Here is a 55,930-nt window from a genome sequence, read left to right as displayed (position 1 = left end):
GGTGCTGTACGAGCTGCACGTGGGCACGTACACGCGCGAGGGCACCTTCGACGCCGCCGCCGAGCGGCTCGGTCATCTCGCGGACCTGGGCGTGACGCATGTGGAGCTGATGCCGGTGTGTCCGTTCCCGGGTCGGCACGGGTGGGGGTACGAGGGGGTGTCGCCGTGGGCCGTGCACGAGCCGTACGGCGGGCCCGAGGGGCTGAAACGGTTTGTCGACCGGGCGCACGCCCTGGGACTCGGCGTCGTCCTGGATGTCGTACACAACCATCTGGGGCCGTCGGGGAACTATCTGCCGCAGTTCGGCCCGTATTTCACGGACACCCACCACACCCCCTGGGGCATGGCGGTCAATCTGGACGCGCCCGGCTCCGACGAGGTGCGCGCGTATTTCATGGAGAGCGCGCTGGCGTGGCTGCGGGACTACCGGATCGACGGGCTGCGGCTGGACGCGGTGCACGCGCTGGTGGACACGCGCGCGTCCCACTTCCTGGAGGAGCTGTCCGGGGCCGTGGACGCCCTCGCCGCCGACACCGGCCGGCCGCTGTTCCTCATCGCCGAGTCGGATCTGAACGACCCCCGGCTCATCACACCGCGCGAGGACGGCGGTTACGGGCTGCACGCGCAGTGGAACGACGACTTCCACCATGCCCTGCACACCGCCGTGACCGGTGAATCGGGCGGCTACTACGCCGACTTCGCGCGCGCACCGCTCGCGGCCCTCGCGAAGACGCTCACCGGCGGCTTCTTCCACGACGGGACGTACTCCAGTTTCCGGGGCCGGCGCCACGGCCGCCCGCTGGACCGCGACCGGGTGGCCGCGCACCGGCTCCTCGGCTACAGCCAGACCCACGACCAGGTCGGCAACCGGGCCCAGGGGGACCGGCTGGCCGCGCTCGTCTCCCCCGGGCTGCTGGCCTGCGCGGCGGCCCTCACGCTCACCGCGCCTTTCACACCGATGCTGTTCATGGGCGAGGAGTGGGCGGCCGGCACGCCCTGGCAGTTCTTCACCGACCACACCGACCCGGAACTCGCCAAGGCGGTGAGCGCGGGCAGACGGCGGGAGTTCGCGGCGCACGGCTGGGCCGGGGAGGACGTGCCCGATCCGCAGGACCCCGCCACCCGCGACCGCTCCTGTCTGGACTGGTCGGAACCGGACCGCGAGCCGCACGCGCGCGTGCAGGCCTGGTACCGGCAGCTGATCGCCCTGCGGCACGCACAGCCGGACCTGACCGACCCGGACCTCGGCGACACCAAGGTGGCCTACGACGAGGAGCAGCGCTGGCTGGCCTTCCGGCGCGGCGACATCCTGGTCGCCGTGAACCTCGGGGATCGGCCCGCCGCCGTCCCCCTGGGTGTTCCCGGCGCGCGGATCCTCGCGGCGTGGGAGCCCGTGGAGACGCCGGACGCGGACGGGGTGCTGCGGCTGCCCGCGGAGTCGGCGGCGGTGCTGCGGGAATGACGGGCGCGGTGGTCAGGGCATTTCCACGCCGTCCCTGAGGTCCGTCACCCGCTCCAGCATGATCGGTTCCCAGGCCCGTCGCAGCCGGGTGCGCAGGAGCGGCAGCGGGCCGGCGGTGCGGCCGGCGAGGGCGTTGGCGAGATGGACGACGGCGTCGCAGCGGGCCAGCCAGAGGCCGCGCAGGCAGGCGCGGGCGCCGTACCCGGCGAGCGTGGCGGCGCGGACGGCGGCCGGGGCGCCGACGGCGGCCGCGAGGCCCGCGATGTCCTCGGCGGGGTCGCCGACCGCCGCCGCGTCCCAGCCGAGGACGCCGCGCACCCGGCCGTCCGCGGCGAGAAGGAGGTGCTCCCCGGTGAGGGCGCGGTGGACGAGGACCGCCGTGCCGGGCTGGGCGGCGAGCTGGACCGCGGCGGGCGGGGTGAGCTGGTCCAGCCGTCCGGAGTCGAACTCGTCGGCCGCGGCCAGCCGTTCGGCGGCCTCCCGGGCGGCCCGGCGCAGGGCCTCGAGCGACCTCGGGGCCACCCGCGGCACGCCGAGTGTCGCCGCCTGCCGCGCCGGCACCTCGCGCAGCCCCGTCAGCAGCCCGGCCAGATCGGTCTCGCCGACGGCGGAGACGGTGTGCTCCTCCGCCGTCCCGCCGGGCAGCCGGGTGTCGAGGGTGCAGAGCAGCCCGGGCGCCCACTCCCCCTGCGCCGCCAACGCCGGCAGCGCCACCGGCACATGCGGCCGGACGAGGTCGCGCAGCCGCGCTTCGCGGCGCCGACGGGCGCTCGCCTCGCGGTCCGGGGCGAGACGCAGCACATGGTGGGCGCCGACCCACCAGGCGGAGGCTCCTTCGGAGACGGGCCGGACGTCGGGTCCGGCCGCGGCTGCCGTGCCGCCCGTGTCCCTGCCCTTGAGCAGGGTGCGGGCCAGTCGGCGGACGGTGTCCGCGGTGGGTGTCGGTGCCTGGGTCATGTCGCGCCATTGCCGTTCGGGGAGGCAGGGAGGGGACGTCTGGGGCCGTTCAGTCCACTATGACCATCTCCCGCGTGGTGTCGTTCAGCCGCCGCCCGCCGTCCTCGGTCACGGTGACGATGTCCTCGATGCGCACACCGAACCGGCCGGGCAGATAGACGCCGGGTTCGACGGAGAAGCACATGCCGGGGACGAGGGGCTGCTCCTCGCCCTCGATCATGTACGGCGGTTCGTGCGTGGTGACGCCGATGCCGTGCCCGGTGCGGTGGATGAAGTACTCCCCGTACCCGGCGTCCGCGATGACCGCGCGGGCGGCCCGGTCGACGTCCTGGCAGGCGGCGCCGGGACGCACCGCGCGGAAGCCCGCCTCCTGCGCCTCGCGCACGAGGTCGTGCACCCGGCGTTCCTCCTCGGTGGGTTCGCCGACGTGCACGGTGCGGGAGGTGTCGGAGCCGTAGCCGCCCTTGAGGCCGCCGAAGTCGAGGACGACCATGTCGCCGCGTTCGATGACGCGGTCGCCGACCTCGTGGTGCGGGTTGGCGGCGTTGGGTCCGGAGGCCACGATGGTGAAGTCGACCTGGGAGTGGCCGAACCGGCGCAGCAGGGCGGCGAGATCGGCGGCGACGTCCACCTCGCGGCGGCCGGCGAAGGCGACGCACCTGACCTCCTCGAACGCGGCGTCGGCGGCCGCTCCGGCTTCGGCGAGGAGGCGGAGTTCCGCCGCGTCCTTGACGGCGCGCAGCATGGGCAGTGCCTCGGTGAGGGAGGCGTAGGAGGTGCCGGGGAGCGTCCTTTGCAGGCCGAGCAGGTGCATGGCCCAGGCGTTGTCGCTGATGCCGTACCTGCCGCCCGCGTCCAGCAGGGCGGCGGTGACGGCGTAGGGGTCCTTGCCGTCGGTCCAGTCGCGCAGGGTGAGGGCGGGGGCGCCGGTGGCGTGTGCGGCGTCCGGGGCCTCCAGGGTGGGGACGACGAGCACGGGGTCCCGGCCGGGCGCCAGGACCAGCAGGGTGAGCCGCTCGGTGACCGCGGTGGGGGTGTAACCGGTGAGCCACACCAGGTCGGGGCCGGGCGCGACGAGCAGTCCGGCGAGTCCGGCGTCGGCGGCCTGCCGCGCGGCACGCTCCATGCGGGCCTTGTAGTCGTCGGCGGTGAAGGACGCGGGCGTGGTGCCGGTCATCCGGGGGCCTCCCAGGGCGGACGTCGGGGCTACGGGCAGCATCCTGCCCGGCGGGCGGGAGCGACGCGAGCCGGTTCGCCGTCTTCGTGCCGCGGTCCTTCCCGACTAATGGCTCATTTGCCCAGCCATGAGGTCTCAATCTCATGATGAGATCACCATCGGACATGGGCAGGCACAGCCGAGGAGGCGTACGACCGTGCTGGTACTCGCGCACATCAGCGATCTGCATCTGGACGGAACCGCCAGGGCGACCGAGCGCGCCCGGCGGGTGCGCGACCGGCTGTGGGAGCTGCCGGTCCGGCCCGACGCGCTGCTGGTGACCGGGGACATCGCGGACCACGGCACCGAGGCCGAGTACGAGGAGGCCGCCCGCCTGCTGGGGCTGCGCGACGGAAGCGCCCCGTTCCCGGTGCTGACCTGTCCGGGCAACCACGACAGCCGGGTGCCGTACCGCACGGCGCTGCTGGGGCAGCCGGCCGCCGACGGGCCGGTCAACAGCGTGCATGTGCTGGACGGCGGCGCCGTGCTGATGTGCGACTCGAGCATCCCGGGGCGCGACGACGGCGAGCTGGACGCCGAGACCTGTGCGTGGATCGAATCGACGCTCGACGGACTCCCCGACGGTCTGCCGGCCGTGCTCGCCTTCCACCACCCGCCGGTACCGCTGCACCACCCCCTGCCCGACTCCTACCCCCTGCGCGCCCCGGAACGGCTGGCGGACCTGCTGGCGCGCCGACCCCGGGTGGCCGGGCTGATCACCGGTCACGCCCACACCCCGGCCGCCACCACGTTCGCCGGCCGCCCCGTGCTGGTCGGGCCCGGCGTGACATGGACGTTGCGGCTGCCCTGGGAGGGCGAGCAGATCGCGGACCGGGACGCGCCGGTCGGGCTCGCCTTCCATGTCCTGGACGACGAGGGGCGGCTCACCAGCCACTTCCGGGTGGTCATGTGACGACGCCGGGAACGGCCGTCAACTGCCGGTAGCCGCCGCCGGCCCGGCGTACGGTCAGCTTCACCTCGGCGCCCGGCGGGCCCCGGCAACGGCAACTGCCAGGTCGGCGGCCGAGTCGACGCGCCGACCGGCGAAGGCGCGGAGCACGTCGCCCGGTACCAGGGCCTGTCCGGCGGATCAAGTCGGGGGAAAGGGGCGGCGCCGTGCAACCCAGGTGAGCGGGGTCTGGTGCGTCCAGCTGCAAGGCGGAGGAGGGAGTCGACGCGATGGGGCCTCCCCCCGCTCATGGGGGTCCCCCCGCTCATGGGGGTCCCCCCGCTTGAGCGAAGCCGAGAGTGGTGGAGAAGCCGAGAGTGGTGGAGAAGTCGAGAGTGGGGGAGTCGGCGACCGACGACAACGCCGCAGATGGGCGTGCCAGACGCGCTCCCCGGCATGATCCGCCGGACAGGCCAGGCCATGGGCCGACCGACCCGCGAGGGGAGCCGTTCCCGTTCCCGTATGCCGATTCAGCTCGGCCAGGCCGCCCGCGCCGACGCCGGTGGCGCCCATCGCTCCAAGCCCGACCCCGGACAGCACCAGGACCGCACCGGCCGTCACGCTGAGCACCGCAGTCACCAGCGGCCGTCCGCGCCGTAGCCCGGCGGGCCCGGAGGGCTTCTGGGGTCCGCCCGGGGCCCCGGGTATGGGCTTGGGCCGCAGTGCGGGTTGTTGCATGGTTCGCCTCCGGCGGAAGTGCCGGGCCGTCAGGCCGGGACCGGTGGAGCCGGTGTGCGGTACGGGAGGAAGCCGTGGACCCGGCTGGACAGGTACGCGTCCTGGTAGCGCGGGACGCTCCGGTGCCAGTTGAGGATGCCCGCCATCCAGTTCTGCAGGTCCGTCACATAGCCCCGCATGATCTTCCGTGCGTCTTCCGACAACTGGAAGTCGTCGTAGACGACCGGCAGTTCGCGCGCCACGACATGCTGGAACTGGCGCATGCGCTGGTTGATCAGGTCCTGCACCACGGGCAGCGCGGTCGGGTAGTCGACGCCGAAGAAGTTCTGCACGACGAGGATCGCGTTGTGGATCTCTCCCTCGAACTCGATCTCCTTCTGGTAGGAGAAGACGTCGTTGAGGAGGCAGGCGTAGTCGATCGCCGCGTTCTCCAGGGAGCGCACGGGACCGCTGCGGTAGACCTCGGGCGGCACCGCCGGCCCGTGTCCGGCGCGGCAGAGCCCCAGGGTGAGATCGGAACCGAAGGTGGCGCGCCGCATCTCCAGGTAGTCCACCGGGTCCGGGACGCGGTTCTGGATCTGGTTGGACAACTCCCACACCCAGGCCTCGGTCATCGCCTCGATCGCCGACTTCAGGGGGCGGCGCTCCTCGGGGGTCATGCCGGCCGTCGTGCGCGCCCACAGGTCGATCAGGGAGCGTTCCATGGCGTTGGCGGGCGGTGGCACCGGCCCGTCGTCGAGGGGGGTGCAGGCCGCGAGGCGGGCCGTGGTCATCCGGGCGGCGGCCAGGTCGCGGCGGTGGCCGTACACCAGCGGGTAGTAGTCGTCGCCGTAGGTGCCGAAGGCGAGCCAGTCCGAGGCGAGGTCGAGCTGTTCCTGGGTGGCGTCCGGGTCGAGGCCCGCCGCGCACAGCGGCAGGTCGCAGCTCGCCAGCTTGTCCTCGTCCCAGACGCCCTCGCTGAGGATGCCCATGCGCCGGGACCACTCCAGCAGATGCCGGCGCGAACCGTCGAGGGCGGGGCTGAGCCGCAGCGCGAACGGCATCTCGATGTGGGGGATGACCGACGGGCCGACCTTGGGGAACGGCACGTGGGTGTAGGCGCGCAGGCGGCGGGCCCCGGTGCCTGCGAGCAGCGCGCCGATGCCGGCGGCGGACGTGCCGAGGCCGGACGGCGACTGCCAGGGGGAGCCGGAACGCGCGCCCTCGTTCATGTACCGGCTGGAGCGCAGATGCCATTCGTGACCGCCGGACTGCCAGTCCTGGAGCCCTTTCACGTAGGCCGCCACGGCCGCGAGCTGGTCCGGGGTGAGGCCGTTCTCCAGCGCGGCCGCGGGGACTTCGGTCAACGCGGTGTGCTCGAACTGGTGCAGTCGTGAGGTGAGGACGTCGTTGACGATGTCGGCGGCCTCCTGGGTGGTGCAGCCGAAGAACGTCTCCAGGACGAGCACGCCGTTGCTGAGTTCGCCCTCGTCCTCGACCTCCCGCTGGTAGGAGAACAGGTCGTTGCGCAGGTGCACGGCGTCGGAGAACGTCTCCATCAGCACCCGCAGCGGCCGGGTCCGGGCGACGGCGGCGGGGACTTCGGCGGTCGCGTACTCCACGAGTCCCGCCGACCAGGGGGCGCCTCCCACCTTGCGGCGCATCTCGATGTACTCGACGGGGTTGGCGATCCGCCCCTCGTGGATGTTGGACAGCTCCCACATCGACTCGTTGAGGAGGTGTTCGGTGGCGAGGGCGAACCGGCGGCGCCAGTCGGCGGACATCGCGGGCACGGTGCGCGCCCACAGGTCGGCCAGACCCGCCTCGACCGGGTTGTCCGGCTCGGGGACGGGGGTCGCCGGGTCGAGCGGCATGAACAGCGGCAGCCGGTCCAGGTGGGCCTTGCCGGCGGCGCGGTCCTGAATGCGTTTGTACTTCTCCAGGAAGTGGTCGTCGAAGAAGAAGACCCACACGTACCAGTCGGTGACGAGAGAGAGGGCGGGGCCGTCGCAGTCGGGGTGGGTATAGGCGCAGAGCAGGCCGTAGTCGTGCGCCTCGAGGTCGGCCTGCTCCCAGACCCCGCTTCCCTCCAGCATGCCCATCTTGCGTGCCCACGCCGTCGAATGGGCGCGGGCCTCGTCGACGTGCGGATTGAGCCGCGCGGGGTGCGGCAGGTAGAAGTGCGGGAGTTCGAACGGCTGCGTCATGGCCGGGAGCTACCCGTGGCCCGGTGGTGACATCCGCCGGCCGGGAGGTGATCACACCATCGCGTGAACCCTGCTCCGTACGGGAGTCGTGGAGTTCAGGTCCGTACCTGGATCAGCGCGTGGGTGCCGCTCGTGCGCCAGCGCCGGCCCTCCGCGGCCGTCAGCGCCGCCTCGGTCTCGGCGCTCAGTCCGGTGATCACGTCGGACTTGAGGGTGCGCAGGGCAGCGACCGGCCCCGGGAAGTATGCGGTGACGTCCGCGAAGGGGGTGGTCGGGGGCCAGTGGCGGTCTCCGACGAGTCGGCGGTAGTTGAGGTCGCCCTTGAAGACGGTGAGCGTGGCGGCGGCGAAGTCGGCGCGCAGGTCGTCCGGCATCTCCTCGTAGGGCAGGGGCGCGCAGGAGAAGGGGTGCGCGCGGAGGGTGATGCGGCCGTCGGCGAGGGCGTCCCACAGGCCGCGCCCGTACTCGGCCGCCGCTCCCCCGGCGCCGGTGAGCCGGCGGACCGCGTCGAGGACGTCGGCGGTGGTGGCGTCGGAGACGTAGTACGGGTACGGCTTGATGTGCAGCAGGGCCCGGCCGATGCGGCCGTGCGCCAGCAGATGTGCGATGAGCAGCAGGTCGGGGACGAGTTCGCGGCCCGCGTTGTCGGCGACCAGGCACAGCGTGCCCGTGCCGCTGGGGCCGAGCAGTGGCCACAGCCGCTCGCTGTCGTCGGCCACCAGGGCGGGGACGGCGGCCGTCTCCTGCGTTCCTTCGGCGGACAGCCGGAAGCCGAGGTCGGCGCGGTTGCCCCACAGGGAGCCGTGCAGCAGTGCCGTGGCCTGGTCCTGCTCCGGGCGGCCGGTGAGGTCGTCGAGCGCGGCCAGTTCCTCGTCCGTGGCGGGCGAGTGGAGTTCGGCGAGTTTGGCGGGGCGGAACGGGTCGATGCCCTGCCAGGGGCCGGGGTCGAAGTAGCCGACCGCGTGCAGCAGTCGGCGGTAGAACCAGCTCTCGGACCACAGCCAGGGCACGTCGTACCAGGAGCGGCCGGCATAGGTGTCCATGCCCCAGGCCGTCCAGCGCTCCCGGTCGTGCGCGTCGGCGGGGAGGGGTTCGATCGTGCCCCGGGTGCAGTTGGCGAGCAGGGCGTCGAGTGCGGCGCGCTGCCCGGGTTCGTAGGGGAAGGCGTCGCGCACCTGCCGGATGATCGCGGGGTGCCGCTCGGCCAGCACACTGTGGGGGAACGTGCCGGGCTGGTCGGCGACGATCACGGGCGCGGTGGGGGTGTCGGACATGCGGCTCACCGTAACGCGCGTGCGTGGCCGCCGGGCGTCACACCGGGGCGATCTCCCGTTCCAGCCGTGCGGCCAGGCTGAGGTAGCGGGCGCGCCGGGTCACGGGGACCAGACCGCGGATGAGGATCTGCCACATCTCCGCCGTGCGGCGGGGCTGGCGGGCGACGGATTCGCGGGAGCGGCCGACGACGCGGGTGCCGACGAAGAAGCAGACGAGGGAGTGGGCCACGACGTCGATGTCGACGTCCGGATGGACGTCCGCCTCCTTGACGGCGCCGAGGAGCCGCGCGGTGACGATGTCCAGCCACTCGGTGAACGGATGGCTGAGCGGCGGACGCGGGTGGGTGCCGCCGGTGGCGAGCCGCAGACCGGCCCGCAGCACGGGGTCCTCGGCCGACATCCTGGCTATGGAGAAGGTGAGGCGCATCAGCGCCTCCAGGGAGGTGTGCCCCCGTATCTCGGTGTCCCGGGCCAGTCCCCGGCAGGTCGCGGACTGCTGCTCCAGGATGGCGTGGGCGAGGTCCTCCTTGGCGGCGAAGTGGAAGTAGAGGGCGCCCTTGGTGACATGGGCGTGCTCGACGATGTCACTGAGACTGGTCGATTCGTACCCCTGCCGGTCGAACAGGTCGGCGGCGGCCGTGATGATCGTCGCGCGGGTCTGCTCGGCGCGTACCTGCCTCGCCATCGACTGAACTCCTGAGCCGGAAAGGAACGGGTCATGCCGTTTGTTTTAACGCCCCGTACACGATAACTCACCCTCCGGCGACAGTCATCGCCCTGGCATGCAACCGCATTTGGGCACATCCGACATAACAAACGCGCTATGTGAAAGAAAACAGCGCGTCCGGTATCTAAGTGTGTCAGGTGCCGGCGCAAAAGAGAACGGCGGGCCGACCGGTGCCCCATCCGCACCGGCCGACCCGCCTGCCCGTGGGGTCGCTCAGAAGGTCAGCTGCCAGCCGTTGAGCCGGCCGGTGTCCCAGGACGCGGTGTCCTGCACCCGCAGTTTCCAGGTCCCGTTGGCCGTCTCGGTGGAGGCGTTCACCGTGTAGGTGGTCCGGACATCATCCGCGGAGTCCGAGGAGCTCGCGGACTTCAGGCGGTACACCGAGCCCGTCCGGTGCGACCAGGTCGACGACCAGGTCGCCGCGGTAGGTGTGGGTGATGTCCACGCCCACCTGGAGGGCGGCCGGCGCGTTGCCGCCGCGTCCGGAGACGGTGATCGGGGACTCGATCGCCGGGCCGTTGTCGGGGACGGCGACGGCGGTGGAGCTCGCGTAGGTGGAGCCCGTGGACGTACCGCCCTTGACGGCCTGGACGGTCTTCGCGGCGTCCGCGAGACCGGCACCGCAGCCACCGGAGCAGGTGCCGGGCAGGGCACGGGCGTTGGACTTGATCGCCGACTCGGTCTGCGCCGGGGTGAGGGCGGGTGCGGCCGACTTCATCAGCGCGGCGAGGCCCGCGATGTGCGGGGCCGCCATGCTGGTGCCCTGGTAGAAGGCGTAGTTCTCGGTCGAGGGGGTGCGGGCGCCGGAGTTCAGCGTGGAGAGGATGCCGTTCGCCGAGCTGGTCCGGGTCTCGCCGCCGGGGGCGGCGATGTCCACGGTGGAGCCGTAGTTGGAGTAGGAGGCGCGGCTGCCGGAGCGGTTGGTGGCGGCGACGGTGATGACGTTGTTGCAGTTCGCCGGCGAGGAGTTGGCGGCGTTCTGGTTCTCGTTGCCGGCCGCGACGACCACCGTGGTGCCCCGGCTCACGGCGCCGTTGATGGCGCTCTGGGTGGCGGTGGAGCAGGCGCCGCCCCCGCCGAGGCTCATGTTGATCACCTTCGCCGTGTTGGCGTTGGCGGGCACCCCGGAGACGGTGCCGCCGGACGCCCAGGTGATGGCGTCGATGATGTCGGAGTCGTAGCCGCCGCACTTGCCGAGCACGCGCACCGGGGAGATCTTCGCGCCGTGGGCGATGCCGGCGATGCCCTTGCCGTTGCCGGTGGTGGCGGCGATGGTGCCGGCGACATGGGTGCCGTGCCAGGAGGAGTTGCTGCCGGCGGCCTGGCCGCACTCGCCGGCGGCGTACCCGTCGCCGGGGTCGGCCGGGTTGCTGTCGCGGCCGTTGCCGTCGACGGAGACGGCGGTGTCGGAGATGAAGTCGTAGCCGCCGACGACGTTCGCGGCGAGGTCGGAGTGGGCGACATAGCCGGTGTCGATGACGGCGACGGTCACACCGCTGCCGGTGGCGAGATCCCAGGCGCCCGGCACCCGCATGCCGGCCGTGGACTCGAACAGGTCCCACTGCTTGGCGTACTCGGTGTCGTTCGGGGTGGCCAGCGGCTTGTTGAGGCGGTCCGGCACCACGTAGGCGACCTGCGGGTCGGCGCTGTACTCGGCGACGACGTCGGCGACTTCGGCGCGCGTGGGCCGCTTCCCCAGGTCGACGAGGGCCGCTCCGGTGCCCAGGCGGCGCCGGAAGCCGACGTCCTCGCCCGTCCGCTCGCCCTTGGCGGCGGCGTCGGCGGCGGCGGCCTGGTCCGACCGGGCCTCGGCGGCGCCGGACTTGTAGCCGACGATGAGCCGCTCGGCCGGGGTGCCCGGGGCGGCCTCGGTGCGGGCCGTGGGGACGGCCGGCGCGTCGGCGGGCGCCTCCTGGGCCACGGCGGCCTGGACGGAGGCGGCCGTCAGCAGGGCGGCGGAGAGTGCGGCGACGGATATCAGCGTCCGTCTCGGGGACGATCCCCGGGAAGGGTTCGACGAGGTACGCAAGGGTGTGCCTTTCGTGCCGGGACTCCGGGCAGCGCGGAGTGTGGGGGAGGGGAATCGATTCGCTTCGTCCTCGAAGCGAGGGGGGTGAATCGACGTGCGGCAGATCGGCCGGCCGGGCGCGATGGCGGCGGCCCCGTCCGGGGGTCACCCGGAGGCCGGCCGCGCTCGAACGATAGGCAGCGCGCGGCCCGCCGGGATACGGGGGAAACCCTCGATCCGGCGGCCAACCCACCCTCGACGAACGGCGGTTGACCAGGAAGGGGACGCTATGCCCCGCATCGGTACGGCCGTGAACGCGCCCGGCGGTTCATCCGTACTCCTCGGAAGCACCCCCGTGCGTTCCCGCCCGCAGGAGGCGTCCCGGATGTCCCGGACGACCGCACACCGCACCGCGCTCGCGGCGGCCCTCGCGACCCCGCTGCTGCTGCCGCTGTGGTCCGCGGCGCCGGCCCACGCCCACGGGGCGCCGACGGATCCGGTGAGCCGGGTCGTGGCGTGCTCGCCGGAGGGCGGTGAGCGCGCGGGGTCGGCGGCGTGCCGTGCCGCGGTCGCCGCGAACGGCGGCCCCTTCACGGCGTGGGACAACCTGCGGGTGGCGAACGTCGGCGGCAGGGACCGGCAGCGGATCCCGGACGGGAAGCTGTGCAGCGGGGGCCTGCCCGCCTACCAGGGCCTCGACCTCGCCCGCGCCGACTGGCCGGCGACCCGCGTGGCGCCCGGCGGGTCCCTGCCGATGACGTACGTCTCGACGATTCCGCACACCGGAACCTTCCGGGTGTATCTGACGAAGCCCGGCTACGACCCGGCGCGGCCGCTCACCTGGTCCGACCTGCCGGAGCGTCCGCTCGCCGAGGTGAGCGACCCGGCGCTGACCGACGGCGCGTACCGCTTCCGGGTGACGCTGCCGTCGGACCGGTCGGGGCGTCATGTGCTGTACACCGTCTGGCAGAACAGCAGTACGCCGGACACGTACTACTCGTGCTCGGACGTGGAGTTCCCGCAGAAGAAGAAGCCGGCGTCCGCGGAAACGGAGGAGCGCGGCCAGAACGAGAGGAGAACGGAGGAGAAGACTCCGGACGGTGGTGCGGCGAAGGTGACCGCGAGCCCCCGCGCCTCGGACACTCCCGCCCCAGGCACCCCGGCGGCCTCCGCCCCGGAGCCCGCGAGCACCCCGGCGGCCCGGACCACCGCCGCCGCCTCCTCCGGCCCCTCCGCCCCACTGCTCGCGGGCGGTGCCCTCGCCGTCCTGGTGCTCACCGGGGCCGCCGCGCTCGCGCTGCGACTGCGCCGGCGTTAGGGCCTGTCCGGCGGATCATGCCGGGGACACGGGTCTGCCACGCCCATCTGCGGCTTTCTCGTCGGTCGCCGACTCCCCCACTCCCGACTTCTCCCCCACTCCCGGCTTCTCCCCCACTCCCGGCTTCTCCCCCACTCCCGGCTTCTCCCCCACTCCCGGCTTCTCCCCCACTCTCGGCTTCTCCCCCACTCCCGGCTTCTCCCCCACTCTCGGCTTCGCTCAAGCGGGGGGACCCCCATGAGCGGGGGCACCCCCATCGCGTCGACTCCCTCCTCCGCCCTGCAGCCGGACGCACCAGACCCCGCTCACCCGGGTCGCACGGCGCCGCACCTTCCCCCCGACTCGATCCGCCGGACAGGCCCTAAACCCGGAGCGCGCGCAGGTAAGGCGTGAGCGCCCGTACCGTCCGTTCGGTTCGGGGTGCCGAGATGCGGTGCCCCGTGCTCACGGTTCATCACAATGCGGCAGCAACACCTCACTTCACGTGGCCTTTCACTTGACGACCAGTGGTCGCACACGGTTGGCTCCGGGCCAGCGAGAGTCACCCGGCCGGCGCACGCGCCCAGCGGCTGCCGTACGAGCTCTCCCCTGCTCTTGCTCTGCCGCACAGCGAGGTCCGCACTCCTCATGAACACTCGTCCCCCGTCCCGCCGCTCCCCGAGACACCGCCTGGTGGCCCTGGCAGCCGCCGTCGTTCTCGTCGCGACCGGCTGTTCCGCCTTCGGCGCGGCCGACGACGCCTCGGACTCGGACGACGCGAACGGGTCGGGACGGCTGAGGATCACCCTGGTCACCCACGGCAACGAGGACGACCCCTTCTGGGACCAGGTGCGCAAGGGGGCCGAGGCGGCGGCGGCCAAGGACGGCATCGATCTGACGTATGTGGGCGACCCGGACCCGGCGGGACAGGCGAGACTGGTCCGTGAGGCGGTCCGCGACGGCGTCGACGGCATCGCACTGACCCTCGCCAAGCCCCAGGCCATGCGGGGCCCGGTCAACGAGGCACGGTCCGCGGACATCCCCGTGGTCGGGCTCAACTCGGGTATGGACGCCTGGAAGTCGGCCGGGCTGTCGGCGTTCTTCGGGCAGGACGAGAGCGTGGCGGGCCGGGCCGTCGGCGAGAAGCTGAACAAGCTGAAGGCCGACCACGCCCTGTGCGTCGTCCACGAACGCGGCAACGTCGGCCTGGAGGCCCGCTGCGCGGGAGTGAGGAAGGCGTTCCGCGGAACGACGGACAACCTGTACGTGGACGGCACCGACCTGCGCGCCGTCTCCGGCATCCTCAAAGCCCGGCTGCGGCAGGACCCGACCATCGACGAGGTCGTCACCAACGGGGCGGACGTCGCGCTCACCGCGGTGGACGCGGTCACGGAGGCCGACAGCGACGCCGACGTCGCCACCTTCGACCTCAGCGACGACCTCGTGAAGGCCGTGCGCGGCGGCACCGTGCGGTTCGCCGTCGACCAGCAGCCGTATCTGCAGGGCTATCTCGCCGTGGACGCGCTGTGGCTGTACCGGAACAACGGCAACGTCAGCGGCGGCGGGGTCGCGCCCGTGCTCACCGGACCGGCGTTCGTCACCAAGGCCAACGCGGACTCCGTCGCCGGTTTCACCGCCGGTGGAACCCGGTGACGGGCCGTCCCGTGCGTGCCTCTTCCACCATCCGACCGCTCTAGGACCACGATGTCTCCACGGACAGGTGCCCGGCGCCGCTTCGGCTCCATTCGTCTCTCGCTGTTCCTCCTCGCCCTGGTGCCCAGCGTCACCCTCGCCGGCATCTGGGGCACGACGACGATCCAGATGTTCTCCGAGGGGGAGCAACTGCGGTCCCAGACGGCGCTGAGCCGGTCGACGGGCGCGATGGGCACGCACGCCACGCTCGCGCTGCAGAAGGAGCGCAGGCTGACCGCCGCCTGGCTGGCCGATCCGGGGAGCTCTCGCACCGCCCTCGACAGACAGCGCGAGGAGACCGACGAGGCGGTGGCGAAGCTGGTCGGTCAGGCGGACGCGATCGCCGAGGCACCGGCGCGCGTCTCCGACCGGATGTACTCGGTGCTCGGCTCGGTGGGCAGCCTGGAGTACTACCGGGGCCAGGTGGACGACCCGAGCGACATCACCGCCGAGGATGCGCTCGACCAGTACACCACCATCATCGACCACCAGATCCACGCCTTCCGGGAGCTCTCCCAGGTCGACGACGGGGACCTGACCTCGTGGGCCCAGCCGCTCGTCGCGCTCGAGCACGCGGCGGAGATGGTCTCCCAGGAGGACGCGCAGCTCACCCTCGCCTGGCCCTCCGGACGCCTCGACGCGGAGAGCTGGACCGAGTTCTCGGAGATGGTCCACACCCGCCGCTGGCTGGTCAAGGACCAGATCATCCCCTCCCTGACCGGCAGCACCAAGACCCGGGCCGAACGGATCATGTACAGCCCCGAGTGGCGCGCCCTGGAGGCGGTCGAGACCCAGGTGCTCGCCACCCGGGCGGACGGCAAGGACCGCAGCGTCGAACTGCCGGAGCTGCGGGAGCAGTGGAGCGAGGCCATGGCCAAGGTCTCGCCGCAGTACCACACGATGATCCGGCAGGAGACCGACGCGCTGCTCACCCGCAGTGCCGACGAGGCCCGGGCCCTGCTATGGACTGCCGCCTCCCTGAGCGCCGCCGGACTCCTCGCGCTGCTGCTGTGCATCGGGCTGTCCTGGCGCATCACCCGCTCGCTGTCCCGCCGGCTGCGCGGTCTGCGGCTGGCCACCCTCGGTCTGGCGCAGGAGCGGCTGCCCGACGTGGTGGCCCGGCTGGAGCGCGGTGAGAAGGTCGACATCGAGTCGGCGGCGCCCCCGCTGGACTACGGGCACGACGAACTCGGGCAGGTCGCACAGGCGTTCAACATCGCACAACGCACCGCCGTGCACACCGCGGTCGAACTCGCCGACACCCGGCGGGGTTTCCAGAAAATCATCCTGGGCATCGCCCGGCAGAGCCAGAACCTGGTCAACCTCCAGCTCAGCAAGCTGGACACGCTGGAGCGCCGGCACACCGACCCCGAGGTCCTCAAGGGCCTGTACGAACTGGACTCCACGGCCAGCCAGTTGCGCCGGTACGAGGAGAACCTGGTCATCGTCAGCGGTGAGCGGCCCGGCCGTACCTGGAGCGAGCCGGTCGCGCTGATCGACATCGTGCGCAGCGCCGTCGGGGAGGTCGCCGAGTACCAGCGGGTCGAGGTGATCACCGAGGAGGAGGTGTCGCTCGCCCCGCCCGCGGTGGCCGACGTGATCCATCTGCTGGCCGAGCTGATCGACAACGCGACGATGTACTCGCCGGCGCCCAGCCCCGTCGGGGTGCGGGCGGCGATGGTCGCCAAGGGGCTGGCCGTGGAGGTCGAGGACCGGGGCCTCGGCATGTCGGAGGACGACTACGCCTCCCTCAACGCGCAGTTGGCCAAGCCGCCGCAGTTCGACGTGGTGGCGCTCGCCGACGACCTCCGGCTCGGCATGTTCGTGATCGCGCAGCTCGCGCACCGGCACGGCATCGCCGTCACCCTGCGCCCGTCGCCGTACGGCGGGACCACGGCCATCGTGCTGATCCCGCACGAGGTCGTGGTACGCGACGAACCGGCCGGCCACGGCGGCCGGGAGACGGCGGACACCGGGGCCGTGGAGGACACGGCGGACACCGGGACTGCAAAGGACCCGGCGGACACCAGGGCCGCGAAGGACCCCGCGGACGAGGAACGCGACGGCTCCGCCGCCGGCGCGCCGGAGCGTGCGGCCGCGCGGGAGACGGCGCCCCGGCCGGCCACCGCCGTACGGACCGCCCCCGCACCGTCCGCCGAGGCGGCGCCCCGCCCGGACGGTCTCGTGCCGCTCCCCCGCCGGGTGCCGCAGACCAGCCTGGCCGCCGAACTGCGCGAGGAGCCCGCCCCGGACACGGAGGACCAGGCCGCCGACGACTTCACCGCGGAACGCGCCGCCTCCTCCCTGGCCGGCTTCCAGCGGGGCACGCTGCAGGCACGGGACGAGGAACCGCACCACGCCGGCACCGGGGACGGACGGTCCCCCGCGCCGCTGGAGGGTGGCCCGGACCCGTCACGGGAGCCCGAGGCCCCTCCCGGGCTCCCGACCCGCACCGCTGACGCCGACCGCTGACCGCCGACGCCGACCGCCGACCGCTGACCGCTGACGCCGAAGAAGGAACACCGCCATGACTCGCCCCATCCCCGCCACCCACACCCAGCTGGACCAGCTGCTGACCGGACTCGTGGAACGGGTCGCCGACGTGAACCAGGCCGTGGTGCTCTCCGAGGACGGGCTGGTGGTCAGTAAGTCCACCGGCTTCCTGCGCGACGACGCGGAACGTCTGGCGGCCACGGCCTCCGGTCTGATGAGCCTCAGCAAGGGCGTCAGCATGGATTTCCGCGGCGGCCCGGTGCGCCAGGCGCTCATCGAAATGGCGCACAGCTTCCTGATCCTCACCTCGGCCGGGCCCGGCGCCCATCTGGTGGTGCTGACCGGTCCCGGCGCGGACGTCGGCGTGGTGGCGTACCAGATGAACATGCTGGTGAAGAAGATCGGCGAGCACCTCAGCGCGGCACCGCGGGACACCGCCGGGCCCGCCGTCGACCCAGGCGCGTGAGGTGGGGGAAAGCGACTCGGCGGGCCGGCTGGTACGGCCTTTCACCCTGACCGGCGGCCGGACCCGGCCCAGCCGCGCCGACTTCACGCTCATCACCACGGTGACGGCGGCGGACCCGCAGCCCGAGACGGCCGCCCGGCCGCAGCCCGAGCATCTGCGGATCCTGCGACTGTGCGCCCGGCCGATGGCGGTGGCCGAGCTCGCCGCGCGTCTCGACCTGCCGGTGAGCGTGGTCGTCATCATGCTCTGCGACCTGCTGGAGGCGGGCCGGATCACCGCGCAACCGCCGCATCCCGTCACCGGCACCACCCCGGATCTGGACCTGCTGCAGAAAGTGAGGGAGAGCCTTGGCCGGCTCTGACACCACCGCTCAGGCGTCCGCCGACCGTACGGCACCCGACACGGTCAAGATCCTGATCGCCGGCGGCTTCGGCGTGGGCAAGACCACCATGGTCGGCTCCGTCAGCGAGATCGCCCCGCTGCGCACCGAGGAACCGCTGACCATGGCGGGACTGGACGTCGACGACCTGGACGGCATCGAGGAGAAACGTGCCACCACGGTCGCCATGGACTTCGGCCGGATCACCGTCTCGGACGATCTCGTGCTGTACCTCTTCGGCACCCCGGGACAGCAGCGCTTCTGGTACATGTGGAACGACCTGGCGCTGGGCGCGCTGGGCGCGGTGGTCCTGGTGGACGTGCGCAGACCCAAGTCCAGTTTCGCCGCGATCGACTTCTTCGAACGCCGGGGCATCCCCTTCGTGATCGCCGTCAACGGCTTCCACGGGGAGCACCCGTATCCGGTCGAGGACATACGGGAGTCGCTCACGCTGCCGGAGGAGGTGCCCGTGCTGCTGTGCGACGCGCGGGAGCGGGAGTCGAGCCGGGACGTGCTCATCGCGCTGATCGACCGGCTGATCGCCCAGGCGGCTCCGGCCCGGTGAACCCCCGTGCGGGGTGCGGCCGTTCGCCGCACCCCGGGCCCGGTTGACCGGTCAGTCCAGACCGGCCGACTTCAGCCAGGCCTTGGCCACGTCCAGCGGGTCCTTCTTCTCCAGCTGGACCTGGGCGTCGAGGTCGAGGAGGGTCGCGGTGTCCAGTTTCGCCGATACGGCGTTGAGCGCGTCCACGCCCTTCTGGGGGAGGCCGTCCTTGTGCACGAGCGGGGTGACGTTGGCGAATCCGAAGAGGTTCTCCGGGTCCTTCAGGACGACGAACTTCTCCTTCACGATGGTCGGGTCCGTGGTGAAGACGTCGGCGGCCTGGACCTCGTTACCGGCAAGCGCCGCCTGGGTCAGCGGGCCGCCCGCGTCCAGCGCCTTGAAGGACTTGAACTTCAGTCCGTAGACCGACTCCAGGCCCTTCAGCCCCTGCTGCCGGGTCTGGAACTCGGGCGAGCCGCCGATGACCAGGTCGGGGGCCATGTCCTTGAGGTCCGCGAGGGTCGACTCGGCGGTGAGGCCGTACTTCTTCGCGGTCGCGGCGTTGACGCTCACCGAGTCCTTGTCCTCGGCCGGTGACGACTCCAGCAGGGTCAGCTTCTTGTCCAGCTTCGCCTTGACCGCCTCGTTCACCGCCTGCGCCGACTCCTGCCCGGCCTCGGGGTCGAGGTAGGCGAGGAGGGAGCCGTTGTACTCGGGCAGGACCGTGATGGAGCCGTTCTTCATGAGGCCGTACGTCGTCTCACGGCTGCCGATGTTGTGCTTGTAGCTGACCTTGAGTCCCTTGGCGCGCAGCGCCTCGCCGTAGATGTCGGCGAGCAGGGTGCTCTCGGCGAAGTTGTTGGAGCCGACGACGACGGTGCCCGCCTCGGCCTTCTCCCCCTGGAGGGGGTTGTCGGAGGTGTCGTCGGAGGAACAGCCCGCGAGCAGCGCCGCGGCGGCGGTGAGCGCGACGGCGGCCGCGCCGGTGTGCCTCGTCCTGGATCTGCTGCTCTTCGCGGTAGAAGTCATTCACCGATCCAATCCAGCCGTTTTACGGTCCGTCAAGAACGTGGTGGTCACGGTTTGTCACAGGCGGCCCGGCCGGTGGTCAGCGCCTGCGCACACCGGGCGACACCGCGAGCCGTCCCGCGGCCCAGAACAGCGCGAGGGTGGCGAGGGCCAGGACCGCCACCAGCGTGGCGCCGCCTACCACCTTCTCGTAGTCGCGCTGGTAGAGCCCGTCGATGATGTACCGGCCGAGGCCGCCGAGACTGACGTACGCGGCGATGGTGGCCGTCGACACGATCTGGATGGCCGCGGAACGCAGACCGCTCAGGATCAGCGGGAGCGCCACCGGCAGTTCGACCTGGAAGAGGATCCGCGACTCGTGCATGCCCATGCCCCGGGCGGCGTCCACCGGGGCGGGGTCGACGGAGCGGACCGCCTCGTAGGTGGTCACCAGGATGGGCGGGATCGCGAGGACGACCAGCGGGATCATCACGGGCAGCAGGCCGAAGCCGATCAGCAGGACGGCCAGCACCAGCAGCCCGAAACTGGGCAGGGCGCGGGCGGCGTTGGCGATGAAGGCGAGCGCGTTCCCGCCGCGTCCGGTGTGTCCGGTGAGCAGGCCGACGGGCAGGCCGATGGCGGCGGCGAGGGCGAGGGCCAGCAGGGAGTACTGGACGTGCTCCCAGAAGCGCTGCGGGATGCCGTCGTAGCCCTGCCAGTGGGAGCCGTCGCTGAAGAAGGCGTTGATGAAGTTGAGGACGTTCACCGGACCGCCCCCTCGGGGCTGATCTCTTCCCGCTGTGTCGCGGGGGGCCTGGCACGGGTGCCGCGCGGCATCCAGGGCGTCACCAGGATCCGCAGCAGGACCAGCAGGGCGTCGCACACGATCGCCAGGACGGCCATGGTGAGCACGGCGTTCACGGCGAGTTCGGGCCGGTCGTACTTCTGCGCGGCCGCGAGCAGATTGCCGAGGGCGCCCTGGTTGCCGATCAGCGCGCCGACGCTGACCAGGGAGATGCTGGACGCGGTGGCGACCCTGAGTCCGGCGATGATGGCGGGCGCGGCGATCGGCAACTGGACCTGGAGGTAGCGGCGTACGGGGCCGAAGCCCATGGCGGTGGCGGCGGCCAGGGTCTCGTCCGGCACCGAGCGCACGCCGTCGACGATCGCCGGGACCAGGACCACCAGGCTGTACAGGGCCAGCGGGATCATCACGGTGAGTTCGGTCTGGCCGGTGTAGTCGATGAGGACGACGAAGAACGCCAGCGAGGGGATGGCGTACAACACGGTCGTCACGCCGAGCACGGGCGGGTACAGCCAGCGGAAGCGTCCGCACAGCTGGGCGAGCGGCAGGGCGAGGACCAGCCCGGCGGCCACCGGCAGCAAGGCCTCCCGCATGTGCAGCCCGATGAGGCCGGTCCAACTGTGCTGGAGATCGCTGGGGATGTCGAAGAAGCCGCTCATCCGGCGACCTTCTCGTCGTCGGTACGGCCGGCCGTGTGGGCGGCGCGGATCGCCTCGCCGATGGTCTGCTGGGAGACGACGCCCGTCACCCGGCCGTCGTCGTCCACGGCGACCGCCCAGCCCGTGGGCGAGAGCACGGCGCAGTCGAGGGCGACCCGCAGCGAGTCGGTACCGGGCACGAACGGCCGCCCGTACGGCAGGAGTTGATCGGCCGGGATGTCGCCCGCGGTCAGCGCATCGCGCTCGGCCCAGCCGAGCGGGCGCCCGTCCGGGCCGGTCACCAGAAGGTACGGGACCTCGACGGCGGCGGTCCGTGCGGCGGGCGCGTCGGCCGGGACCACGGCGTCGGTGGTCAGCTCCAGTCCGGCGGAGGGGAAGAAGGACAGCCGGCGGATGCCGCGGTCGGCGCCGAGGAAGTCCTCCACGAAGCCGTCCGCGGGACCGGACAGCAGCTCGGGGGGCGGCGCGTACTGGGCGAGCCGGCCGCCGTCGCGCAGTACGGCGACCATGGTGCCGAGTTTGATCGCCTCGTCGATGTCGTGGGTGACGAAGATGATGGTCTTGCCCAGCTCGTCCTGGATCCGCAGGAGTTCGTCCTGCAGTCCCTTGCGCACCACGGGGTCGACCGCGGAGAACGGCTCGTCCATCAGCAGCACCGGCGGGTCCGCGGCGAGCGCCCGTGCCACGCCGACGCGCTGCTGCTGGCCGCCGGAGAGCTGGTACGGGTACCGCCTGGCCAGCGAGGTGTCCAGGCCCACCCGCTCCATCAGCTCCGCCGCCCGCTCCCAGGCCCGCTGCTTGCCCCAGCCGAGCATGCGGGGCACGGTCGCGATGTTGTCGACGATCGTGCGGTGCTGAAAGAGCCCGGCGTTCTGGATGACGTAACCCATGGACCGGCGCAGGGAGGTGACCGGTTGTTTCCGGCTGTCCTCACCGTCGAGCAGGATTGTTCCCTCGGTGGGTTCGACCATCCGGTTGATCATGCGGAGGGTGGTCGTCTTGCCGCAGCCCGAGGGTCCGACGAGGACGGTGATCGAGCGGTCGGGGATCTCCAGCGACAGCCGGTCGACCGCTACCGTGCCGTCCGGGTACCGCTTCGTGACTGAATCGAACCGTATCAAGACGCCGAATGCCCTTCGGGTGGCGGAAGTTTCTGACCGGGGTCGCACGCTCTGTCGCCGGTGAGTGTAGACGCCACCACCGACAGAACCCCGGATCTCCCGTCGACGGCGCGGGCCCGCGGCGGTGTTCACCGTACGGCTGCCGCCGGACGGCGGTGCCTCGCGGGCCGCGGGTCTTACGGACCCGTGACGTGAGGGGCGGGGTCCCGCTTCCGGGCGGGGTGCGGGCCTAGCGTGGGCGCATGCGTGTACTGGTCACCGGCGGTGCCGGATTCATCGGGTCCCATGTCGTCGAGGCGCTGCGCGAGCGCGGACACGAGCCCGTCGTGTTCGACGTCCGCACCGATCCGACGGCGGACGTGCGCTCCCCCGGCGCGGTGCGCGAGGCCCTGTCGGGCGTGGACGCGGTCTGCCATCAGGCGGCGATGGTCGGCCTCGGCACCGGGTTCACCGACGCCCCGGAGTACGTCTCCCGCAACGACCTGGGTACGGCGGTGCTGCTGGCCGCGATGGCGGAGGCGGGCGTGGGGCGGCTGGTGCTGGCCGGTTCGATGGTGGTGTACGGCGAGGGCCGGTACGCCTGTGCCCGGCACGGGGTGGTGCGGCCGGGGCCGCGGTCCGTCACCGACCTCGCGGCCGGACGCTTCGAACCCGCCTGCCCGGAGTGCGGGGCGGACCTGGAACCCGGACTCGTCGGCGAGGACGCCCCGGCCGACCCGCGCAACGTGTACGCCACGACCAAGCTGGCCCAGGAGCACCTGGCCGCCGCCTGGGCACGGTCGACGGGCGGCTCGGCGGTGTCGCTGCGCTACCACAACGTCTACGGCCCCGGCATGCCCCGCGACACCCCGTACGCGGGCGTCGCCTCCTTCTTCCGCTCGGCACTGGCCCGCGGCGAGGCCCCGCGCGTCTTCGAGGACGGCGGCCAGCGCCGGGACTTCGTCCACGTACGGGACGTGGCGACGGCGAACGTCGCCGCGCTGACGGCGGACCCGGCCGCCGGGACGCTCACCGCGTACAACACGGGCAGCGGTACGCCCCACACGGTGGGCGAGATGGCCCGTGCGCTGGCCCAGGCGTACGGCGGCCCGGACCCGGTGGTCACCGGAGAGTACCGGCTGGGCGACGTCCGCCACATCACGGCCGACTCCTCGCGTCTGCGCGCGGAACTGGGCTGGAAGCCGGAGATCCCCTTCGAGGAGGGCATGCACGCGTTCGCCTCGGCGGGCCTGCGGGGCGACTGAGCCCCGACGGCGGGTCAGGGAGGCCTGCGGGACGACTGAGTCCCCCTTGCGGGTCAGGGGTCCGTTGCCGGGAGGGTCACCTCGAAGCGGCAGCCGCCGGTGACGTTGCTGACCGTGGTGCTGCCGCGGTGGGCCTCGACGATGCCGCGGACGATGGCGAGGCCCAGGCCCGCGCCGGCCGGCGGGGTGCGGGCGTGGGTGCCGCGCCAGCCGGTGTCGAAGACACGGGGCAGGTCCTCCTCGGGAATGCCTCCGCAGCCGTCGGTCACGGACAGCACCACGCTCTCGGCCGAGCGCCGGGCGGCGACGGCGACCGTGCCGTCGGACGGTGTCCTGCGGATCGCGTTGACCAGCAGGTTGCCCAGGACGCGGCTCATCTCCCGCCCGTCCACCTCCACAGGCACCGGTTCGACCCGGTCGCCGACGAGCCGTACGCCGTGTTCGCGGGCGAGCGGGTCCGCGCCGGCGAGGGCGTCACCGACCAGGTCGTAGAGGGAGATACGGGACGGCGAGAGGGTCAGCGTGCCCGCGTGGATGCGGGAGAGCTCGAAGAGGTCGCCGACCATGTCGTTGAGGCGTTCCACCTCGGTGCGGATCTGCCTGAGGTAGCGGTCGGGTTCGGCGGCGACCCCGTCCTCGAGGGCCTCGGCCATCGCGCGCAGTCCGGCGAGCGGGGTGCGCAGGTCGTGGGAGATCCACGCGACGAGTTCCCGCCGGGAGGACTCCAGGGCCCGTTCGCGGTCCCGTGACTCGGCGAGCCTGGCGCTGGTGGCCTCCAGCTCCCGGCTGAGCGCGGCCAGTTCGGCGGTCGCCGGGCCGTCGGGCGCGGCGAAGTCGCCGCCGTCGCCGAAGGAGCGGGCGGCGAGCGTCAGGTCCCGGCTGCGGGCGACGACCCAGCGGCCCAGCAGCAGCGCGGTGACCGTGGAGACCACGGCGGCCATGGCGACGACCGTCGTGACCACGCTCAGGTCGTGCGCGGAGAGGAACATGGCCTGGGCGACGGCCAGGGTGCCGGCGAGCATCGCCGTCACCGCGACCCCGGCGACCACCGCGAGATGCGCGGTCAGCGACCACCGCCGGATCAGCAGCAGCACACACGCGCCGAGCAGGCCGGCCGCGGCGGCGCCGACGAAGGCGAACAGGGCGATGAGGACCGTGTCCCGCATGCTCACTCCTCCCCGGTGCCGGCGGGGTCGAAGCGGTAGCCCACGCCCCACACGGTCTGCACGATCCGGGGCCGCGCGGGATCGTCCTCGATCTTGCCGCGCAGCCGCCGCACATGGACGGTCACCGTCGACAGGTCGCCGAAGTCCCAGCCCCACACCTCCCGCATCAGCTCCTCCCGCGCGTACGCCCGCCCGGGGTTGCGCAGGAAGAAGGCGAGGAGGTCGAACTCCCGTATGGTGAGGGAGAGTTCCGCCCCGTTCTTGGTGGCCCGGCGCGCGGCGGGGTCGACGGCGAGGCCGGCCGCCCGCAGCAGACCGGACGCGACGGCCGGGGCGGGGCGGGTGCGGCGCAGTACGGACTCGACGCGCAGAACGAGTTCGCGCGGGCTGAACGGCTTGGTGACGTAGTCGTCGGCGCCCACCTCCAGGCCGAGGATGCGGTCGTCCTCGTCGCCCCGCGCGGTGAGCATGATCACCGGCACGGGACCGTGACCGCGTATCCGGCGGCACACCTCCAGGCCGTCCATGCCGGGCAGCATGAGGTCGAGGACGACGAGGTCGGGCCGGTGCGCCGCCGCGCGGGCGAGCGCGTCGGGGCCGTCACCGGCCCGGTCGACGACGTATCCGGCGCGGTCGAGGTAGCCCGTGACGATCTCGGCGACGGTGGGGTCGTCGTCGACGACGAGCACCCGGGCTCCGGCCCCGGCGTGGGGTGGTCGCTGTTCCATGCGGCCAGCCTGGCACCACGCGCGCGCGAGGGGTGCGGGCCGGTCGCCGACGTCCGTGTTTCGTAAGGAGTCGATGTCCGGTACGCCCGCTTTGTCTTCGTAGGGTGAGAGCCGTGACCACCTCCTCTCCCGCCCCGGAACCGCAACCGGTGTCCGTGGACGTCGTCCTTCCCTGTCTCGACGAGGCCGCGGCGCTGCCGTGGGTGCTGGAACGCATCCCGCCCGGCTGGCGCGCCCTCGTCGTGGACAACGGCTCCTCGGACGGCTCGGACCGCATCGCCCGCGAGCTCGGCGCGACCGTCGTGCACGAGGAACGGCGCGGTTTCGGCGCCGCCTGCCACGCCGGGCTGACCGCCGCCACGGCCGACATCGTCTGCTTCTGCGACTGCGACGCCTCCCTGGATCCCGCCGATCTGGTGCCCTTCGTCCATGAACTCCGGGCGGGGGCCGCCGACCTGGTGCTGGGCCGGCGCCGGCCGCGGGCGCGCGGCGCCTGGCCGGTCCACGCCCGCGCGGGCAACCTTGCCCTGTCCCGGCTGCTGCGCCGCCGTACCGGACTGCGGCTGCGCGACCTCGGCCCGCTGCGGGCGGCCCGGCGCGAGGAGTTGCTCGCCCTGAACCTGACCGACCGGCGCGGCGGCTATCCGCTCCAGATGGTGGTGCGCGCCGCCGACGCCGGCTGGCGCGTCACCGAGCACGACGTTCCGTACGCGCCGCGCACCGGCGCTTCCAAGGTGACGGGCACCTGGCGCGGCACCTGTCAGGCGGTACGGGACATGAGCCGGGTACTGCACGAGCCGCGGGTGCGCGAGGAGGTGGCCCGGTGACGCCGGCGCCGCCCGTGACGCTGCTCGTCATCGCCAAGGAGCCCCGCCCGGGCCGGGTGAAGACCCGGCTGACCCCGCCGTTCACCCCCGAGGAGGCGGCGGGGCTCGCCGAGGCCGCGCTCGCGGACACGCTGGACGTGGTGGCGCGCACTCCCGCGCGGCGCCGGGTGCTGGTGCTGGACGGGACGCCGGGGCCCTGGCTGCCGGCCGGCGTCGAGGTCGTACCGCAGTGCGCGGGCGGCCTCGACGAACGGCTGGCCGCCGCGTTCGGCGGGTGCGACGGACCCGCTCTCCTCATCGGCATGGACACCCCTCAGGTGACGCCGCACCTGCTCACGGTGGATTTCGCCGACTGCGACGCGTACTTCGGTCCCGCCGAGGACGGCGGCTTCTGGGCGCTGGGCCTGGCCGAACCCGACCCGGGACTGCTGCGCGGTGTGCCGATGTCGACGCCGGGCACGGGCGCGGCACAACGGCGACGGCTCGCGCATCTGCGGGTGCGGGACCTTCCGCGGCTGCGGGACGTGGACACCGCCGACGACGCGGCCGTGGTGGCGGGTGCGGCCCCGGACGGACGGTTCGCCGCGCGGCTGGCCCGGCTGACGGCGGCCCGCCGGTGAGCGGCGTGCGTGCGGCGGCAGGCCCGGGACACCAGCGCACGGCCCCCGCGGTCGAACGCGCCTGGTCCGCCGACCCCTACGCCGACGCCCTGCACGCCGGCCGGGGGCCGCTGTTCCTGCGCCGCGCCGACGGATGGCTGCTGCCCCTGGACGTGGAACGCTGGTGCGCGGGGGCCGACGCGGCCGACCTGGAGGTGCTGCGGCGCTGCGAGGGCCCGGTGCTGGACGTGGGCTGCGGACCGGGGCGGCTGGTCGCGGCGCTGGGCGCCCGGGGGCACCGCGCGCTCGGCATCGACGTCAGCGTGGCCGCGGTCGCGCACACCGTCGGGCGGGGCGGGCAGGCGCTCCTGCGCTCCGTCTTCGACCCGTTGCCCGGCACCGGACGCTGGGGCACCGCGCTGCTCATCGACGGCAACATCGGCATCGGCGGCGACCCGGCCGCCCTGCTGCGGCGGCTCGCCCAACTCCTCGCGCCGGGGGGCCTGCTGATCGCCGAGACGGCTCCCCACCCGGACGTCGACGAACGCGCCCTGGTCCAGATCACCGACGCGAACGGCACCCCTGGCGCCCCCTTCCCGTGGGCCCGCGTGGGCACCCCGGCCCTCCTCCGCCACGCGAGAACCACGCACTGGCGCCCCACCGCCCAGTGGTCAACCCCCGAACGCACCTTCGTCGCCCTGCGCCGGGAGTAACCCCGCTCTTTCAGCCCGTCTGGGGGTACCCCCTCAGGGGGAGTTTGAGGACGAGGCCCGAAGGGCCGAAAGGGGGGTCTGGGGGCGCAGCCCCCAGGGACGGGACGGGAAGGGGCGGCGGGGGCGACAACACCCCACCGTCAACCCGACCCACGCCCCCTCCCCACACGCCAGGCGAACACCACCGCCGACCCCCCGAACAGCACCGCCGTGATCACCAGCCACCGCCCCAGGTATCCCTCCGCCGACTGCCCCGCCACCCCCGCATACCGCTCCGACACCCGCCCACTGATCAGCGGAAACCACACCAGCAGCAACACCCCCGACAACGCACAAGGCACCCGCACATAATTGACCCACGCCCGCCGCCGCCCCGCCCCCTTCACCAGCACCCGGTCGACCCCCGCGTACAGCGGCAGCAACACCAGGTCATGCACCACCGCCGCCCCCACGAACCACAACGCGATCAGCACCCAGTCCCCGTCGAGCAACCGCACCCCCGCGTACGCGCACAGGGCGAACGAGCACAGCAGCACGCACAGCTGGAACGGGCTGCCGAGCACGGAACGGGGGTCCCGCCCTCGCCCCCGCACACGCACACGCACCACCATCAGCCTCCTCACCTCACAACTCACCGAACGTCAGCCCCGCGACCCACTTGGTGTTGAGCACACCGGGAGCAGCGGGCACGATGATCCGGGCCGGATACCCGTGATCCAGGGTCAGCTCCTCGCCGTTCACGAACAGGGCCAGCAGCGAACGCGGGTCGCCCACCTGGTTCGCACGCAGCGCGATACGGCGGAAGGGACCACGACGCTGCAGCGACTCCACGAACACGTCGACCGCGTCGTCATGGCCGACGAGCGCCGCGAGGTCCCGCAGCCGCACGCCCCGCCACCACTGGTCGGAGGTGGACCAGCCCTCCACGCACGCGATGGGCAGATCGGCGCTGTGCAGCGGCAGGCCGAGCAGGTCGGCCCTGCTGAGCCGTACGGTGCCGGAGCGTCCGCCGACGGTCAGCCGCCACGCCTCCTCGCTGGTCTCGTCGGCGCGGATCCCTACGTACGCGGCGGTCTTGTTGATCTGGAAGCCCGCCGGTCCGCCGCCGGGTTCGGGGCCGCCGTGCGGGGTGAGGACGGCGGTCTCGCGCAGCGGTGCGTCGAAGTTGCGCCCGGCCGAGGTGGCGAGGAGGAGCAGCGAGCCGCCGCCGACCAGCCCGAACGCGCCCCGCCGCGAGACGGTCGGCCGGTCGGGCCGTGGAGCGGCGAGCTCATCGGCCGTCCCGTCGGCGGCCCCGTCGGTCACCGAGGAACCGCCCCCCTCCCGCATGGCCCGCAGATTGCGGAACGCCACCGGCGCCTTCAGCACCACATGGGCGAGGAACGCCCCGAAGAACACCCAGGCGCCGTAGAAGTGCAGGGGGTAGAAGGAGCCGGGGAAGACGTAGTCGAGCTGGATGTTGAGGATGCCCGTGACGAACTCGAACAGCGCCCCGCCGACGAGCAGCAGCAGCGAGATCCGCTCCAGCGCGTGGGTGAGCGAGCGGGCCGGCGGGAGGGTGAACAGCCTGGGCACCACCGACCACAGTTTGGCCAGCAGCACCGGCACGAGCCCGAGGCCAAGGGTGACGTGAACGCCCTGGGTGAGCCGGTACAGCCACGGCGGGTCGGTGGGCCAGGAGAAGAGGTAGAAGCCGAGAAGCCCCTTGTCCGGAGTCATGTCGTTCACCGGTGACAGATCCGGGTTGTAGGCCGCGTACGACAGGAGTCCCGTCACGAACAGGATCGTGATGCCGGCGAGGAGAACCACCCCGAGGACCGAGGTGAACCGGGTGCCGCGCAGCGGGCTGCGCCAGAAGTCCGGCGCGAACGGGCCGCGCGCGGGAGGGGTGCGGAGGAAAGACCGAGCCATGTGCCGACCGTAGATGCGCACCACCCCCGAGAGGGTCAGGCAACGATGACGAAACGCTGACATCCGCCCTCGTCAGCCGGTCGCGCCCGCTCCCCGGGCCTAGCGTGACGGCGTGAACCGCGATCTCCTCCGTACCGACCTGCCCGTCCGTGCCGCCCCTCGCGGCGGGCTTGTCCGCGATCTGTCCGCCGTCGGCGCGGCCGCTCTGCTCGTCCTGGCCGCCGCCGTGATCGGCACCCGCATCCAGGACCGTTACGGCACACTGCGGGTGAACTGGCCGCCGCTGGTGGGCGACTGGATGCCGCACACCGGTCCGGGCACTCCGGCCGCGCTGGTCGTCGCCGCCGCCGTCGTGGCGTACGGCCCCGCCCTGGCCGCCCGGTTGTCCTGGCGGCCCCTGCTGCTCACGGCATGGGGGACGTCACTGGCGTGGACATGGTCGCTGGCCCTCGTCGACGGCTGGTCCCGGGGTGTCGCCGAGCGGCTGACCACCCGGCACGAATATCTGCGGGTCATCGACCGTTTCGGTGACATCCCCGCGGCGCTGCGGGATTTCAACGGCCACATCCTGATCGGCACCCCGGACAACTGGCCCGCGCACGTCGCCGGGCATCCGCCGGGCGCCACCCTCACCTTCGTCCTGCTGGACCGGATCGGTCTGGGCGGGGGCGGATGGGCCGGGGCCTTCGTCATCACCGTCGGCACCACGGCGGCGGCCGCGATCCTGATCGCGGTACGCCGGCTCGCCGACGAGCCGCTCGCGCGCCGCGCCGCGCCCTTCCTGGTCCTGGCCCCGGGCGCGGTGTGGGTGGGCACCTCCGCCGACGGCTGGTTCACGGCCGTCATCGCCTGGGCCGTCGCCCTGCTGGCCCTCGCCGTCACGGGGCACCGGCCGGCCTGGACCGGCTTCGGCTCCGGGCTGCTGTTCGGCGTCACGATGTATCTGTCGTACGGGCTCACCCTGTTCGCGGTGACCGCCGCCGCGGTGCTGCTGCTGGGCGGGCGGCGGCTGCGGCCCCTGGCGTACGCGGCCGCCGGGTTCCTGGTCGTGCCGGTCGTGTTCACGGCCCTGGGATTCGACTGGTGGGAGGCGTACCGGCTGCTGGTGACCCGCTACTACCAGGGGGCGGGCGGGGTGCGGCCCTACGGGTACTGGGTCTGGGCCAATCTGGCCTGCGCGGTGCTGGTGGTCGGCCCGGCGACGGTGGCGGGGCTGCGCCGGGCGGGTGCCGTGTCGGCCGGGTCCAGGACCCTGCTCCCCCGCTCCCCAGCTCCCCGTCTGGCCCTGCTCGTGCTCTCCGCGCTCCTGGCGCTGCTGATCGCCGATCTGTCGGGGATGAGCAAGGCGGAGACGGAACGCATCTGGCTGCCGTTCGCGTTCTGGCTGCTCCCCGCCTGTGCCCTGCTGCCCGGCCCGCGCGCCTGGCTGGCCGGGCAGGCCGTTCTCGCCCTGCTCCTCAACCACCTGGTCCTGACGTGGTGGTGAGGAGCGGGCCGCGGATCAGCGCTCGGCGGCGGGCTGCAGCCGGAGCGAGATGCTGTTGATGCAGTACCGCTGGTCGGTGGGCGTCGGATATCCCTCGCCCTCGAACACGTGCCCGAGGTGCGACCCGCAGCGGGCACACCGCACCTCGGTCCGCACCATGCCGTGCGACCGGTCCTCGACCAGCTCCACGGCGTCGCTGTCCCTCGGGTCGTAGAAGGAGGGCCAGCCGCAGTGGGACTCGAACTTGGTGTCCGAGGTGAACAGCTCGGCGCCGCACGCGCGACAGGAGTAGACGCCCTCGGTCCTGGTGTCGGTGTACTCACCGGTGAAGGCCGGTTCCGTGGCCGCCTCGCGCAGCACCGCGTACTCGGACGGCGAGAGTTCCGCGCGCCACTGCTCGTCCGGCTTCTCGACGTCGTACGGCATGAGCTTCCAGCCCCTTACTTCGACAGACGGTCCAGGATCCGCGGGCCGAGGTCGGTGACGTCGCCCGCTCCCATGGTGAGAACGAGATCACCGGGCTTCGCCATTCCCGCCACCACGTCGGGGATCTCCGTCTTGTCGTGGACGGCCGTCACGTCCGCGCCGGCCGCCCGGGCGGCCTCGATGATCAGCTCGCTGGTGACGCCGGGGATCGGGTCCTCGCGGGCCGGGTAGATGTCCAGCACCACCGAGGCGTCGGCCAGGGACAACGACCGGCCCATCTCCTTGCCCAGCTCCTGGGTGCGGGAGAACAGATGGGGCTGGAAGACGACGAGGATGCGGGCGTCACCGGCGGCGGAGCGCATCGCCTCCAGGTCGGCGGTCATCTCGGTCGGGTGGTGCGCATAGGAGTCGACGACCTGGACGCCGGCGGCCTCGCCCTTGAGCTGGAGGCGCCGCTTCACACCGGTGTACGCGGCCAGTGCGGGGGCCAGCTCTGCGGCCGGGATGCCGAGTGCGGCGCCCGCGGCGAGCGCGGCCACGGCGTTGTGCGCGTAGTGCCGTCCGGGGACGGACACGGTGAAGGTGAGCGGGGCGCCGTCCAGCTCGACGGTGACCTCGCTCTTCAGCCCCTGCGGTACGACGGACAGCACCCGTACGTCGGCGTCCTCCGCCTCGCCGTACGTCACCGTCCGCACCGAGCCGTCCAGCCGTCGGGTCAGCTCGCGGGCGCCCTCGTGGTCGGCGGAGATCACCAGGGTGCCGCCGGGCACGATCCGGCCGACGAACGTCTCGAAGGACTGGTGGATTTCCTCCATGGACGCGTAGTTCGCGTGGTGGTCCAGCTCCACGTTGAGGATGATCGCGACCTCGGGCGCGTACTTGTGGAAGCTGCGGTCCGACTCGTCCGCCTCGGCGACGAAGATCTCGCCCTCGCCGTGCAGCGCGTTGGAGCCGGGGGCGTCCAGGTCGCCGCCGATCGCGTACGACGGCTCCCGGCCCAGCTCGGTGAGGGAGACGGCCAGCATGGAGGTGGTGGTGGTCTTGCCGTGGGTGCCGGCCACCGCGATCGGCCGCAGGCCCTCCATCACGGCGGCAAGGGCGTCGGAGCGGTGCACCACCGGAATGCCCAGCTCATGCGCGCGGAGCAGTTCGGGGTTGTCCTCGCGGATCGCCGAGGAGACGACCACACAGCTGGCGTCGTCGGCCAGGTGCCCGGCGGCGTGGCCGATGTGCACGGTGGCGCCGTGGGCGCGCAGGGCGTCGGCGGTCGGGGAGTCCTTGGCGTCGCTGCCGGCCACCTTGGCGCCGCGCTGCGCGAGGATCTTGGCGATGCCCGACATCCCGGCGCCGCCGATGCCGATGAAGTGCGGTCGGTCCATGGCGGTAGGAAGGCCGGGTGCCATGCGTGTTCTCCCAGTGGTGCGACGAGCGGTACGACGGTCTTCGCGCCCCCGCCGGGGACCCGGGAGAGCGCCGCCCCAGCCTATGCCTTGCTGTGGGAGAAGAGTTTCAGTACCGGCACCCCGACCCTGTGCCGTGCCCGGGACGCCCAGTCCCGGTGGAAGAACTCCTCCACGTAGTGCGGGTCGGTCAGCACGATCACCTCGTCGGCGCCGACCTCTTCCACCATCGCCTTCAGCGCGTCCAGGGGATGGTCCTCGACGAGCCGGCCGTCCGCCGTGTCACCGGTGGTGCGCAGGGCCTGCAGGGACACCTCGAGGGCGCGTTCCCCCATGCTCTGGGCGTCCTCGCCCTCGGGCGTCCCGCCCTCGCGGACGGCCTCGTCGATCTCACCGAGCGCGACGTCGTCGATGGCTCTCAGCAGCCGGTCGGCCTGTTCGCCGCGCGGCTGGAGCAGCACGTGGAAGGAGACCGGCTCGTCGCCGTGCAAGGTGGTGAGGAACTCCACGTCGGCGGACGTCAGGGCCTTCTCGATCATCAGTACGCTTGTGAACACCAGGCGCCCCTTCTCGTCGGAGGACCCCCGGGTCCTCTCCGCTCCGAGGGCCGAGCCAGGCCCCGCGGAAACCATCCTGCCCCGTGTTCGCACGGGTACTGCCGGAATCAGTGTTGCCGCTTCCCGCGCGGAGCGGCTGTGTCCGTTCCGCCGATCGCCGGACCGGCGGCGTCCTCGAACGCTCTCGCTCCCCTCCCGGACCTCAGGCCCGCTGGTACCGGGTGAACAGGAAACCGTCTTCCTCCAACATCGACTTCAGCGTGAGACGCCGCGGAAGTGTCACTGACGGTCCACCGGCAATGCGCTGAGCGTCACCCGCGGTGAGCATCGGGGAGAGGGTCAGACAGAGCTCGTCCAGCACCCCGGCCGCCACCGTCTGGCCCAGCAGCCGCGGCCCGCCCTCGGTCAGCAGCCGGGTGTGTCCCAGGTCCGCGAGCGCCCGCACCGCCCGCGCGGGGTCCACCGCCGCCCCCTCCCCGGCGACGACGACCCGGGCGCCGGCCCTCTCGGCGGCGGCGACCCGGTCCGGGTCGGCACCGGCGCCGGTCAGGACCAGCGTGGGCACCAGGGGGGAGGTGAACAGCGGCAGCGAGAAGTCCAGGTCCAGGCTCGCCGTCACCACGGCGATCACGGGCGCCGGTCCCTGCCCGGCCGCCTCCCGGGCCGCCGCGAACTCGGCACGCGCGCGTGCCGGACGGTAGCCCTCCCGGCGTACGGTCTCCGCGCCGACGACCACGACGTCCGCGAGGGCCCGCAGCACACCGAAGATCCGCATGTCGGCAGGGCAGGAGATGGGCTGCGAGCGGCCGTCGTGCTGGGCGGCGCCGTCCAGGGTGGAGACCATGTTCCCCCGCAGCCACGGCTCCCGGCCCCCGGGCCCCGGCTCGGGATAGGCGTACGCGGCGGCCAGCTCGGCCAGGGTCCACTCACGGCCGTCCGCCCCGCCGGGAGCTGCTGTTTCTTCCGTCACGTCGGGCACGGGGAACAGGCGTCGCATGTCACGCAGTCTTCCACGACACGTACGATGAGGGATCGTGTCGTCCTCCACCGCCTCCCGTCCCGGTCCGATAGCCGACGTGGCTCCGCTGTCCCTGTGCGCCCGCGAGCCGCACGTCCCCGCGGACCGGCTCGTCGCCGAGATGGTGCCGCCGCCCCGGTTCGACGCCGTGCGCTTCGCCACCTACCTCCCCGACCCCAACCAGCCGAGCCAGACCGAGGCCGTACGCGTCCTCGAGGGCTTCGCGGCGGGACTGGACGGGGCGCCGGGCGGTGACTCGGGGCGACGCAGGCTGTTCGGCTTCGGCAAGGCGGCGAAGAAGGCCCCGGCCGGGCCGCGCGGCGTCTACCTCGACGGCGGCTACGGCGTCGGCAAGACGCATCTGTTGGCCTCCCTGTGGCACGCCACCCCGGCCGAACCCGCCCTCAAGGCGTTCGGGACCTTCGTGGAGCTGACCAACCTGGTGGGCGCGCTCGGCTTCCAGCAGACCGTGAAGACCCTCTCCGGGCACCGTCTGCTGTGCATCGACGAGTTCGAGCTGGACGATCCGGGCGACACCGTGCTGGTCTCCACCCTGCTCGGCAAGCTGGTCGAGGCGGGCGTCGCACTCGCCGCCACCTCGAACACACTGCCGGGCAAGCTGGGCGAGGGCCGGTTCGCGGCGGCGGACTTCCTGCGCGAGATCCAGGGCCTGTCCGCCCACTTCCGCGCCCTGCGCATCGACGGCGAGGACTACCGCCACCGGGGCCTGCCCGAGGCGCCGCCGCCGTACTCCGACGAGCTGGTGACCAGGACCGCGCACGCCACCGAGGGAGCCTCGCTCGATGCCTTCCCCGACCTGCTGGACCACCTGGCCAAGGTCCACCCCAGCCGCTACGGCGCCCTGACCGACGGCCTCCGCGCGGTGTGCCTCACCGGGGTGCGTCCGGTACCGGACCAGTCGACCGCCCTGCGCCTCGTCGTCCTCGCGGACCGGCTCTACGACCGCGAGGTGCCCGTACTGGCCTCGGGCCTGCCCTTCGACCGCCTCTTCAGCGAGGAGATGCTGAAGGGCGGCTACCGCAAGAAGTACTTCCGCGCCATCTCCCGCCTCACAGCCCTGGCCCGAGACGCGGCCGGCCTTACGGACACGCGGTGACCCCATAGGGGCGCGGGGCTGTATACACCTGCGGCTCCGCCGCGCGGGCGCAAAACGGGGGTCCGGGGGCAGCGCCCCCGGGGACGATGGGGGTCCCCCCGCTCGAGCGAAGCCGAGAGTGGGGGAGGGAAGGGGCGGCGGGGGCGAAAACACACACCATCCCCACCCACCATGGCCCCACCGGACCACCGGGCATATCGTTGCAGAAGCAGACGAAGCGCACCCCAAGACCTCTGAACGGGAGGTCGCCATGGTCGAGGAACTGCTCACCGCAGCCGCAGGCGTCGGCGCCGCAGGCGCCACCTACCTCCTCGCCGCCGCACGCATCGTCAAGCAGTACGAACGCGGCGTCGTCTTCCGCCTCGGCCGCCTCCGCGGCCGCCCACGGCCACCCGGCTTCACCCTGATCGTCCCGGTCGTGGACCGGCTGCACAAGGTCAACCTGCAGATCGTCACGATGCCGGTCCCGGCCCAGGAGGGCATCACCCGCGACAACGTGACGGTACGCGTGGACGCGGTCGTCTACTTCAAGGTCGTCGACGCCCCCGCGGCGCTCGTCAACGTCGAGGACTACCGCTTCGCCGTCTCCCAGATGGCACAGACCTCGCTGCGTTCGATCATCGGCAAGAGCGACCTCGACGACCTGCTGTCGAACCGCGAGAAGCTCAACCAGGGCCTGGAGCTGATGATCGACAGCCCCGCGGTCGGCTGGGGCGTGCAGATCGACCGGGTCGAGATCAAGGACGTCTCCCTGCCCGACACGATGAAGCGGTCCATGGCCCGCCAGGCCGAGGCCGACCGCGAGCGCCGCGCCCGCGTCATCAACGCCGACGCCGAACTGCAGGCGTCCAAGAAGCTCGCCGAGGCGGCCCAGCAGATGGCCGAAACCCCCTCCGCGCTCCAACTGCGCCTGCTGCAGACCATCGTCGCGGTCGCCGCCGAGAAGAACTCCACCCTCGTCCTGCCCTTCCCGGTGGAACTCCTGCGCTTCCTGGAACGCGCCCACCAGCAGACGCCCGGGGATCCCCCGGCGGACGCCGACGAAGCACCGCCGGGACCTCCCACGGCCCCTCCCCCATCCCCTCCCGTGCCGTGACACGTGCTACGCGCGTGGTTCCCGTGACCGGCAGCAGGTGATAGACACTGCGGGGTCACAGTCCTGTCCGCCAGCAGGAAGGTTTCCCCATGTCAGAAACCGGGTCCCCCACCGGCTCCCCGGCGACACGGCGTCAGATGCTCGCGCGTTCCGGTGCCCTGGGCATCGGAATCGCCTTCACCGGCGCCCTCTCCGAACTCTTCACCGGCACCGCCGGCGCCCACAACCTCGGCCACCGCGGCTACGGCCCCCTGGTCCCCGACCCCGACGGACTGCTCGACCTGCCGAAGGGCTTCCGCTACAAGGTGCTCTCCCGTGAGGGCGACCAACTGCGCTCCGGCGAGGGCCCGGTCCCCTCCAACCACGACGGCATGGCGGCGTTCGCCGGCCGTCACGGCCGTGTCCATCTGGTCCGCAACCACGAGAACCGGGCCAACGGCAGAGCCCCGGTCCCGGTGATCGAGGGCCTGACCTACGACCCGGAGGGCAAGGGCGGCTGCACGGCGCTGACCCTGGACCACCGCGGCCGGGTGCTGTCGGAACGGGTCGCGATCGCCGGTACGGCCGTCAACTGCGCGGGCGGTCCGACCCCTTGGGACACCTGGCTGACCTGCGAGGAGACCGAGGACAAGGCCGGCACCAACGGCTACACCAAGGACCACGGCTTCATCTTCGAGGTCGACGGCGCCGACCCGCGCCGCACGGGCGCCGTACCGCTGACCGCGATGGGCCGCTTCCAGCACGAGGCCGTCGCCGTGGACCCCAAGCGCGGTGTGGTCTACGAGACCGAGGACGCATTCGAACGGCCCTTCGGCCTGTTCTACCGGTTTCTGCCGAAGAAGCCCCTGGGTGGCACCGGATCGCTGCGCGCGGGCGGCCGGCTCCAGGCGATGCGGGTGCCGGGCGTGCCCGACCTGTCGTCGATCCAGGAGACGGGAGCCCGTTTCGACGACATCGAGTGGGTCGACGTACCGGACCCGCTGGCCGCCGAAACGCCCATCCGCCACCAGGACTTCGGCCCGAAGGGCATCACCCACGCGCAGAAGCTGGAGGGCTGCTACTGGGGCGGGCGCTCGGTCTACTTCGTCTCGTCCTTCGCCCGCAGCGCCGAGGGTTCGGCCGGGGACCACTACGGCCAGATCTGGCGGTACGACCCGGACCGGCGCCGGCTGACCCTGGTGATCGTCTTCGGCCCGGACACCGACATCCAGCTGCCCGGCGAGTCACCGGACAACATCTGCCTGGCGCCCAGCGGCGGTCTGATGGTGTGCGAGGACGGCGGCGGCGCCCAGCATGTCTACGGTGTCACCCGGCACGGTGAGGTCTATGCGGTGGCCCGCAACCGTCAGAACACGAACACGCCCGAGGACCCGGAGTGGGGCGAGTTCGCCGGTGTCACCTTCTCCCCGGACGGCGACACGATGTACGTCAACTGCTACGACCCGGGCACGACGTTCGCCGTGACGGGACCCTGGCGCAGTTGACATCTTCTCTTCCCGGCGGCTGCGACCGGGGCCGGAGGCCGCTCGCGGGCCCTCCCGCCCCGGATCGCGGCCCTCTCGCCCCGGATCGCGGCCCTCCCGCCCCGCTCGGGGTTCACTTCGCCAGCAGGGCGTCCATCTGCCCGACGGCCTGGGTCATCCCCTCCACCATGCCCATCTCGGCCAGCTGCTCCATCTGCTCCCGGGTGTCGAACACGGACCGCAGTTCCATCCGCGTACCGCCCTCGCGCTCGGTGAGCGTCATCCGCACATCGGTGGTCGGCATCTCCGGGTTGGGCTTGCCGTCCTCGCCGGAGAAGCCGTCGGTGAACTCGAGGGCCGTCGGCGGCGTGACGGAGGAGACGCGCCACCAGCCGCCGTACTTCTCACCCTCGGGGCCGGTCATGTAGTACTTCATGCCGCCCCCGGGCGTCAGATCGTGCTCCTCGAAGGTCGCCGGGTAGCCCGGCGGGCCCCACCAGCGCTCCAGCTGCCGGGGGTCGGCCCACAGCTGCCACACCCGCTCCACCGGGGCGGTGAAGTCGGCGACGAGCGTGAGGGTGAGGTGATCGACGTCCTTGTCCACGCTGGTCACAGTCATCCGTCCGGTCCTTTCGTCGTGTTCTCGTCGGGGTCCGGGGCGTCCGGGCCCTCGCCGCCGTCGGCGTCCTCGGCCAGCAGACCGGACATCCGGTCCACCCGGGCGCGCCAGGCCGACTCCAGCTCGTCCAGGGCCTGCCGGGCCCGGCCCACCGCTTCGGGGTCGGTGCGCACGAGCTGCTCCCGTCCGCGTCGTTCCTTGGTGACCAGACCGGCCCGCTCCAGCACCGTGACGTGTTTCTGCACCGCGGCGAAGCTCATCGGGTAGGCCGCGGCCAGACGTGACACGGACAGCTCACCCCGGACACAGCGGCGCAGTATGTCGCGCCGCGTCCCGTCGGCCAGGGCATGGAACAGCCGGTCCACGGCTGCGCCCGTCTCATCCGTCATCCCATCTACAACCATTTGGTTGTACGTTAGTCCGGTCCCGCCCGTCCCGCAACCGGAGCAACCGGAGCCCCCGGCCCACTGAAACGGTACATAGCGGGGTACTCGGCCCCGCATGACGGAGAAACTGCAGGCCGGCGACTCCTACTGGCTTCGGACCGCGCCCGGCGGACGGCATCCCGCCCTGACCGACGATCTCGAGGTCGACGTGGCCGTGATCGGCGGGGGCGTCGCGGGACTGTGCACCGCGCGGGAGCTGACCCGGGCCGACCGAAGCGTCGCGGTCCTGGAGGCCGGGCGGATCGCGGCGGGCGTCACCGGACACACCACGGCCAAGGTCACCGCCCAGCACGCACTGATCTACGACAAGCTGCGCCGCACCCGCGGCAGCGAGGGCGCGCGGCTGTACGCCCGTTCGCAGTCCGAGGCGATCGAGCACACGGCCGGCGTCGTGGCGGATCTGGGCATCGACTGCGAGTGGGAGCGCCGCAGCGCCTACACCTTCGTCCGGGACAAGCGCGGGGTGGAGCAGCTCCGCGCGGAGGCGCGCGCCGCGCGGGAGGCGGGGCTGCCGGCCTCGTTCGTGACGGAGACCGGACTGCCGTTCCCGGTGGCGGGGGCGGTCGAGGTGACCGGCCAGGCCCAGTTCCATCCGCGCAAGTACCTGCTCGCCCTCGCCGACGACATCGTCACGCACGGCGGACTCATCCGCGAGGACACCGCCGTCCTCGGCCTGGACGAGGGCGCGCCGTGCCGCCTGTCGACGTCGTCCGGGGCCACGGTGACGGCCCGCGACGTCGTGGTCGCCACCCACTACCCGGTCTTCGACCGGGCGCTGATGTTCGCCCGGCTCTCGCCGCGCCGCGAGCTGGTCGTCGCCGGGCCGATCCCGGCGTCCCAGGACCCGGACGGTATGTACATCACCCCCGAGAAGAACACCCGTTCGGTGCGCACGGCCCCCTACGGCGACGACGGCACCCGCCGCCTCCTGGTGGTCACCGGCGAGTCCTTCACACCAGGCACCGGCGACACCCGGGTCCGCTTCGACCGGCTCTCCACCTGGACCCGCACCGCCTTCCCCGGGGTGGAGCTCACCCACTCCTGGGCCACCCAGGACAACGTTCCCACCGACACCGTGCCGCTCGTCGGCCCGCTGCACCCGGGCGCCCGGCACACCTACGTCGCCACCGGTTTCAGCGCCTGGGGGCTGAGCAGCGGCATGATGGCGGGCCTGCTGCTCACCGCGCAGATCACCGGTGCGCCGTGCGAGTGGAGCGGCCTGTACGACCCGCGCCGCCTGGCCTCCACCGTGCGCGAGGCGCCGTCCTTCCTCAAGCACCAGGCGCAGGTGGCCCAGCACTTCGTCGGCGACCGGCTGCGTCCGTCCCCGCCGGTCGAGGCGCTGCCGCCGGGCGAGGGCGCGGTGGTCCGGGCCGACGGCGGCCGGCTGGCGGTCCACCGCGACGACGACGGTGCCCTGCACGCCCTCTCGGCCCGCTGCACCCATATGGGCTGCCTGGTCGGCTTCAACGCCGCCGAACGCGCCTGGGAGTGCCCGTGCCACGGCTCCCGCTTCGACACGGACGGCAAGGTCATCCACGGCCCGGCGACCCGCCCCCTGGAGCGGCGCGACATCTGAGCCGGACAGGACGCGCCGCCGACCGGGTGAGACTCGTCGCCCCGCTCTCCCTCGCCACACATATGTCCCCACAACGCCTCATACCGTCATACGGTGATCACATGTACACGTGGTGCGGTCGCCGTCGGCGTGCTGGCCGCCGCCCTCACCGCATGCGCCACCGTCCACCCCCAGCAACCGCCCCGCCCCGCGCCCACCGCGTCCCCCGCGGTCCGGGCGGCGCCCACCCTCGCCCCGGGTCCCGGGGGCCTGACCCCGGTCTTCCGCCACGGCCCGCGGGGCGGCGACCGGACGGTCGCCCTCACCTTCGACGCCGACATGACCGCCGACCAGGGCCCGAGGGCCGCGGCGGGCGAGCACTTCGACCACCCGCAGCTCATCGCCGCCCTGCGCGCGCTGAAGGTGCCGGCCACGGTGTTCATGACGGGCCGATGGGCCGAGGAGTACCCGGACCAGGCCCGCGCCCTCGGCCGGGACCCGCTCTTCGAGGTCGCCAACCACTCCTACAGCCACTACGCCTTCACCGGCGACTGCTACGGCCTGCCGACCGTCCCCGCCGAGGGGATGCGGGCCGACGTGGAGCGGGCGTACGCGGTCTTCCGGAAGGTGGGCGTGCGCAATCCGATGCCGTACTTCCGCTTCCCCGGCGGCTGTTACGACCGGGAGGCGCTGAAGGCCCTGGTCCCGGCCGGTGTCACGGCCGTGCAGTGGGACGTGGTCGGCGGCGACGCCTTCGCCACGGACGCGGACGCGGTGGCCCGGCAGGTGCTGGACGGCGTCCACCCGGGCTCGGTGGTCGTCCTGCACTGCACCCGCAGCGCCGCCCCGACGACGGAACGGGCCGTCCGGAGGATCGTCCCCGAGCTGCGCCGCCAGGGCTACCGCTTCGTCAAGGTGTCCGAACTGATCGGGGCCGCCGGCGGACGGGGCTGACCGTCCTACGCTGGAGACATGAGCGACACCGACAACGACTACTGCCTGATCGACGTGGCCAGGCCGCCCAAGGCGGACGGGCCGCCGTACGCGGCGTGTGTGCAGTGCGGGGAGCCGACGGAGTACCCGGAGTCGTACAAGGGCATCACCCTGTGCCCGGTCTGCGAATGGCGGGAAGCCGAACGCACCTCCTGCTCGGGCTGACGCACCTCCTGCTCGGGCTGACGAAGGGGCCGCGCGGCTTGGCACACTGGGCTCCGTGAGCACTTACCCGTCTTCCGCCGCCGACAGCCCCTTCCGCCCCGACCCCAGCGACCGCGACACGGCACCGCAGTTCGTGCTGCCCCTGGTCGTCCGCATCGAACGGGCGGCACCCCCGGCCCGTACGGACGCCCTGGAGACGGCGGCCCGGGCGGTCCTGGTGATGCTGGCCGACGAGCGCTCGGCCGGCGAGGGCGACTGGGCGCAGGCCATGCGCGACTGGCAGGACGGCCGCATCCGCAAGGTGGTGCGCCGGGCACGCGGCGCGGAGTGGCGCCGCGCGGAGGCGCTCCCCGGCATCACGGTCACCGGCAAGTCCGCCGAGGTCCGTGTCTTCCCGCCGGTCCCGCTGGACGGCTGGCCCAAGGCCCTGGCCCGCCTCCAGGTCTCCGGCACCGACCTCGACGACCCCGAGCCGGTCCCCTCGGCGGACCCCGGCGTCCCCACCCTCTGGCTCAACCCCGAGCTCGGCATGTCGGCCGGCAAGGCCATGGCCCAGGCGGGGCACGGCGCCCAACTGGCCTGGTGGGAGCTGTCGCCCGAGGCCCGCAGGGCCTGGCAGGACACGGGTTTCCCGCTCAGCGTCCGCACCGCGTCCCCGTCCCGCTGGCCCGCGCTGACCGCGAGCGGCCTCCCCATGGTCCGCGACGCGGGCTTCACGGAGATCGCCCCGGGCTCCTGCACGGTGGTGGCGGACCATCCGGCACTGCGGTGAGGACCGGGCTTGACCCTCACGCCGCGTGAGGCCGGAGGGTGGGCGGCATGAGCGACTACTACGACGCTTTCGAGATCAGTCCCGTCCCCGCCCCCGGCCCGGACGCGGTGGCGCCGGAGCCGTTCCGCGGCATCTACGGCATGCCCGCGTTCGCGACCGTCCCCACCGGCGACCTGGCCGCTTCGGCGGACTTCTGGGTGCGCGGGCTCGGGTTCTTCGAGCTGTTCGCCATCCCCGGCACCCTGGTGCATCTGCGCCGGTGGGCGTTCCAGGACGTACTCCTCGTCGCCGCGGAAAGCGTTCCGGAGCGGGCACCGGCGATGAGCATCAGCTTCGCCTGCGTGCTCGACCAGGTGGACTCCCTGGTCGAGGCCTGTCGCGCGTTGCGTCCGGACTCGGTCGACGGTCCCCGGGACACCCCCTGGAACACCCGCGACATCACGGTGATCACCCCGGAGAACGCACGGATCGTCCTCACCGCGGCGAAACCCTACGACCCGGCCAGTCAGGAGGCACACAACCTTGCAGCCATCGGAATCACCCCGCCGGACACCGGGCGCGGCGACCACGGGGAGCATGCCCGGGGCCGGTGACGCCGATGGCCTGACCGTCGGTCAGGTCGCGACGCGCCTCGGCGTGACCGTCCGCGCGCTGCACCACTGGGACGAGATCGGGCTGGCGCGGCCGTCGCTGCGCACGGCCGCCGGCTACCGGCTCTACACCGCCGGTGACCTGGAACGCCTGCACCGCATCGTCATCTACCGGGAGATCGGTCTCGGCCTCGACCGGATCGGGGCGCTGCTGGACGACCCGGCCGCGGACGTGCCCGCCGCGCTGCGCGCACAGCGCGCCCAGGTCACCGAACGGATCGAGCGCCTCCAGCAGCTCGGCACGGGCCTGGACCGGATGATCGACGCCCATGAGCGGGGCCTGCTGGTGACCGCCGAGCAGCAGGCCGCGATCTTCGGCCCGGACTGGGATCCGGACTGGCCCGCCCAGGCCCGGCGGCGCTACGGAGACACCACACAGTGGCGGCAGTACGCCGAACGCGCGGCCACCCGGTCCCCGGAGGAGTGGCAGGCCGTGGCCGAGGCCATGGGCGAGCTGGAACGCGCCCTCGGCGATGCGATGGACGCCGGCGTCGCCCCGGGCAGCCCGGAGGCAGAGCGCCTCGTCGAGCGGCACCGCGAGGTCTTCGCCTCGTACTTCCCCCTCACCCGGCAGATGCAGGTCTGCCTCGGCCGTATGTACGAGACCGACCCGGGTTTCGCCACCCACTACGACGGCGTCCGCGCGGGCCTCGCCACCTGGTTCCGCCGCATCATCGACGCCGACGCACGCGCCCACGGCATCGACCCCGACACCGCGGCCTGGGAGTAGCGGGCGGGGCGCGGTGTGGCGCCGTTCGGGGGAAGGTGACGGGCACGGTCGGCGCCGTTCCCCCGGATGGACGTGCGACCGTGCGGAGGGAGTGGGGCGGCCGGAGGCTGGGCGCATGCCTAGAAGACCTGTGACAGCCGCAGCTGCCCTGGTCTCCGGTGCCGTACTGCTCTCCGCGTCCCTGGCCGCCTGTGGCGGGACCGGTGAGGGCAGTGCCGGTGGTGGAGGCGGGGGCGGCGGCGAGGAAAACGACCGCGGACGGATATGGGCGCAGTCCCTGAGCTGGAAGGACTGCCCCGCCCCGTCCCCCCTGCAAGGCGGAGGAAAGGCCCCCGGGCCGCTGCCGGACGGCACCCGGTGGCAGTGCGCCACCATGCAGTCGCCGCTGGACTGGGCCAAGCCGGCGGGCGAGACGATCGACGTCGCGCTGATCCGGGCCCGCGCCAGTGCGGACGACATCGGCGACCGGATCGGTTCACTGCTGTTCAACTTCGGCGGCGGTGAGTCCGGAGTCGCCACCCTGCCCGCCCTCGCCTCCGACTTCGAGAATCTCCGCACCCGCTTCGACCTGGTCGGCTTCGACCCGCGCGGGGTCGGCGCCAGCAACGGCGTCACCTGTCTGGACGCCAAGGCGATGGAGGAGATGTCCGAGCAGGACGACACCCCGGACGACGGCGACGACGAGGTGCAAGCCGTCCTGAAGAGCAAGGAGATGTACGCGCGGGCGTGCGCGCGGGAGTCGGGCCGCATGCTCCCGCACATCGGCACCGAGGACGCGGCCCGCGACATGGAGCTGATGCGGCACCTGCTGGGGGATCAGAAGCTGCACTACTTCGCCATGTCATACGGCACCGAACTCGGCGCTGTCTTCGCCCACCTGTTTCCGCGTCATGTCGGCCGTGCCGTCCTGGACGGGGTCGTCGACCCCACGCTCGACCAGATGGAGCAGGCGCTGGCGCAGGCCGGCGGGTTGCAACTGGCCTTCGAGCACTTCGGCCAATGGTGCGTCCGGACGGGCTGCCCGCTGGGCGACAGCGTCGACGAGGTGCAGAAACTCGTCATGGAGCTGGAGGCGGCGCTCGACGACAAACCGCTGGCCCTCGACGGGGACAGGGTGCTCACGGGTTCCCTCCTCCTCGACGCGGTCGTCCAAGCGCTCCACCTGGAGACGGCGTGGCCCGCCCTCGCGGCGGGGCTCGAACTGCTCGCCGGGGACGACGGCGCGACCGTGCTGAAGCTCGCCGACGCCCTGGGCGACCGCCACGCCGGCGTCTACAGCGACCAGCAGGACGCCCGCACCGCCATCACCTGCGCCGACCGCAGCGACCGCTACACCCTGGACGACATCCTGAAGATGGCCCCCACGTTCAAGGAGGCCTCACCGCTCTTCGGAGACACGATGGTGTGGGAAGCGCTGAAATGCACCGACTGGCCGGTACCCGGCACATCCGGCCGTCCCGACGTCCGGGCCCCCGGCGCGCCGCCCATCCTGCTCGTCGGCAACACCGGCGACCCCGCGACTCCGCACCAGGGCGCGGCCCGGATGGCCGAGCGGCTCGGCAAGGGCGTCGGCGTGGAACTCACCTACCAGGGCGAGGGCCACGGCGCGTACGACTCCGGCAACCGCTGTGTCCGCGACGCCGTCAACGCCTTCCTCCTCGACGGCAAGCTCCCGGCCCCCGGGAGCGTGTGCGCGCACGAACCGCTGAGCGGGAAGCATTGACATCCTCGCCGCCCTGAAGGACGGCGATTCCCGCCTATCGCGCCGTTGAAGGCTGCGGTGTCGGGTGGGTTTCTGCTTCGCTGCGCGGTGCCGGGACGAGTCCCGGTCTTACTCGCGCTCCACAGGCTGACACGGCCAGTCCGGCCGCCTTGGCGACGTTGACCGCCGCGTTGATGTCCCGGTCCAGGACCGCCCCGCACGCCCCGCACGTCCACACACGGACGTGCAGGGGCTTGGGGCCGTCCTTGACGCCGCACCACGAGCACACCTGGGAGGTCGGCTCGAACCGGCCGATCTTCACGAAGGTGCGCCCGTATCGGGCGGCCTTGTACTCCAGCATGGTCACGAACGCCGACCATCCGGCGTCGTGGACGGACTTGGCCAGGCGCGTGCGCGCGAATCCCTTCACCGCCAGGTCCTCCACCGCGATCGCTTGGTTCTCGCGGATCAGCTTCGTGGAGAGCTGGTGGTGGAACTCGCGGCGTGCGTCCGCGACACGCGCATGGGCGCGGGCGACCTTGATCCGGGCCTTGGTCCTGTTCCGGGAGCCCTTCTCCTTGCGGGACAACTCCCGCTGCGCCTTCTTCAGGCGCCTCTCGGCCCGGCGCAGGAAGCGCGGGCTGTCGACCTTCGTCCCGTCCGAGAGGACCGCGAAGTGACCGAGCCCGAGATCGATGCCCAGCTCGGGCGCGACCTCGGGAAGGACTTCCTCCGGGCCCGTCTCGACGACGAAGCTCGCGAAGTACCTGCCCGCGCTGTCCTTGACCACCGTCACCGTGGACGGCGTCCACGGCAGGCGACGCGACCACTTCACCTTCAGATCGCCGATCTTCGGCAGGTGCAGCTTCCCGCCGGTCGTGATCGACCAGCGGGCGTTGGCGGTGAAACGGACGGACTGCCGGGTGTCCTTGCGGGACTTGTACCGGGGCGCGCCCATGCGGGGGCGCTTGCCCTTCAGGCCGTCGAAGAAGTTCCGGTACGCGGTGTCCAGGTCCCGCAGGGACTGCTGGAGGACGACCGCCGACACCTCGGCGAGCCAGGCCCGTTCCGGGGTGCTCTTCGCCTCGGTGATGAGCTGCTTCGACAGGTCGCCGGTCTTCGGGAACGGCATGCCTTCGCTGCGGGCGGTCTCCCGAGCCCTGAGGGCATCGTTGTAGACCACCCGCGCGCACCCGAACGCCTTCCCCAACGCCGCGCGCTGACCGGCGCTCGGGTACAAGCGGAAGCTGTACCGAAGCTGCACGCGGATCATGATACACAGTTGGTTTGTGGGTATCGATGAGAACGTTCGTACAGGTCGTCACTGCGTCTTCCGAATGCATGTCCACTTGGTTTTCGTGACGAAGTACCGGCACTCGGTCTTCGCCGACCGGCACCTGACGCGGTGCGAGGAGATCATGCGAGCCGTGTGCGAGGACTTCGAGGCCGAGCTGGTGGAGTTCAACGGCGAGGCCAACCACGTCCACCTGCTGGTGAACTTCCCGCCGAAGGTCGCCGTGTCCAGGCTGGTGAACTCCCTCAAGGGCGTGTCCTCGCGCAGACTCCGCCAGGAGTTCCCCGATCTCGTCCGCCACTACTGGCGGGCACAGCGCCTGTGGTCCGGCTCCTACTTCGCCGGATCGGTCGGCGGGGCACCGCTCAGCATCGTGAAGCAGTACATCGAGCAGCAGAACCGGCCGCTCTGACCTGGGCTGAGATCAACAGTGCGCATCCGTGCACACAGCTGAGGTCAGAGCAGTTCTCAGATTCGCTTCACCACCGGGCTGAAGCCCGGTGCACTGCGAATAGACCCGGTAGCACCGCCGCGGCGGTGATCAGCCGGACCGGGCACCCGGGCTGGGCCGCGCGGTGAGCGCCGCGAGGGCACTGGCCTGGGTGCGCCAGTCCTGCTGGTTGGGGGCGGTGCCGGCCAAGGCGCTGGCCGAGCCTGGTATATGGTTTTGACGTGCTCCCTGGCAGAAAGTCCAGGGATTCCAGCCTGGGTCGTCTGACTCCCCCGGGGGGCTTCCTGCTTCACCGCGCTGGGTCGTGTCCCGCGACGTGGTTCCGGTTCGAGACCCACGGCAGTCTCCGTGGAGAAGGCCGTCGGCCAGGCGTCCTGGTGAGGCGGAGTGACCCCTGTCTCGGCGTAGCCACCGCCGCTGGCCTGCGGGTTCCGGTGTCTTGATCCCCTACACCACCTGGCGGGACGCCATCCCGCGCTGTGCGGGCACCTGTGCCCGTTCTTACCGGCACTCCACAGGCGCTTCGCGTCTCCACCCGTCCGGTGGCGACGATTCGACGTCCTTCACCATGCCGGTCCCGCGGAACGCCGGCTGTCCGCCGGAGAGTTCGGCACACCTCTTGCGGCGCCTAAGAGACGCGGTGTACCAATGGGACGCGGAACTTGAATGTTGTTCAGGTTCTGTCCGCGGGGGGCCGTTCGAGCCGGAGGAGCAGCACATGTCCGCGGAACCTCGTCCCGTGCGCAGCCGTCGTACCGTCCTGCGGGCGGGAGCCCTCTCGGGTCTGGGGCTGGCCGGTGCGCGGATGGCGGCCCCGGGCCGGGCCACCGCCGCTCCCGCCCGTGGCAGCGGTTTCCTGGTCGGCCGAGGTCTCGCGGACGCCACCGGCGAGGTGGCCGAGGTCGGCATGATGGGCTACGGCCGGTTCGACCAGCAGGCCGCCGGGCTGCACACCCGGCTGCGGGCGCGGGCGTTCGTGGTGGCCGACGAGGCGAGCGGGCGGCGGGTCATGCTGATCGTGGCCGACTCGCCGATGATCTTCGGCAGCGTGCACCAGGCGGTGCTGCGCCGCCTCACCGACGCCTACGGCGATCTCTACACCGAGCAGAACGTGCTCATCACCGCCACCCACACCCACGCGGGACCCGGCGGCTACTCGCACCATCTGCTGTACAACACGACCACGTTCGGCTTCCACCAGAAGACCTTCGAGGCGGTGGCGGACGGCCTGTTCGAGGCCGCGCAGCGGGCCCACGACGATCTGGCACCCTCCGAACTCCTGCTCAGCCACGGCACGTTGACCGGCGCGAGCGTCAACCGCTCCCGTACGGCCTTCGACCGCAACCCCAAGGCCGACCGCGACCACTTCCCGGACGCCGTCGACACGCACACCACCCTGCTACGTGTGGAACGGGACGGCCGGACCGTGGGGGCCGTCAACTGGTTCCCGGTGCACAGCACCAGCATGTCCGGGGACAACCGGCTGATCAGCGCGGACAACAAGGGATACGCGGCCTACCACTGGGAGCGCGAGGTCCACGACGTCGACTACCTGTCCGACGGCTCCCCCGCGTTCGTCTCGGCGTTCGCCCAGACCAACAGCGGCGACATGTCCCCCAACCTGGACCTCCAACCGCCCACCACACCCGAGGACTTCGCCCACACCCGCGCCAACGGACTGCGGCAGTACGAGGCCGCGGCCGCCCAGTTGCGGCAGTCCGGCACCCGGCTGTCCGGCCCGGTCGACTCGCGGCTGGTGTACGTCGACCTCTCCGACGTCACGGTCCGCCCCGAGTTCACCGGTGACGGACGGACCCACCGCACCTCCAAGCCCTGTATCGGCGCCGCCATGGCGGCGGGCAGCATGGAGGACGGGCCGGCCTTCCCCGGCTTCGAGGAGGGGGAGAACCCCTTCTGGGACGCCATCTCCGACTCCGTGGTCTACACGGTGTCACCGGAGCTGAAGCAGGCGCAGGCGCCCAAGGACGTCTTCGTGCCGATCGGGGAGATGAACCGCGTCTACCCATGGGTGCAGGAGCGGGTGCCCGTGATGCTGGTGCGCATCGGCGCCCTCCATCTGATCGGCATCCCGGGCGAGGTGACCGTCTGCGCGGGCCTGCGGCTGCGGCGCACGGTGGCCGAGATCATGGACGCGGACCTCGACGACGTGCTCATCGCCGGGTACGCGAACGCGTACTTCCACTATCTGACCACCCCCGAGGAGTACGACGCCCAGCACTACGAGGGCGGCAGCACCCTCTTCGGCCGCTGGCAGCTCCCGGCGCTCCAGCAGACGGCGGCCGCCCTGGCCAGCGCCTTGCGCGACGGCACGGAGTTGCCCCTCGGCCCGAAGCCGCCGGACCTGTCCGGCAAGGCGCTCTCCCTGCAGCCGGGGGTGGTGCTGGACGCGCCGCCGCTGCTACGGACGTTCGGGGACGTGCTGGTGCCGCCACGGGAGACCTACCGGGCCGGTGAACGGGCCGAGGCCGTCTTCGCGGGCGCCCACCCGGGCAACGACCTGCACCGCGGTGACACCTACCTGGAGATCCAGCGCCGTAACACCGACGGAACCTGGCGCACCGTCGCCGACGACGGCGACTGGCCGACCCGCTTCCACTGGGCCCGCGACGGGATCGCCGCCTCCAAGGTGACCATCACCTGGGACATCCCCCAGGGCACGCCCCCGGGCAGCTACCGGATCGTCTACCACGGCGACGCGAAGAGTCTCCTCGGCACGATCACCCCGTTCACGGGTACCTCACCGGCCTTCGTGGTGCGCTGAGCGCCGGCGCCCAACCCTCAAATGTTCCTCTGAAGTCGCCGGGGCGTGATTCGGCCGCGCGCGGCGGGGTCATACCCCTGTCACGTCCGGTGCGGACGATCGGGGGCCGGGCCTGACAGCCCGGGTGCAGGAGGGGGCGGGGATGACCGTGCGGCTGGGCAACGGGATCGGGTGGCGGCCGGAGATCGCGGACGCGGTGGAGCGCATGCCGCGGATCGACTGGGTCGAGGTGGTCGCCGAGAACGTCTGTCCCGGACATCTGTCCGAGTCGCTGGTGCGGTTGCGCGGGCGCGGGGTGACCGTCGTACCGCACGGCGTCTCCCTGGGGATCGGTGGCGCCGAGCGGCCGGACGAGGGGCGGCTCGCGGCGCTCGCCGAGCGGGCTGTCGCGCTGCGGTCCCCGCTCGTCACCGAGCACATCGCGTTCGTGCGGGCCGGCGGGGCGCTGACCGCGTCCCCGCGGATCGAGGCCGGGCATCTGCTGCCCGTGCCGCGCACCCGTGACGCCCTGGACGTGCTGTGCGAGAACGTCCGGATCGCCCAGGAAGCGCTGCCCGTGCCGCTCGCGCTGGAGAACATCGCCGCGCTGATCGCCTGGCCCGGCGAGGAGATGAGCGAGGGCCAGTTCCTGTACGAGCTGGCCGACCGCACCGGGGTACGGCTGCTCATCGACGTCGCCAATCTCCACACCAACCACGTCAACCGGGGCGAGGACCCGGCCAAGGCACTCGCCGAACTGCCCCTGGAGGCCATCGCCTACGTCCATGTCGCGGGCGGGTTCGAGCGGGACGGCGTATGGCACGACAGCCACGCCCACCCCGTGCCGGAGCCCGTGCTGGAGATCCTCACCGATCTCGCCTCCCGGGTCTCCCCTCCCGGCGTCCTGCTGGAGCGGGACGAGAACTTCCCGGAGGCGGAGGTGATGGAGCGGGAACTGGCCGCGATCCGGCGTGCGGTCGAGAGCGGCGCGGCGCGCCGGGACGCGGAGCAGGCCGCGCCCGGGGACGCCCGGTCCGAGGAGCCGGGGGAGGTTCCCGCGACCGAGGCCGCGCGGCAGCGGCTCGCGCTCGCGCAGACCGCCGTGCTGTCGGCGCTGGTCGCCGGTACGCCCGTGCCCGAGGGGTTCGACCGGGTGCGGATGGGGGTGCAGGCGCGGGCGCTCGCCGCCAAGCGGGCCGACGTCGTCGCCAAGGTCGCGCCGGAGCTGCCGGTGATCCTCGGAAACGGGTACCGGCGTGCCTTCCTCTCGTATGCGCAGGCACAGCCGATGACGGGCGGCTACCGGCAGGACGCGATGGGCTTCGTCGAGGAACTGCTGCTGGCCGGGCGGCCGGAGGACACGCGGACACGGCGTGAGCTGCGGGAGTGGTGGCTGGAGCGGTCGGGGCCGAGGCCCCGGTCGGGCAGGCCGGCGGTGCGGCTGGTGCGGGCCACGCGGCGGGTGTTGCTGCGGCGCTGACCTTCCCGGCCGGCGTCCGGCAGCGCGAAACCAAATGGAACGTCACATACCGGCAACACTGCGTCCGGATGGTGAACAGGGCATGGTGTTTTCGTGACCGTGTCGCTTACAAACAAGTCATGTTCTGGGTCCCTCTCCTGCTCCTGGCCTGGGCCGTCGCCGGTGTGGCGTGCCTGCGGTTGTGTCTGGCCGCCGTGCGCGGTGCCGCCGCGACCACCGGATCCGACGCGGGGGTAGGGCGCGATCTGACGCTGTACGAGGCCGCGTTCCTGTCCGGCGGCCCCGGGAGGGTCGCGGACGTCGTGCTCGTCGCGATGGCCCGTCAGCGGCGGCTGCTGCTGGCCCACACCGGCTGGGCGACGGTGGTCGACCCGCGCGGGCGCGACGACATGGAGCGGTCGGTCATAGGGGCGATAGGACCGGACGGACAGTCACCCATCGCGCCGGTGCGGGCGGCCTTGGCGGCCGCCGACGCCGTGCGCGGGATCGGCGACCGGCTGGTGAGCGCCGGACTCGCGGTCCCGGATGGTGCCGCTACGACCGTCGCGGACGCGGTACGGCAGGTGCGGCTCGCCGTGCCGGCCGTGGCCGGCCTGGGGGTGGCCGCCCTGCTCATGCCCGTTCCGTCGGACATGCCGCGCCACTTGGTCGCCCTGTGGTTCACGCTGCCGCTGATCCTCACGCTGGGCTGCCTGGCCATCGCGCGGTTCGAGATCCATCCGTACTCGCGGTGGGCCTCCCCCGCCGGCCAGCGGCTGCTCGGCACCCTGCCCCTCGGCGCCGACGGGACCGGGGACGACCGCACCTATCTCACCTCTGTCGCGGTGCGCGGCATCCGCGCGGTGGGCGAGCCCGAACTGCGCGCGGCCCTCACCCACCGTTAGGGCCTGTCAGGGGCACTGACGCCGACACACCCCGGCCGCAGGTGCTTGCCTCGCACCACCATCCACCGAAACATCCCTTTTGTCGCCGCCGTGCACCGAAGGGATCGTCGATGAGAACCACCGCCGCCGTCCATGTGGCCGTCGGGTCCGTGCTCCTCACCACCTGGGCCGCCGCCCCGGCCGGCGCCGGAACCCACGCCGCCCCTTCCGCGGCCGAGCTGCGGGGCACCGCCGTGGCCGCCGCGCGCGCCGCCGACCGGGGCATCGACTTCGGCGCGTGCCCGGCCGAGCAGCAGCTCCCGGGCACCGTCCGGTGCGGCACGGTCCGCGTACCGCTCGACTACGCCCGCCCGAACGGCAAGCAGATCCGACTCACCGTCAGCCGCTCCCGCGCAACGGGCAAGGACCCGGACAACAGCAAGCGCAAGGTGCGCCGGCAGGGCTCCCTGGTCCACAACCCGGGCGGTCCGGGCGCCAGCGGCATGTACTTCCCGATGATGGGCGCGCTCCCCGAGTGGAAGCGCATCGCGGCGGCCTACGACCTCGTCGGCTACGCCCCGCGCGGGGTGGGCCGTTCGGCCCCGCTCTCCTGCACGGACCCGGGCACGTTCTTCAAGGGGCCCTCGAAGGCGCCGGTCCACCCCTCCGAGGCGTACAAGCGCAAGCGCGTCACGCGGGCCAAGGCGTACGCGCGCGGCTGCGCCGAGCGGGCCGGGGACGCGCTGCGCCACTACAACTCGCTCAACAACGCCCGTGATCTGGACGTCGTGCGCGCGGCGCTCGGCGAGAACCGGCTCACGTTCCTGGGGTCGTCCTACGGCACGTACTTCGGGGCGCTGTACGCCACGCTGTTCCCCTCGCATGTGCGGCGGATGGTGTTCGACGCGGCGGTGGACCCGGACCCGAAGCAGATCTGGTACCGCAACAACCTCGACCAGTCGGCGGCGTTCGAGCACCGCTGGACGGACTTCCTGGCGTGGGTCGCCCGGCACGACGACACCTACGGCCTGGGCGGCACCGCGCGGGAGGTGCGTGCCGGTTACGCCGAGGCCAGGACGCGGCTGGCGAAGAAACCGGCGGGCGGGAAGGTCGGGCCGGAGCAGTTGCAGGCCGCGATGCTGCAGGCCGGGTACTACGACGACGTCTGGCCGCATCACGCGCGGGCGCTGTCGGCGTATCTGAAGGGCGATGCGGCGCCGCTGGTGGAGCTGGCGCAGGAGTATCCGGAGGCGGCGGCGGAGGCGGAGAACGCACGGGCGGTGTATCTCGCCGTGGAGTGCAACGACGCGCCGTGGCCGACGGACTGGGCGGTGTGGGACCGGGACAACACCCGGCTCGCGCGCCGGGCCCCCTTCGAGACCTGGGCCAACGTGTGGACCAATCTGCCCTGTGCCTACTGGAAGGCGCCCCGGCAGCAACCGCTGGACGTACGCGCCGGGCGCGGTGAGCTGCCGCCGACGCTGATCCTGGCGGCGGAACGGGACGCGGCCGCCCCGTACGACGGCGCCCTGGAGCTGCACCGGCGGCTGGCGGGCTCGACGCTGGTGACCGAGCGGGACGCCGGCAGCCATGGCATCGCGGGCGGACCCAACGCCTGTGTGAACCGGCATCTGGAGGCGTACCTGCTCGAGGGCCGCGTCCCGGGCCGCCACGCCTCATGCGCAGCCCACGCACAACCGAAACCACAACCCCAGCCCCGGCCGGCGGCCGCTTAGGACCTGTCGTTCGGTCATGCCACAGAAGCGGGGCCTGGGCACGCGCATCTGCGGCGTTGTCATCGGTTGCCGGGGCTCCGCCCTGACGCCCTGGCGGGTACGGCCGGATCCGGACAGGACCCGGCCGGTCCGAACCGCTTCCGACGGGACCGAACAGGTCCGGCGGACCCGGGCGGGTCGCCACGGTGCATGCGACACCCGACCCGACGGGTCCGGTCAGCACCCGGCATGTCCGGCGAGCCCCCGGCCGGGCCCGGTGTCAGGCCAGGCCCGCGACCAGGTCCGCGACGTCCTTGCGGCGGCCCGTGAAGAACGGGACCTCCTCGCGGACGTGCATCCGGGCCTCCGAGCCGCGCAGATGGCGCATGAGGTCGACGATGCGGTCCAGCTCGTCGGCCTCGAAGGCGAGGATCCACTCGTAGTCGCCGAGGGAGAACGAGGCGACCGTGTTGGCGCGCACGTCGGGGTAGCCGCGGGCCATCTTGCCGTGGTCGGCGAGCATGCGGCGGCGGTCCCCGTCGGGCAGCAGATACCAGTCGTAGGAGCGCACGAAGGGGTAGACGCTCACGTAGTTGCGGGGCGTCTCGTCGGCGAGGAACGCCGGGATGTGCGAGCGGTTGAACTCGGCGGGGCGGTGCAGCGCCATGTTCGACCAGACGGGCTCCAGGGCGCGGCCCAGCCGGGTGCGGCGGAAGAGGTTGTACGCCTCCTGCAGCCGGTCGGCGGTCTCGGCGTGCCACCAGATCATGAGGTCGGCGTCCGCGCGCAGGCCCGACACGTCGTAGGTGCCGCGGATCGTGACGTCCTTGGCGGCGAGCTGGTCGAACAGCTCCTGCACCTCGTCCGCGTAGCCGGCCCGGTCCTCGGGCAGTACGTCCTTCAGTTTGAAGACGGACCACAGGGTGTAGCGGATGACCTCGTTGAGATCCTTGGCCAGCTTGCCCTTGTTCGGGATCCGGTCGGGCGCGGGGGTGGTGGCGTCGTCGCTCATGTCCTCATTCTCCTGCTCCGCCGTGGAGGCTTTGCACCGGGTGGGCGGTGAGCTCCTGCACACCGTGCAGGTCACCGTTGATCTGGTCGGCGGCGGCGTACGCGCTCGCGATGCACGCGGGGACGCCGACGCCGTCGTAGGCCGCGCCGCACACGGCGAGCCCGGCGAGGCCCGCGAGGTGCTCGCGGACGCGGGCCACGCGCGCGTGGTGGCCGACGGGGTACTGGGGCAGGCCGTCCTGCCAGCGGGTGACCCGGGTCGCGACCGGGGCGGAGGTCAGGCCGGTGGCCGCCTTCAGGTCGTGCCGGGAGACCTCCACGAGGCCGGCGTCGTCACGGCCGAGAATCTCCGTCTCGCCGCGCCGGCCCACCGAGGTGCGCAGGACGACCAGGTCCGGGTTCTCCTGCGCGATCCAGCCCCATTTGCTGGAGGCGAAGGTGGACGCCTTGATGGTGTGTCCGTCGACGGGCGGCACAAGGAATCCGCTGCCCTCGGGCAGATCGGTCTCCGCGCGGCGGTAGGCGAGGGTGATCAGCGCCATGGAGGCGTACTCCACGCCGGCGAGCTCGGCCGCGGCGCCGGGGGCCTCGGCGCGCAGCAGGCCGGCCGCGGCCGGGGCGGGTACGGCGACGACGACCCCGTCGGCGTGCAGCACCCGGTCCCCGGCGATGACCCGCCAGCCGTCCTCCGGTGCGCGGCGCAGCTCCGTGACCGGCGTACCGGTGAGGATCTCGCCGCCGCGTGCCCGCACCGACTCGGCGACCGCGAGCGGCAGGGTGCCCACTCCGCCGGCGATGCCCATGAACACCGGACCGGTCTGCGGCGCGGCGGCGGCCTTGGCCTGGATCTCGCGGACGCCCTCGGTCAGGGAGGTGTGGGCGCGGGCGGCCTCGAAGAGCTGCGGGACCGCCGCGCGCATCGAGATGCGGTAGGCGTCGCCCGCGTACACCCCGCCCAGCAGGGGCTCCACGAGCCGGTCGACGACCTCCCGGCCGAGGCGCGCGGCCACGTACTCGCCGACCGCCACGTCCTCGCCCACCTCGGTGC

51 protein-coding genes and 1 pseudogene (2 of these 52 only partly in view) are annotated in these 55,930 nt (G+C 72.5%); 29 read left to right on the top strand and 23 right to left on the bottom strand.

From position 1 onward, the window contains the following. Positions 1-1,462: the 3' portion of a malto-oligosyltrehalose trehalohydrolase gene (gene treZ / locus AB0L56_RS15815; RefSeq protein ID WP_365423569.1), read on the top strand. The gene continues 281 nt to the left of window position 1, outside the view; 1,462 of the gene's 1,743 nt are visible here — the last part of the coding sequence; its start codon lies off the left edge, out of view; its stop codon occupies positions 1,460-1,462. A 12-nt stretch (positions 1,463-1,474) separates the two neighbouring features. Here the strand turns inward: treZ and AB0L56_RS15810 are convergent, their stop codons facing one another. Continuing rightward, on the bottom strand, positions 1,475-2,419 hold the full coding sequence (locus tag AB0L56_RS15810) for a phosphotransferase (protein WP_365423566.1): 945 nt from the start codon (positions 2,417-2,419) through the stop codon (positions 1,475-1,477). A gap of 49 nt (positions 2,420-2,468) precedes the next feature. Further along, entirely contained in the window at positions 2,469-3,596 is a 1,128-nt protein-coding gene (locus AB0L56_RS15805) for a Xaa-Pro peptidase family protein (RefSeq protein ID WP_365423563.1), read from the bottom strand. Between the two features lie 196 nt (positions 3,597-3,792). Between AB0L56_RS15805 and AB0L56_RS15800 the strand changes: the two genes are divergently transcribed. Both AB0L56_RS15800 and AB0L56_RS15795 read left to right on the top strand, forming a co-directional pair. After that, positions 3,793-4,548: a metallophosphoesterase gene (locus AB0L56_RS15800; RefSeq protein WP_365423560.1), complete on the top strand. Its 756-nt coding sequence runs from the start codon at positions 3,793-3,795 to the stop codon at positions 4,546-4,548. Between the two features lie 498 nt (positions 4,549-5,046). Then, on the top strand, positions 5,047-5,184 hold the full coding sequence (locus AB0L56_RS15795) for a hypothetical protein (RefSeq protein ID WP_365423557.1): 138 nt from the start codon (positions 5,047-5,049) through the stop codon (positions 5,182-5,184). Positions 5,185-5,291: 107 nt separating this feature from the next. Here the strand turns inward: AB0L56_RS15795 and cyc2 are convergent, their stop codons facing one another. From cyc2 to AB0L56_RS15775, 4 genes and pseudogenes are all read right to left on the bottom strand, one after another. Further along, positions 5,292-7,448 carry a germacradienol/geosmin synthase Cyc2 gene (cyc2, locus tag AB0L56_RS15790; protein ID WP_365423554.1) on the bottom strand — a complete coding sequence of 719 codons (2,157 nt, stop codon included), beginning with the start codon at positions 7,446-7,448 and terminating at the stop codon, positions 5,292-5,294. Between the two features lie 95 nt (positions 7,449-7,543). Further along, a complete protein-coding gene (locus tag AB0L56_RS15785) occupies positions 7,544-8,722 on the bottom strand; it encodes a damage-control phosphatase ARMT1 family protein (protein ID WP_365423551.1) in 1,179 nt (392 codons plus the stop codon). 37 nt (positions 8,723-8,759) lie between these two features. Then, positions 8,760-9,407 (bottom strand): ScbR family autoregulator-binding transcription factor, encoded by a 648-nt coding sequence (locus AB0L56_RS15780; protein ID WP_365423548.1) that lies wholly within the window; start codon positions 9,405-9,407, stop codon positions 8,760-8,762. Positions 9,408-9,662: 255 nt separating this feature from the next. Further along, positions 9,663-11,478 (bottom strand): annotated as a pseudogene (locus AB0L56_RS15775) (S8 family serine peptidase). A 364-nt stretch (positions 11,479-11,842) separates the two neighbouring features. On the opposite strand from AB0L56_RS15775, the gene AB0L56_RS15770 reads away from it, so the two are divergent. The 6 genes from AB0L56_RS15770 (at position 11,843) to AB0L56_RS15745 (ending at position 18,349) form a co-directional block, all read left to right on the top strand. Then, positions 11,843-12,775: a lytic polysaccharide monooxygenase gene (locus tag AB0L56_RS15770; RefSeq protein ID WP_365423545.1), complete on the top strand. Its 933-nt coding sequence runs from the start codon at positions 11,843-11,845 to the stop codon at positions 12,773-12,775. Positions 12,776-13,402: 627 nt separating this feature from the next. Continuing rightward, positions 13,403-14,407: a substrate-binding domain-containing protein gene (locus AB0L56_RS15765; protein WP_365423542.1), complete on the top strand. Its 1,005-nt coding sequence runs from the start codon at positions 13,403-13,405 to the stop codon at positions 14,405-14,407. A 51-nt stretch (positions 14,408-14,458) separates the two neighbouring features. Next, on the top strand, positions 14,459-16,918 hold the full coding sequence (locus tag AB0L56_RS15760) for a nitrate- and nitrite sensing domain-containing protein (protein WP_365423539.1): 2,460 nt from the start codon (positions 14,459-14,461) through the stop codon (positions 16,916-16,918). A 55-nt stretch (positions 16,919-16,973) separates the two neighbouring features. Next, positions 16,974-17,405 (top strand): roadblock/LC7 domain-containing protein, encoded by a 432-nt coding sequence (locus AB0L56_RS15755; protein WP_190165912.1) that lies wholly within the window; start codon positions 16,974-16,976, stop codon positions 17,403-17,405. A gap of 1 nt (position 17,406) precedes the next feature. Next, positions 17,407-17,766, top strand: a complete 360-nt coding sequence (locus tag AB0L56_RS15750) for a DUF742 domain-containing protein (RefSeq protein WP_365423536.1) — start codon at positions 17,407-17,409, stop codon at positions 17,764-17,766. Then, entirely contained in the window at positions 17,753-18,349 is a 597-nt protein-coding gene (locus tag AB0L56_RS15745; protein WP_361034062.1) for an ATP/GTP-binding protein, read from the top strand. The genes AB0L56_RS15750 and AB0L56_RS15745 overlap by 14 nt, the downstream gene beginning before the upstream one ends. A 51-nt stretch (positions 18,350-18,400) precedes the next feature. On the opposite strand, the gene AB0L56_RS15740 is transcribed toward AB0L56_RS15745, so the two are convergent. The 4 genes from AB0L56_RS15740 to AB0L56_RS15725 form a co-directional block, all read right to left on the bottom strand. Continuing rightward, a complete protein-coding gene (locus tag AB0L56_RS15740) occupies positions 18,401-19,357 on the bottom strand; it encodes an ABC transporter substrate-binding protein (protein WP_361034059.1) in 957 nt (318 codons plus the stop codon). 79 nt (positions 19,358-19,436) lie between these two features. Next, positions 19,437-20,102, bottom strand: coding sequence for an ABC transporter permease (locus tag AB0L56_RS15735; RefSeq protein ID WP_365423531.1), 666 nt, complete (start codon positions 20,100-20,102; stop codon positions 19,437-19,439). Beyond that, on the bottom strand, positions 20,099-20,800 hold the full coding sequence (locus AB0L56_RS15730) for an ABC transporter permease subunit (protein ID WP_365423528.1): 702 nt from the start codon (positions 20,798-20,800) through the stop codon (positions 20,099-20,101). Before AB0L56_RS15730 ends, AB0L56_RS15735 begins: the two co-directional genes overlap by 4 nt. After that, complete coding sequence (locus AB0L56_RS15725) at positions 20,797-21,921, bottom strand: ABC transporter ATP-binding protein (RefSeq protein WP_365423526.1); 1,125 nt, start codon at positions 21,919-21,921, stop codon at positions 20,797-20,799. The genes AB0L56_RS15730 and AB0L56_RS15725 overlap by 4 nt, the downstream gene beginning before the upstream one ends. 242 nt (positions 21,922-22,163) lie before the next feature. Here AB0L56_RS15725 and AB0L56_RS15720 point away from each other — a divergent pair, with 242 nt between their 5' ends. Then, positions 22,164-23,165 carry an NAD-dependent epimerase/dehydratase family protein gene (locus AB0L56_RS15720; protein ID WP_365423523.1) on the top strand — a complete coding sequence of 334 codons (1,002 nt, stop codon included), beginning with the start codon at positions 22,164-22,166 and terminating at the stop codon, positions 23,163-23,165. Positions 23,166-23,218: 53 nt separating this feature from the next. Here the strand turns inward: AB0L56_RS15720 and AB0L56_RS15715 are convergent, their stop codons facing one another. Both AB0L56_RS15715 and AB0L56_RS15710 read right to left on the bottom strand, forming a co-directional pair. Continuing rightward, positions 23,219-24,331, bottom strand: coding sequence for a HAMP domain-containing sensor histidine kinase (locus tag AB0L56_RS15715; protein WP_365423520.1), 1,113 nt, complete (start codon positions 24,329-24,331; stop codon positions 23,219-23,221). 2 nt (positions 24,332-24,333) lie between these two features. Further along, on the bottom strand, positions 24,334-25,059 hold the full coding sequence (locus AB0L56_RS15710; protein ID WP_361034042.1) for a response regulator transcription factor: 726 nt from the start codon (positions 25,057-25,059) through the stop codon (positions 24,334-24,336). Between the two features lie 104 nt (positions 25,060-25,163). Here AB0L56_RS15710 and AB0L56_RS15705 point away from each other — a divergent pair, with 104 nt between their 5' ends. Genes AB0L56_RS15705 through AB0L56_RS15695 form a run of 3 tightly spaced genes read left to right on the top strand, consistent with a single transcriptional unit; the run spans position 25,164 to position 27,198 of the window. After that, complete coding sequence (locus AB0L56_RS15705) at positions 25,164-25,886, top strand: glycosyltransferase family 2 protein (RefSeq protein ID WP_365423516.1); 723 nt, start codon at positions 25,164-25,166, stop codon at positions 25,884-25,886. After that, entirely contained in the window at positions 25,883-26,506 is a 624-nt protein-coding gene (locus tag AB0L56_RS15700) for a DUF2064 domain-containing protein (protein ID WP_365423513.1), read from the top strand. The genes AB0L56_RS15705 and AB0L56_RS15700 overlap by 4 nt, the downstream gene beginning before the upstream one ends. Positions 26,507-26,511: 5 nt before the next feature. Next, complete coding sequence (locus tag AB0L56_RS15695; protein WP_365423510.1) at positions 26,512-27,198, top strand: class I SAM-dependent methyltransferase; 687 nt, start codon at positions 26,512-26,514, stop codon at positions 27,196-27,198. A gap of 140 nt (positions 27,199-27,338) precedes the next feature. Here AB0L56_RS15695 and AB0L56_RS15690 read toward each other — a convergent pair whose 3' ends face one another. Together AB0L56_RS15690 and AB0L56_RS15685 are read right to left on the bottom strand one after the other, a co-directional pair. Then, a complete protein-coding gene (locus AB0L56_RS15690; protein WP_365423507.1) occupies positions 27,339-27,809 on the bottom strand; it encodes a hypothetical protein in 471 nt (156 codons plus the stop codon). 13 nt (positions 27,810-27,822) lie between these two features. Beyond that, positions 27,823-29,109, bottom strand: coding sequence for a molybdopterin-dependent oxidoreductase (locus AB0L56_RS15685; protein WP_365423504.1), 1,287 nt, complete (start codon positions 29,107-29,109; stop codon positions 27,823-27,825). Between the two features lie 139 nt (positions 29,110-29,248). Between AB0L56_RS15685 and AB0L56_RS15680 the strand changes: the two genes are divergently transcribed. Next, positions 29,249-30,595, top strand: a complete 1,347-nt coding sequence (locus AB0L56_RS15680; RefSeq protein WP_365423769.1) for a hypothetical protein — start codon at positions 29,249-29,251, stop codon at positions 30,593-30,595. A 15-nt stretch (positions 30,596-30,610) separates the two neighbouring features. On the opposite strand, the gene msrB is transcribed toward AB0L56_RS15680, so the two are convergent. From msrB to AB0L56_RS15660, 4 genes are all read right to left on the bottom strand, one after another. Further along, a complete protein-coding gene (gene msrB, locus AB0L56_RS15675) occupies positions 30,611-31,021 on the bottom strand; it encodes a peptide-methionine (R)-S-oxide reductase MsrB (protein WP_361034024.1) in 411 nt (136 codons plus the stop codon). 14 nt (positions 31,022-31,035) lie between these two features. Then, positions 31,036-32,424, bottom strand: coding sequence for a UDP-N-acetylmuramate--L-alanine ligase (gene murC / locus AB0L56_RS15670; RefSeq protein ID WP_365423500.1), 1,389 nt, complete (start codon positions 32,422-32,424; stop codon positions 31,036-31,038). A gap of 80 nt (positions 32,425-32,504) precedes the next feature. Then, entirely contained in the window at positions 32,505-32,978 is a 474-nt protein-coding gene (locus tag AB0L56_RS15665; RefSeq protein WP_365423497.1) for an indole-3-glycerol phosphate synthase, read from the bottom strand. 202 nt (positions 32,979-33,180) lie between these two features. Further along, on the bottom strand, positions 33,181-33,975 hold the full coding sequence (locus AB0L56_RS15660) for a pyrimidine reductase family protein (protein ID WP_365423494.1): 795 nt from the start codon (positions 33,973-33,975) through the stop codon (positions 33,181-33,183). 34 nt (positions 33,976-34,009) lie between these two features. On the opposite strand from AB0L56_RS15660, the gene zapE reads away from it, so the two are divergent. The 3 genes from zapE (at position 34,010) to AB0L56_RS15645 (ending at position 37,693) form a co-directional block, all read left to right on the top strand. After that, positions 34,010-35,113 carry a cell division protein ZapE gene (zapE, locus tag AB0L56_RS15655; RefSeq protein WP_365423766.1) on the top strand — a complete coding sequence of 368 codons (1,104 nt, stop codon included), beginning with the start codon at positions 34,010-34,012 and terminating at the stop codon, positions 35,111-35,113. 250 nt (positions 35,114-35,363) lie between these two features. Continuing rightward, positions 35,364-36,209, top strand: coding sequence for a slipin family protein (locus AB0L56_RS15650; RefSeq protein ID WP_365423491.1), 846 nt, complete (start codon positions 35,364-35,366; stop codon positions 36,207-36,209). A gap of 89 nt (positions 36,210-36,298) precedes the next feature. Beyond that, entirely contained in the window at positions 36,299-37,693 is a 1,395-nt protein-coding gene (locus AB0L56_RS15645) for a PhoX family protein (RefSeq protein WP_361034010.1), read from the top strand. Positions 37,694-37,805: 112 nt separating this feature from the next. Here the strand turns inward: AB0L56_RS15645 and AB0L56_RS15640 are convergent, their stop codons facing one another. Both AB0L56_RS15640 and AB0L56_RS15635 read right to left on the bottom strand, forming a co-directional pair. Next, complete coding sequence (locus tag AB0L56_RS15640; RefSeq protein WP_361034007.1) at positions 37,806-38,291, bottom strand: SRPBCC domain-containing protein; 486 nt, start codon at positions 38,289-38,291, stop codon at positions 37,806-37,808. Beyond that, a complete protein-coding gene (locus tag AB0L56_RS15635) occupies positions 38,288-38,695 on the bottom strand; it encodes a metalloregulator ArsR/SmtB family transcription factor (protein ID WP_365423487.1) in 408 nt (135 codons plus the stop codon). The genes AB0L56_RS15640 and AB0L56_RS15635 overlap by 4 nt, the downstream gene beginning before the upstream one ends. Positions 38,696-38,792: 97 nt before the next feature. Here AB0L56_RS15635 and AB0L56_RS15630 point away from each other — a divergent pair, with 97 nt between their 5' ends. The 7 genes from AB0L56_RS15630 (at position 38,793) to AB0L56_RS15600 (ending at position 45,328) form a co-directional block, all read left to right on the top strand. Next, positions 38,793-40,316, top strand: a complete 1,524-nt coding sequence (locus AB0L56_RS15630; RefSeq protein WP_365423484.1) for an FAD-dependent oxidoreductase — start codon at positions 38,793-38,795, stop codon at positions 40,314-40,316. A gap of 93 nt (positions 40,317-40,409) precedes the next feature. Beyond that, positions 40,410-41,249, top strand: a complete 840-nt coding sequence (locus AB0L56_RS15625) for a polysaccharide deacetylase family protein (protein ID WP_361033998.1) — start codon at positions 40,410-40,412, stop codon at positions 41,247-41,249. An 18-nt stretch (positions 41,250-41,267) separates the two neighbouring features. After that, positions 41,268-41,453 (top strand): hypothetical protein, encoded by a 186-nt coding sequence (locus AB0L56_RS15620; RefSeq protein WP_361033995.1) that lies wholly within the window; start codon positions 41,268-41,270, stop codon positions 41,451-41,453. Positions 41,454-41,508: 55 nt separating this feature from the next. After that, positions 41,509-42,225 (top strand): aminoacyl-tRNA hydrolase, encoded by a 717-nt coding sequence (locus tag AB0L56_RS15615; protein ID WP_365423480.1) that lies wholly within the window; start codon positions 41,509-41,511, stop codon positions 42,223-42,225. 47 nt (positions 42,226-42,272) lie between these two features. After that, positions 42,273-42,818: a VOC family protein gene (locus AB0L56_RS15610; RefSeq protein ID WP_365423477.1), complete on the top strand. Its 546-nt coding sequence runs from the start codon at positions 42,273-42,275 to the stop codon at positions 42,816-42,818. Then, the gene (locus AB0L56_RS15605; protein WP_365423474.1) at positions 42,802-43,605 is read left to right on the top strand and encodes a MerR family transcriptional regulator; all 804 of its coding nucleotides are present in this window, start codon (positions 42,802-42,804) and stop codon (positions 43,603-43,605) included. Before AB0L56_RS15610 ends, AB0L56_RS15605 begins: the two co-directional genes overlap by 17 nt. A gap of 115 nt (positions 43,606-43,720) precedes the next feature. Next, a complete protein-coding gene (locus tag AB0L56_RS15600) occupies positions 43,721-45,328 on the top strand; it encodes an alpha/beta hydrolase (RefSeq protein WP_365423472.1) in 1,608 nt (535 codons plus the stop codon). Positions 45,329-45,362: 34 nt separating this feature from the next. On the opposite strand, the gene AB0L56_RS15595 is transcribed toward AB0L56_RS15600, so the two are convergent. Next, entirely contained in the window at positions 45,363-46,571 is a 1,209-nt protein-coding gene (locus AB0L56_RS15595) for an RNA-guided endonuclease TnpB family protein (RefSeq protein WP_365423469.1), read from the bottom strand. Positions 46,572-46,596: 25 nt separating this feature from the next. On the opposite strand from AB0L56_RS15595, the gene tnpA reads away from it, so the two are divergent. From tnpA to AB0L56_RS15570, 5 genes are all read left to right on the top strand, one after another. After that, positions 46,597-47,013, top strand: coding sequence for an IS200/IS605 family transposase (tnpA, locus tag AB0L56_RS15590; RefSeq protein WP_344523075.1), 417 nt, complete (start codon positions 46,597-46,599; stop codon positions 47,011-47,013). A 757-nt stretch (positions 47,014-47,770) separates the two neighbouring features. Then, entirely contained in the window at positions 47,771-49,834 is a 2,064-nt protein-coding gene (locus tag AB0L56_RS15585) for a neutral/alkaline ceramidase (RefSeq protein WP_365423465.1), read from the top strand. Positions 49,835-49,976: 142 nt separating this feature from the next. Further along, on the top strand, positions 49,977-51,293 hold the full coding sequence (locus tag AB0L56_RS15580) for a DUF692 domain-containing protein (protein WP_365423462.1): 1,317 nt from the start codon (positions 49,977-49,979) through the stop codon (positions 51,291-51,293). A gap of 119 nt (positions 51,294-51,412) precedes the next feature. Continuing rightward, on the top strand, positions 51,413-52,177 hold the full coding sequence (locus AB0L56_RS15575; protein WP_365423459.1) for a TIGR04222 domain-containing membrane protein: 765 nt from the start codon (positions 51,413-51,415) through the stop codon (positions 52,175-52,177). A gap of 110 nt (positions 52,178-52,287) precedes the next feature. Further along, on the top strand, positions 52,288-53,892 hold the full coding sequence (locus AB0L56_RS15570; RefSeq protein WP_365423456.1) for an alpha/beta hydrolase: 1,605 nt from the start codon (positions 52,288-52,290) through the stop codon (positions 53,890-53,892). A gap of 259 nt (positions 53,893-54,151) precedes the next feature. On the opposite strand, the gene hemQ is transcribed toward AB0L56_RS15570, so the two are convergent. Both hemQ and hemG read right to left on the bottom strand, forming a co-directional pair. Further along, a complete protein-coding gene (gene hemQ / locus AB0L56_RS15565; RefSeq protein ID WP_365423453.1) occupies positions 54,152-54,883 on the bottom strand; it encodes a hydrogen peroxide-dependent heme synthase in 732 nt (243 codons plus the stop codon). Between the two features lie 4 nt (positions 54,884-54,887). Then, on the bottom strand, positions 54,888-55,930 hold the 3' portion of the coding sequence (gene hemG, locus AB0L56_RS15560; RefSeq protein WP_365423450.1) for a protoporphyrinogen oxidase. 415 nt of this gene lie beyond the right edge of the window; only the last 1,043 of its 1,458 coding nucleotides appear in the window; its start codon lies off the right edge, out of view — the gene reads right to left on this strand; it ends in the stop codon at positions 54,888-54,890.

Source organism: Streptomyces sp. NPDC052079 (genome assembly GCF_040680275.1).
Classification (GTDB): Bacteria; Actinomycetota; Actinomycetes; order Streptomycetales; family Streptomycetaceae; genus Streptomyces.
The sequence above is the reverse complement of the archived record's forward strand: the minus strand, read 5'-3'. Positions and strand labels throughout refer to the sequence as shown.

Excerpts from the sequence above, each read along its gene's own strand:
- AB0L56_RS15740 (WP_361034059.1), bottom strand. The coding sequence starts at position 19,357 with ATGACTTCTACCGCGAAGAGCAGCAGATCCAGGACGAGGCACACCGGC.
- AB0L56_RS15810 (WP_365423566.1), bottom strand. The coding sequence starts at position 2,419 with ATGACCCAGGCACCGACACCCACCGCGGACACCGTCCGCCGACTGGCC.
- murC (WP_365423500.1), bottom strand. The coding sequence starts at position 32,424 with ATGGCACCCGGCCTTCCTACCGCCATGGACCGACCGCACTTCATCGGC.
- AB0L56_RS15760 (WP_365423539.1), top strand. The coding sequence starts at position 14,459 with ATGTCTCCACGGACAGGTGCCCGGCGCCGCTTCGGCTCCATTCGTCTC.
- AB0L56_RS15720 (WP_365423523.1), top strand. The coding sequence starts at position 22,164 with ATGCGTGTACTGGTCACCGGCGGTGCCGGATTCATCGGGTCCCATGTC.
- AB0L56_RS15690 (WP_365423507.1), bottom strand. The coding sequence starts at position 27,809 with ATGGTGGTGCGTGTGCGTGTGCGGGGGCGAGGGCGGGACCCCCGTTCC.
- AB0L56_RS15605 (WP_365423474.1), top strand. The coding sequence starts at position 42,802 with ATGCCCGGGGCCGGTGACGCCGATGGCCTGACCGTCGGTCAGGTCGCG.
- AB0L56_RS15765 (WP_365423542.1), top strand. The coding sequence starts at position 13,403 with ATGAACACTCGTCCCCCGTCCCGCCGCTCCCCGAGACACCGCCTGGTG.
- AB0L56_RS15710 (WP_361034042.1), bottom strand. The coding sequence starts at position 25,059 with ATGGAACAGCGACCACCCCACGCCGGGGCCGGAGCCCGGGTGCTCGTC.
- AB0L56_RS15610 (WP_365423477.1), top strand. The coding sequence starts at position 42,273 with ATGAGCGACTACTACGACGCTTTCGAGATCAGTCCCGTCCCCGCCCCC.
- AB0L56_RS15780 (WP_365423548.1), bottom strand. The coding sequence starts at position 9,407 with ATGGCGAGGCAGGTACGCGCCGAGCAGACCCGCGCGACGATCATCACG.
- AB0L56_RS15575 (WP_365423459.1), top strand. The coding sequence starts at position 51,413 with ATGTTCTGGGTCCCTCTCCTGCTCCTGGCCTGGGCCGTCGCCGGTGTG.
- AB0L56_RS15660 (WP_365423494.1), bottom strand. The coding sequence starts at position 33,975 with ATGCGACGCCTGTTCCCCGTGCCCGACGTGACGGAAGAAACAGCAGCT.
- cyc2 (WP_365423554.1), bottom strand. The coding sequence starts at position 7,448 with ATGACGCAGCCGTTCGAACTCCCGCACTTCTACCTGCCGCACCCCGCG.
- AB0L56_RS15570 (WP_365423456.1), top strand. The coding sequence starts at position 52,288 with ATGAGAACCACCGCCGCCGTCCATGTGGCCGTCGGGTCCGTGCTCCTC.
- AB0L56_RS15645 (WP_361034010.1), top strand. The coding sequence starts at position 36,299 with ATGTCAGAAACCGGGTCCCCCACCGGCTCCCCGGCGACACGGCGTCAG.
- AB0L56_RS15795 (WP_365423557.1), top strand. The coding sequence starts at position 5,047 with ATGCCGATTCAGCTCGGCCAGGCCGCCCGCGCCGACGCCGGTGGCGCC.
- AB0L56_RS15650 (WP_365423491.1), top strand. The coding sequence starts at position 35,364 with ATGGTCGAGGAACTGCTCACCGCAGCCGCAGGCGTCGGCGCCGCAGGC.
- AB0L56_RS15730 (WP_365423528.1), bottom strand. The coding sequence starts at position 20,800 with ATGAGCGGCTTCTTCGACATCCCCAGCGATCTCCAGCACAGTTGGACC.
- msrB (WP_361034024.1), bottom strand. The coding sequence starts at position 31,021 with ATGCCGTACGACGTCGAGAAGCCGGACGAGCAGTGGCGCGCGGAACTC.
- AB0L56_RS15580 (WP_365423462.1), top strand. The coding sequence starts at position 49,977 with ATGACCGTGCGGCTGGGCAACGGGATCGGGTGGCGGCCGGAGATCGCG.
- AB0L56_RS15635 (WP_365423487.1), bottom strand. The coding sequence starts at position 38,695 with ATGGTTGTAGATGGGATGACGGATGAGACGGGCGCAGCCGTGGACCGG.
- AB0L56_RS15585 (WP_365423465.1), top strand. The coding sequence starts at position 47,771 with ATGTCCGCGGAACCTCGTCCCGTGCGCAGCCGTCGTACCGTCCTGCGG.
- AB0L56_RS15620 (WP_361033995.1), top strand. The coding sequence starts at position 41,268 with ATGAGCGACACCGACAACGACTACTGCCTGATCGACGTGGCCAGGCCG.
- AB0L56_RS15805 (WP_365423563.1), bottom strand. The coding sequence starts at position 3,596 with ATGACCGGCACCACGCCCGCGTCCTTCACCGCCGACGACTACAAGGCC.
- hemQ (WP_365423453.1), bottom strand. The coding sequence starts at position 54,883 with ATGAGCGACGACGCCACCACCCCCGCGCCCGACCGGATCCCGAACAAG.
- AB0L56_RS15685 (WP_365423504.1), bottom strand. The coding sequence starts at position 29,109 with ATGGCTCGGTCTTTCCTCCGCACCCCTCCCGCGCGCGGCCCGTTCGCG.
- AB0L56_RS15630 (WP_365423484.1), top strand. The coding sequence starts at position 38,793 with ATGACGGAGAAACTGCAGGCCGGCGACTCCTACTGGCTTCGGACCGCG.
- AB0L56_RS15785 (WP_365423551.1), bottom strand. The coding sequence starts at position 8,722 with ATGTCCGACACCCCCACCGCGCCCGTGATCGTCGCCGACCAGCCCGGC.
- AB0L56_RS15715 (WP_365423520.1), bottom strand. The coding sequence starts at position 24,331 with ATGCGGGACACGGTCCTCATCGCCCTGTTCGCCTTCGTCGGCGCCGCC.
- AB0L56_RS15770 (WP_365423545.1), top strand. The coding sequence starts at position 11,843 with ATGTCCCGGACGACCGCACACCGCACCGCGCTCGCGGCGGCCCTCGCG.
- AB0L56_RS15755 (WP_190165912.1), top strand. The coding sequence starts at position 16,974 with ATGACTCGCCCCATCCCCGCCACCCACACCCAGCTGGACCAGCTGCTG.
- AB0L56_RS15600 (WP_365423472.1), top strand. The coding sequence starts at position 43,721 with ATGCCTAGAAGACCTGTGACAGCCGCAGCTGCCCTGGTCTCCGGTGCC.
- AB0L56_RS15640 (WP_361034007.1), bottom strand. The coding sequence starts at position 38,291 with ATGACTGTGACCAGCGTGGACAAGGACGTCGATCACCTCACCCTCACG.